The organism is Marivivens donghaensis, assembly GCF_011806565.1.
GTDB classification, from domain to species: domain Bacteria; phylum Pseudomonadota; class Alphaproteobacteria; order Rhodobacterales; family Rhodobacteraceae; genus Marivivens; species Marivivens donghaensis_A.
Map to the genome: position 1 here is coordinate 56,881 of NZ_JAATOP010000010.1, position 55,014 is coordinate 111,894.

Consider the following 55,014-nt stretch of genomic DNA (forward strand, 5'->3'; position numbering starts at 1 on the left):
CGAACACGTTTCAGGATCAGCCCGATCAGGCGCATTCCTACAAGTTCGGCTCGCTCAGCCATGTGGACGGCGCGACCCGCCAGCAGGCCATCGACCACAATATCGAGTGTATCGAGATCGGCCAGAAGCTCGGTTCCACCGCGCTGACGGTGTGGATCGGGGATGGCGCGAACTTCCCAGGACAGACGCATATGGGTCGCCAGTTCGACCGCTACATGCAGTCGATGTCCGCCATCTATGACAAGCTGCCTGACGACTGGCAGATTTTCAGCGAGCACAAAATCTACGAGCCCGCGTTCTATTCGACCGTGGTTCAGGACTGGGGCACATCGCTGATGATCGCGCAGGAGCTGGGCGAGAAGGCCAAGTGCCTCGTCGACCTTGGCCACCATGCGCCGAACGTGAACATCGAGATGATCGTCTCGCGCCTCATCCGCGCGGGCAAGCTGGGCGGCTTCCACTTCAACGACTCCAAATACGGGGACGACGATCTGGATAGCGGCACCATCGAGCCGTACCGTCTGTTCCTCGTCTGGAACGAACTGGTGGATGCCGAAAGCCCCGATCTGAACCTCGCGCATATGATCGACCAGTCGCACAACGTGACCGATCCCATCGAGAGCCTGATGATCTCGGCCATCGAAATCCAGCGCGCCTATGTGCAGGCGTCCATCGTCGACCGCGAGGCTCTGGGTGGCTATCAGGCGGATAACGATGCGCTCATGGCCTCTGCCACGCTGCGCCGCGCATTCCGCACGGATGTCGAACCGATCCTGCAAATGGCGCGCTTCGAGGCCGGAGCCGCGATTGATCCCGTCATGACCTACCGCGCATCTGGCTACCGCGCCAAGGTCGGCGCAGAGCGTCCCGAAGTGAGCGGGGCAGGCGGCGGCATCGTCTGATCGGCGTTCCAGACCGCAAAAGCGCCCTCTGCCGAAAGGCGGAGGGCGTTTGCTTTTGCCTGATCGAAGCCGAGGCTTCTACACCTTTAGTAGAAGGCCGAAACGGCTCTCGCCCTTAAAAAACGCCATTCTCCGTTTTTTTGACATTTGCATTACTACCATTGTGCAATTTTTCGCGAGCTTTCTTTGAGCCGATGATGATCGCGGATCGAGCCACTTGCGGGAGGGAGCGGCGGCGCGGTTGCAAAACAGCATCCGAGGGAGGATTAAGATGAACCGTTTTATCATGGCCGCATGTGCCATGGTCACAAGCGCCGCAATGGCGACCGGTCCCGTGTGGGCCGAGGTGACCGAAGAAGATCTGGCCAACGACGCCGCATCGACGGGCGACGTGCTGACCAACGGCATGGGCCGCGATCTCCAGCGTTTCAGCCCGCTGACCACGCTCAACCGCGACAACGTCGATAACCTCGTTCCGGTCTGGGCATTCAGCTTTGGCGGTGAAAAGCAGCGCGGTCAGGAAACCCAGCCGCTTATCCACGACGGGATGATGTATGTCACCGCGTCGTATTCGCGTATCTACGCAATCGACCTCGAAACCGGCAAGGAAGTCTGGCAGTACGACGCCCGCCTTCCCGAAGGTATTCTGCCGTGCTGTGACGTGATCAACCGCGGCGGCGCGATCTACGGCAACAACGTCTACTTCGGTACACTCGACGCCCGCATCGTGGCGCTCGATCTGAAGACCGGCGATGTCGTCTGGAACAAGAAGATCGCCGACTACAAGGAAGGCTACAGCTACACTGCTGCTCCGCTCATCGTGGATGGTCTGGTCATCACCGGTAACTCGGGCGGTGAATTCGGCATTGTCGGCGAAGTTCAGGCACGCGACGCCGAAACCGGCGAAACCGTGTGGACCCGTCCGGTGATCGAAGGCCACATGGGCACGCTTAACGGCGAAGAGAGTACCATGACCGGCACGCTGAATGCCTCTTGGCCGGGCGATATGTGGAAGACCGGCGGCGGCGCGACGTGGCTTGGCGGCTCGTACGATGCCGACACCGACACGCTCGTCTTTGGTGCTGGTAACCCCGCACCGTGGAACTCGCACCTCCGCAATGCTGGTGCGCCGACCGAAGGCAACGCGGGTGACAACCTCTATGCGGCCTCGCGTCTTGGCATCGATCCGGCAACGGGCGAGATCAAGTGGCACTTCCAGACCACCCCGCGCGAAGGCTGGGACTATGACGGCGTGAACGAAGTCATCGCCTTCACCGATGCAGATGGCAACATGAAGTACGCCACTGCCGACCGTAACGGCTTCTTCTACGTTCTGAACCGCGAAGACGGTGCGTTCATCGACGCGTTCCCGTTCGTCAAGGACATCACGTGGGCCGAGGGCATCGACGAGAACGGTCGCCCGATCTTCAACGAAGACAACCGTCCGGGTAATCCCGCCGACTCCGTCGATGGCGCACGCGGCGAGATGGTCTTTGCCTCGCCGTCGTTCCTCGGCGGTAAGAACTGGATGCCGATGGCCTACAGCCAGAACACCGGCCTGTTCTACGTTCCGTCGAACGAGTGGGGCATGGATATCTGGGACGAGCCCGTCACCTACAAGGCAGGCGCGGCCTATCTCGGCGCTGGCTTCACTATCAAGCCCAACTACGAAGACCACATCGGCAGCCTGAAGGCGATCGACCCGCAAACTGGCGAATGGATGTGGGAGTACCAGAACGAAGCTCCGCTCTGGGGCGGCGTTATGACCACCGCTGGCGGTCTGGTGTTCTTCGGCACGCCCGAAGGCGAGTTCATCGCGCTCGACGACACCACTGGCGAGAAGCTGTGGTCGTTCCAGACCGGCTCGGGCATCGTCGGCCAGCCTGTCACTTGGGAAGCTGACGGCGAGCAGTATGTCTCGGTCGTATCGGGCTGGGGCGGCGCTGTTCCGCTCTGGGGCGGCGAGGTTGCCAAGAAGGTCAACTACCTGAACCAGGGTGGCACCGTCTGGACTTTCAAACTGCCCGAAGCACTTGCCATGGCGAACTGACCCCCTCCGGTCATCGTCCGCAAGGCGCGCCATCCGAAAGGGTGGCGCGTTTTGTTTGGGGATTTGATATTTGGGTGGTCGGCACGGATCAAAAAGCCCCGCTCGGTAGCGGGGCTTTCGTTTGTTAGGATCAGCCCTTGCGGGACTGGACGCCTCTGGCCGGATCGTAGCCCCAGACCGCGACGCCGGCGAAGGCAACCAGTGCAAGGAGCGTCCATCCAAGGGCGGGGAGGTTGGGTTGACCGTAGAGCGCGAAACGGATCATCTCGACCGCTTGGGTGAACGGATTGACCGCGCAGAGGTCGGCCAGAAGCGGGCTCACCTCGCGCATCTTCCACAGCGGGTAGAGCGCCGATGACATGAAGAACATCGGGAAGATGACGAAGTTCATCACCCCCGCGAAGTTCTCCAACTGGCGGATGACGGACGATAGCATCAGGCCGAGTGCGCCCAGCATCAGGCCGGTGACCAGCAGCGCGGGCAGCACGGCGAAATAGCCGACGACGGGCGGGCGGATACCCCAGATCGCCGCGATGCCGAGGAAGATCATGCACTGGAGGATCGACACCAGAGTGCCCGCCAGCAGCTTTGCCATCAGCAGCCACCAGCGCGGTAGCGGCGAGGTCAGAAGGAGCCGCATCGACCCCATCTCGCGGTCGTAAACCAGTGAAAGAGAGGACTGCATCCCGTTGAAAAGGCATATCATTCCGAGAAGTCCGGGGATGATGTAGGTCTCGTAGGTGATGTAGGTCTGATAGGGCGGCGTAATCGACAGGCCCAGCGCCGCACGAAAGCCAGCAGCGAAAATGAAGAGCCACACCAGCGGCCTGACTAGCGCCGCGACCAGCCGCCCGCGTTGGCCGACGAACCGCAGCGCCTCGCGGTGGAGTATGGCGCGAAGGGCGATGAACCAACTCATAGCGCGTCCTCTCCGGTCATTTGCAGGAAGCGGTCGGAGAGGGTCATGCCCCGACGGATTTCCTCCGCTGTGCCGCGTGCCAGAAGCTGCCCGCGATGCAGGATGGCCAGATCATCGGTGTCGCGCACCTCGTCCGTCAGGTGCGTCGCCCAGAGGACGGCCATCCCGTCGGCGGCAAGTTCATGCGCGTAGTCCGTGATCGCCGCCCGCGCCGCCGCATCAAGGCCGACGGTCGGCTCGTCCAGCAGCAGAACGGGAGGGCGGTGGATCAGTGCCCGCGCCAGTTCCATCCGCCTGCGATGACCGCCGTTCAATGCGCGAAGCTGCTCGCCCGCACGCTCCGCCATGTCGAGCCGTTCCAGCGCGGCACCAACCCGTGCATCCGCCTCCTTGCCCGCGAGCCCGTGCAAAGCCGCGAAATACATCAGGTTCCGCCGCACCGTCAGGTCGAGGTCCATAGTGGGTTGCTGGAACACCACGCCGATTTTCGCCAGCGCCTTGCGCGGTGATTGGGAAAGGTCGTGACTCGCCACGGTGATCTGGCCGCTCGGCGCCACGAAGAGCCGTGTCAGCAGCGAAAACAACGTGGATTTCCCCGCGCCGTTCGGCCCCAACAAAGCGCAAAACCGCCCCGAAGGGACGGTCAGCGTGAGGTCGTTCAGGGCCGTTTTCGGCCCGTAGCTGTAGCTTATGCCACGGATCGAAAGCCCGTCCGCCATGTGTCAGCCCTTATTCAATCGTGATTTCAACGCGCTGGGTGTCACCAGTCGAACCGGGGATCGCGAGGTGATAACGTCCTGGTTTGATGGCGATAAAGGACATCTCTAGAGTCCCTTCATCGTCGAACTCGAACGAGCTCAGGCCCATTGGCCGGATTTCGATGTCGTTGATGACCACCTCGTTCACCCAGATCGCACGAAAGAAACCCGCACCTTCGAGGGCAAGCTCGGCGCTCCCATCCGCTTCGATTTCGATGGTGTAATAGGTGCCGGAGGTCAGGTTCAGCGGCCCCTCGGACACCGGCACGCCCGATGACAGCGTCAGTGGCGGCAGGTCAACGCGGTTGGCCTTGGACAAGAGGCCGGCGGTTTGCGCATTGGCGCTGAGGGGCAGGGCGAGCAGGGCGGCGAGCAAAAGTGTTTTCATCTGGATTCCTCAGTTCGACGTGGGCCGCATCGCCGCGCCCCAAGGGAAGCGGCCGACCTTGATGGATTTGATGGCCTCCTCGCGCGCGACGTCGATCACGGTCACATCGCCTGAGACGCCGTTCGTGGTGAAAAGCTGGGTCTGGTCGGGCGAATAGGCCATGTGCCAGACACGGCGACCAACGAGGATGTATTTCTCGACCTCCAGCGTTTCGGCATTGACGACGGCCACGTGGTTCGAAGGGCCGAGCGCGACATAGACCTTGGTCTGATCGGGCGAGAATTTCATGCCGACGGGCTGGATCAGATCGTCGTTCACGCCCTGAATGGCAAAGCGGACTTTGCCGAGCTCGCTCTGATCCGCGACGTTGAAAACGGTGATCGTGCCGCCGATTTCAGAGCTGACCCAGACCTTCGTTCCGTCCTCGGTGAACTCCGCATGGCGGGGGCGGGCGCCGACGAGTGTGTTGGCGAAAAGCTCATGCGTCGAGGTGTCGATCCAGTGCGCCATGTTGGTCGTCTCGGACGTGGTGATGACGATCTTGCCGTCGGGACTGACGGCCATGCCTTCGGGCTCGATGCCGACGTTGATCTGGGCGACCACGCGGCGGTTTTCGGTGTCCACCACGGTCGTGACCGCATCATCCTCGTTCGCGATGTAGAGATGCCGGTTATCGGGGTGCAGGATGAACTGTTCGGGATCTTCGCCCGACGGCAGATCGCGCAGGATTTCACCCGTGTTCGGGTCCATCACCTGCACGGTGTCGCTGTCGGACGCGCAGATATAAAGTCGCGAATAGTCATGCGAGAACGTCACCCCGCGCGGGCGCTCGCCTGTCGGGTAGGTCTGCACGACCTCCAGCGTATCCACGTCGATCACGCTCACGGTGTCGTCCTTTTCGTTCGTCACCCAGATTTGGCCGTCCGCCATGGCGGTGGAGGCAAGCAGCGTGAAGGCAAGCGCTGAGATGCGGCGCATGGGTTACTCCTGAAATGCGGTGCAATCGCTCTCGGCCTCGTCGAGGCCAAGGCTATCGGTTTCGTTGCGGTGGTGCAGAAAACCCTCGACCGGAGCCAGCGTGACCAGTGCGCGGTCATTCACAACCGCAATGGGCTGGCGCATCTGGCCGTTCCAATGGCGGAAGGTCAGCGCGCGGCCCTTAAAGCCGTCGAGCTGGAAATCGTCCGACAGGAAGTAGTCGCGCAGCACAGCAGGATCGGTGCTGGAGGTGCGCGTGACGGCCTCTCCGATTGCTCGAACGGCGGTCCATGCGGCGTAGTCCTGCGAGCGCATGTTGCGGCCCGTGGCGTCCTCGAACCGGTTCTGAAGCTGCACGGCACCCCACGCTTCGATCACGCTAGCCCAGCTTTCGGCGCGAAGTCCGTGGGTGCCTGCAACGGGGCGCGGCAGCCATGTGTTGTGCAGCACGTAGCGCCCGAAATCGTCGGTCGGATCGGCAACCAGCAGCAGGTCGTGGTCGGGCATATCCTGCGTGAAGCGCGGGATCTCGGACATCGTGGACTCGCGCAGGTCCGTGTCAAATGTCCATACTTTCTCGGCTTTGAAGCGCATCCCAAACTTGCGGGCCGAATTGCGCAGCGCCTCGGCGAAACGTTCGTCATCCTCGCGCGGGCCGACGATCATCGCGAGGTCGGTCCACTGCCGCGCAACGAGCACCTGCATCAGCGCGTCGGTGCGCGCGGCGTCCTCTGGAATGGTGTGCAGCAGGTTCGCGCGGCAATCGGCGGAGCGCAGTCGCTGCTCGCCTGACGAGACATTGAAAACGACCGTTCCCGCAGCAGATGCAAGGTCGGCGGCGGTGATGAGATTGTCCGCGCTTCCTTCGACCAGAACAACGGGATAATTCGCGATGACCTCGGCGGCGGTGCCAGAAAAATCGCCATCGGGCGGGACGCTGATGTAGTCGAGTTGATAGGTCTGACCGAGGAACCGCCCCGTGGTCTGGTTGTCGCCCAGAGCGAGTTCCGCGCCTGCAATTCCGAGGTCATCCGGTATCGGATCGAGGTTCGACAGCACCGGCGGGTGGTCGATTTCCTGCCGGAGGTAAAGGATTGGAACGTCAAGAGAAGTTGCGTTCTGCGCGGACGCCATCGTGGCGGATTCCACCACCAGTAGCGAAGCCGCACCGATCAGAAACGTTGCCCGCATAGTCCTCTCTCCCTTGCCCTTCATGTTCGTTTTACGGGTGGGGCGGAGCTATTGGACAATGGTCGTAAGACGGCCCGAACTGCGACATTTTGGGACGAAAGTCCAATTTCTAGGGGGCCGATTGATCGCTTACCAAAGTTCGCATCTTAGGGAGGAAGATCAATGAACACCTTTACCCGCGGCCTTCTGGCTGCACTCGCTATCTCGGGCGTTTGCTCGACCGCTTTTGGCCACGGTGACGTTGCACCGCAGCCCGTCAACACAGATGCATTGCCGGATGTGGGTGAAGAATGGCTGACCGAAAACCCGTACCGCGCCGAAGCTGCGGGCGAGGACGTCTGGGCCGAAGCCATCATGATCGGTGACAGCGCATTCAACCAGAACTGTGCACGCTGCCACGGCCTCGGCGCTGTGTCGGGTGGCCTCGCGCCGGACCTTCGCTACCTCGAAGCCGAAGAGTACGGCGACGAATGGTACGTCGAGCGTTTCCAGCACGGCTACACTCAGGACGGCACTACGAAGATGCCTGCGTTCGGTGAAATCCTCGGCCAGAAAGCCGGCTGGGCGATCCGCACCTACATCGAAACCCGCCCCGACGACGGTGCGCTGGAAGAGTACACCGCACGCTTGACCGAAATCCGCGACACCCTTGCGGCGGGTGAAGGTGATCAGGATGCGCTCCGCACCGAGCTTGAGGAAATCTCGGCTCAGGTCGAAACCGCCTCGGGCGCACCGGTGTCCGACAGCGTGGTGCGCCGAGCGGTTCTGGCGCTCGACGGGTCGGAGACGGCGGCCAAGCACGCGGCCGACGCGCTGACCATCGGGCTTTCGGCAACGCACTAAGATGAACCGCCGGTTCATACTGACCGCAGTTCTGGCTGCGGGGGTTTCGACCTTCGCCGCCCAGCCCGTTCTGGCGCGGTGCGAAGGCATCGTTCCGGGGGAGCGACCGCAAAATACCGCACGTGACTACGTCGGTCAGACGATGGACGAGATCATCGAACGCGGCACGCTCAACATCGCGGTCTACGAAAATCTGCCGCCCTATAGCTGGCAGGAAGACGGCGAGCCGCGCGGCGTCGATATCGAGGTCGGGCGTATCCTTGCGGAGGCCCTCGGTGTCGAACCGGAGTTCCGCTTTGTCCAGCCTGCGGAGAACCTCCAAGGCGATCTGATGTCCTACATCTGGCGCGGAACGGTACAACGGGAACCCGTTTCGAACGTCATGCTCCGCGTGCCCTACGACAGCACGCTGACCTGCATGATTGAGCAGGTGGTCTTTACGGGGCAGTACGCCTCCGAGACCGTTGCCATTGCCTATCGTCAGGACGCCTATCCCGAAGCGGTTGCGGGCGATGACCCGCGGCACGAGGGCGCGCCGGTACCTGCGTATTTCAGGTTCGATAGCGTCGCGGTGGAAAACGACACCATCGCGGACTTCTACCTGACCTCGTTCCCCGGCGGTGATCTGGCCGCCAATGTCCACCGTTTCCGCACGATGGGCGCGGCGATGGAGGCACTGGGCAAGGGCGAGACGATGGCCGCGATGGGGCCGCGTGCACAGTTGGAATGGGGCGCGACAGATGGGGTCGCAATCCACCAGCCGCCGCTCGTGGGCTTCAGTCGCGCGACGTGGACCTTGGGCATCGGCGTGCATCAAAGCCACCGTGATCTGGGCTATGCGCTGGATGACGCGATTGCCGCTGCGCTGGGGGATGGCCGGATCGCGCAGGCCTACGCCGACTATGGTCTGACGTTCATTCCGCCGGAACGCTAACGCGCGAACGCAGGCGGGTCAGGTCACAACCGATAGACCCGCCTCGTTCTCTATCCAGACGCGGTGCAGGGTCGGCATGGTTGCGACCAGCGCCGTGATCTGCGGTTTCTCCATGAAAACCAGTCCCGTCGAAAGGCCGTCAGCAATGCCGGCGCTGTCCGCTTCGACCGCAATGGCTTTCCAGAGCGGGGCCTTGCCTTGGGGGTGCAGGATGTGCGTCTGCCCGCCGATGGTCATCGCGGCGGGACGGCTGATGGCGAGGGATGTGCCGCGGATCGTAGCCGCGCCAAGCGTATCGAGGCCGATCCGATACGGCCCGCCAAGCGCCGCGTATTCACCCATGTTGACCAGTGCGTCGGAGAACCCGCGCTCCGCCAGCCACGCTTTCACCAGATCGGCCGCGAAGCCCTGCGCGATGCCGTTGAGCGTGAGCGCCTGACCATGTCCGAGGCGGACTTGGTTACCCGAGAGCGTCACGCGCTCCCAACCAATCAACCCCTGCGCCGCGCCGATGTCGCCCCCATCCGCAATCGCCCGCCAGAGCGGCTGAACGGTGGGGTCGAACGCGCCGTGCGTGGCGGTGTGGATGTCACCACTCAAGCGGAGAGCCTCGGCCAGCCAATCGCTCACCTCGGCCTCGCCCGCGTTATTCACGCGCTGCAATTCGGACGCCCGAAACAGCGAGAACGTCTCCTCGATCCGGTCGATGAACGCGGGCAGCTCCCGCAGCGCATCACCTGCACCGCGCCCCTCCAGCGTGATCGCTACATCCGCTCCTAGCGCAATCCCGCTCCACGTTTCGGCCATCGCGCGTCCCGCCATCGCAGCGGAAACGGCGGAGATCGTCAGAAAACGGCGGCGCGTGATCATTGGCGGACCTCCTTGGCTTTGGGGATGTGCAGTTCCTTGCCGCGCGATTTCAGCACCAGCGGCACGCAGGTTTTCGGGTCGTTGTAGATCGACACGCAATCAAGACACTGGAAGCATTCCGAGTAGACGATATCGCCGCTCGGCTTGATGGCGCCGTAGTTGCAGCGGACCTTGCACAGCTGGCAGGGGCTTCCGCATTCCTTGCGGCGTTTGATCCAGTCGGGGCCGCGCAGCAGCCCTCCGATCGACATCAGCGCGCCGAGGGGACAGACGTAGCGGCAGAAGCCTTTGAACGTAAGCATGCCGAGCACTAGCCAGAACGCTGCGTAGACGACGCAATACCAGTTGCGGACAAAGAACGTGGTGATCGCGGTCTTGAACGGCTCGACCTCGACCAGCTTGTCGATCCTGTCGGGCGTCAGGAATACGGCCGCGACGAGGCCCGCCAGCAGCGCGTATTTCAGCATCTTGAGCCGCTCGTCCCATTTCGCCGACGGCTCCCACTTCGGCAGGCGGAGCAGGCGGCCGAGGTGGTGTGTGAACTCCTGCATCGCGCCGAACGGGCAGAGCCAGCCGCAGAACAGCCCGCGGCCCCAGAGCACGAAACCAATAATCGTCGCGACCCAGATCAGCAGTGAGAATGGATCGTAAAGCAGATAGGCGAACGCGCCGCCGTCGATTACGGTGCGTAGCACGGCGAGCGGGGTGACGATGGACAGCTGTCCTTGGCCCCACCAACCGATAAACCCGAGCACGGCGGCGAGGATCACCAACCTGATCGCGGTATAGCGCGGGTTATCGGCGAGGCGGTTCATACCGGGACCGAGCAGCAGAAACAGCAGCGGCAGAAAAATCGCCAGCGCGATCATGTCGCCCTGACGGTTATACAGCGCATCGACCCACGCGGGCCTCGGTTTCGCGATCTCGTCGCGGAGATAGAACCGTTCGGGCGCGGCGTAGGTGAGGGCGAAGGTCTCGTATCCCAGTTCGGGCTGGAACATACCGTGGGCGCGTACGGCTTTGACTTGCAGATCCCATTCGCGGGTCGGATCAAAGCCCAGACGGCGGTCCACACGCAGGATCATCGCGACCCCTTCAGGCACCTCGGGCAGCGTGTCGAAAATCATGTCCGCATCGCGCAGCTCGATCGGGAGGCCATCCTGAATGGCGCCCAGCAGGTCAGGCGCGGTGTTCCGCACGAAATCCTCGCTGACCAGTCCGTGCCGCGCGCGCTCGATCAAGAGGAGCGGTTCGGCGTCGGGCGTGACGGTCAGGAACCGTTCGAGGTCGGCCAATGCCTCGTCGTCCAGCACCGCCTTTGCAACGGACGGCGCGCCGATGTCGACGAGCCAGAGGTCGAGGTACAGTCCCTCCGGATCGGCGGCGGCTTCGGGATCGTCATGCGCCCAGATGGCGCCGGCAAACGCGGCCTCCAGCTCGGCATTCGTGACCACCAGATGCCGCGCGATGCCTTCCTCCAAAAGCTGCTGCCAAGTCATATCCTCGCTATAGTCGCGGTTCGGACGGGCAGGCGGCGAGGCTTGGATGCCTTGCATCTTCTCGCGGGCAACGGCGAGCGTCGCGGCCATGATGCTCTCGTGCGCGATACGAACAGATGCCGTCGCCTTCAAAACGCCATCGAGGTACGTGACCCCCGTGCCGCCCGCATCGTGACCGTAGGGGACGCCAACGACCATCGGTGTGTTGATCGACAGACCTTGGTACTGTTCGAGGAACGCGCGCAGGGGCGCTTCGCCAAGGCCGGAGACAAAGATCGGCTCGTTGTGCGAGATCAGTTTGATATCGATGAACCGCCCTTCGAGGTCGAGCATGACCATGATGTTGAGCGGTGCGCCAGAAAATCCGGGTAAGGGCGCTAAGGGTTCGGTTTCAAATACATATCCGGCCTCCGCGCCGCCGGAATTGAGCAGGCTCCAGACGCCATTTTCGTTCAGCGGCTCACCCAGCGCGTAGGGCGGGGTCACGAATTTCTCGATCTCCTCGCGGGGCAAGGGCTCGGCATGTACGAAGGTCGGACCCTGCAAAGCAAGGCCTATGAAAAAGGCGAAAAGAGCAATAATGAGGCGCATAGCAGACGGTAGGTCCGACCTGCGAAAAGCAGCAATAACACCAAAGTCTAGGGGGCGGGCGACGTGTCCGCAGCTAACGTACAGCCATGAAAGACCCCGCTCCATCCCGTCTGCCTGACAGGCTGATATTCGTGCTCTCGCTGGCCGCGTTCGTGGCCTTCTGGTGGGTGCTGTCGGCCCTAAAAGGCGAGCCGCGCGTGCTGCCCGCGCCGCCCGAAGTGCTGGCAGAGCTTTGGAACGAAGCGGCCTCGGGGCGGCTGACCAAGAACATCGGCGCGACGCTCACGCGGGTCGCGATTGCGTTTGGCCTGTCGATGGTCATCGGTTCGGTTCTGGGCATTCTCCTCGGGCGGATGCCGCGCCTCAATCGCTGGGCGAACCCTTGGGTGACGATCTTCCTTAACCTGCCTGCGCTGGTGCTGATCGTGCTGTGCTACCTCTGGATTGGCCTCAATGAGGTCGCCGCGATCACCGCCGTGACGCTCAACAAGACCGCGATGGTGCTGGTCACGCTGCGCGAAGGCGCGCGCGCGCTGTCGCCCGACCTCGGTGATCTGGCGCGTGTCTACAGGATGCCGAAGGGCGCGGTCCTGCGCCATGTGGTGCTGCCGCAGCTTGCGCCGTACTTTGCCATTTCCGCGCGGGCGGGCCTCGCGATCATCTGGAAAATCGTGCTCGTGGTCGAATTCCTCGGGCGGTCATCGGGAGTCGGGTTCCAGATCCACACCAAGTTCCAGATGTTCGATATTCCGGGCGTGCTGGCCTACGCGCTGAGCTTCGTCGCGATCATGCTGCTGATCGAAATCGCCCTGATCCAGCCGTTCGAGCGCCGCGCGAACCGCTGGCGCCGCGTGCCGGACGGAGCGCTCGCGGGCTGAGTACGCCCTTGGTCGGATTGCCGGAAAACGCGCCCCGCGCATAATGCGATGGCCGACTGACGGGGGGAGGTTCGGAATGTCCACAGCATCAGCAATGCACCATGCGCGTGTCGAACAGGCTTTGTCTGGCGGTCAGGCCGTGCGTTCCGCGCTTGTCGCGTCTTGGGCACGTTCGGCGAGCCTGCATGGCCTCGACCCCAGCCGCCGCCGTGATCCTTACCGTCTGACCGACGCCGAACTGCGCGTGGCAAAGGAAAAGAGCGATCCCGTCATAGCCCACGCGGCCCCGCACCTCGACCAGCTGTTCCAGATGGTTAACGGGCTTGGCGGGTGCGTTGTGCTGGCCGATACCGACGGCGTTGCGCTGGACCGCCGCGGGCATTCCGCAATGGACCGCGATTTCGAGGACGCCGGCCTGTGGACAGGCACTAACTGGTCGGAGGCGAGCGCGGGCACCAACGCGATCGGCACCTGCCTCGCCGAAGGGCGGGCGGTGACGATCCACCGCGACCAGCACTTCCTTGCCCGCAACATCGGGCTGAGCTGTTCGTCCGCACCCGTCTACGACGCCGAGGGGCGGCTGGCGGCGGTGTTCGATGTCTCCACCGCGCGCCCCGAATTGGCCGAGGCCGTGGCGACCCTGATCGCGCAGACTGTGCAGGAGGCCGCCCGCAAGACCGAAGCCGACATGTTCCACGCCGCATTCCCTCGTGCGCGTATCGTGATGATGCCGGGGCTGGAGCGTGGTCAGGGCGCGCTTCTCGCCGTTGACGCGGACGATCTGGTGATCGGCGCGACCCGTTCGGCGCGGATGCACATGCGCGTTCAGGGCGGTGCCAAGTTCGACCCGCGCCCGCTGGCCGACCTGCTGGACGTCGCGAGCCACGAAAATATGGAATCCGCCGCACGCGCCGTTCTCGCCCGTGCGATGGCCCGCGCGAACGGTAATGTCTCTGCCGCAGCGCGTTCGCTGGGCGTCAGCCGCGCCACGCTGCACCGCAAGCTCGGACGACAGTGATTTCCGGCCGGAACCTGTCGCAGATCTGCGACAGGTCGGCCCTCCCGCCTGCTTCCCCCATCATGACCGGCGCGCTATAGGCGGGCATCCTTCTGAGACCAGCCGCAGAGGAGCGGCCCACAGGAGGACAATCATGAACAAACAGACTCAAGCTGACTTCCGCGTCCAATCGCCGTTCAAGGACCGCTACGACAACTTCATCGGTGGCAAGTTCGTTGCTCCCGTTAGCGGCCGCTACATGGACAACATCACGCCGATCACCGGCCAGAAGGTTTGCGAAGTCGCCCGTTCGGGTGCAGCTGACGTAGAGCTCGCACTGGACGCCGCACACGCCGCGAAAGACGCATGGGGCAAGACCTCGGCTGCGCATCGCTCGAACATGCTGCTGAAGATCGCGGACCGCCTCGAAGAAAACCTCGACCTTCTCGCCGCTGCCGAAACCTGGGACAACGGCAAGCCGATCCGCGAAACCAGCCTCGCCGACATCCCGCTCGCCATCGATCACTTCCGCTACTTCGCAGGCGTCCTGCGCGGTCAGGAAGGCACCATGAGCGAGATCGACCACGACACCGTGGCCTACCACTTCCACGAACCGCTGGGCGTTGTCGGCCAGATCATTCCGTGGAACTTCTCGATCCTGATGGCGGCTTGGAAACTGGCTCCGGCACTGGCCGCGGGTAACTGCATCGTCATGAAGCCGGCAGAGCAGACCCCCGCCGCAATCATGGTTCTCATCGAACTGGTTGCCGACCTGTTGCCCGACGGCGTTCTGAACATCGTCAACGGCCTCGGCGCGGAAACCGGCGATGCGCTGGCCCGCTCGAACCGTATCGCCAAGATCGCATTCACCGGCTCGACCGCGACCGGCCGCAAGATCATGGAAGCCGCGACCGAAAACCTGATCCCCGTCACGCTGGAGCTCGGCGGCAAATCCCCGAACATCTTCTTCTCGGACGTCATGGCGCAGGACGACGCGTTCCTCGACAAGGCCGTCGAAGGCTTCGTTCTCTTTGCCTTCAATCAGGGTGAGGTCTGTACCTGCCCGAGCCGTGCGCTCATTCAGGAAGACATCTACGAAGAGTTCATCGCCCGCTGTATCGAGCGCGTGAAGGCCATCAAGCAGGGCGACCCGCGCGAGATGTCGACCATGGTCGGCGCACAGGCCAGTGCCCAGCAGCACGAAAAGATCATGTCCTATCTGACCATCGGCCGCGAAGAGGGCGCAGAGGTTCTGGTCGGCGGTGATGCTGCACGCTTCAACGGCGAGCTGTCGGACGGCTACTACATCCAGCCGACCATCCTGAAGGGCCACAACAAGATGCGCGTCTTCCAGGAAGAAATCTTCGGTCCGGTCGTTTCCGTGACTACCTTCAAGGACGAAGAAGAAGCTCTCGCGATCGCCAACGACACCATGTACGGCCTCGGCGCTGGCGTCTGGACCCGTGACGGCACCCGCGCATACCGCTTCGGCCGCGGCGTCGAAGCTGGCCGCGTATGGGTCAACAACTACCACGCCTATCCGGCACACGCCGCATTCGGTGGCTACAAGCAGTCGGGTATCGGCCGCGAGAACCACAAGATGATGCTCGACCACTACCAGCAGACCAAGAACATGCTGGTCAGCTACAACCCGAACAAGCTGGGCTTCTTCTAAGTCCTTCTGTTCGTTGAGAATCGGGCGGCGCGGGGAAACCTGCGCCGCTTTTCTTTTGTGCCGAAGGCTACGACCATTGGGCCATCGGTGCATGGGCCGACTTGGGGTACACTCCCGCCATCGTATCGCAATGACAGGGGGAGGTCGCGATGTCGAAGACCATATTGCTTTCGGCGCTTCTGGCCGCGCTCTTATCGGCAGCCCATGCCGAGGAGACAGACGAGCAGGGCACGCTCAATCCCGACGAGATGAGCCTCAGCCGCCAGCTGCGGAACGCGCAGGAGGGCGAGACCTCGATGACGATCTGCGCGTCGGGTTATCTGATGACGAAATCGGGCCGCCACGAGATGGCGCGAGAGTTGTTCCAGCGCTGCGTCGATGACGGCTACACGGGCGCGATGACGTGGATGAGCTACCTCGAAGACAACGGCTTCGGCGCGCCGATGGACCCCGACCGCGCCGCCGAATACGACCGAATGGCCGCCGAGGCGGGCGATCCCATCGGCATGTTCAACTACGGTCTCGATCTGATGCGCGGACGCGGTGCGCCGCTGGACGAGGAGGCCGGACGCGCGCTTGTCGATCAGGCGGCAGAGCTCGGGTTCGAGGATGCGCAGCGGCTTCAGGCGGCGGGCTACGACCTCGATGAGGTCACGCCGGATGCGGACAACTGGAAATACGCGCCGGTGTTCTAGGCGACGAGCCGCGCAGGCTGCCCGTCGAGACGCAGAATGCGGTTCGCCAAGCGGCTGGCCTCGTTCTCTGCGTGGGTGACGAGGACCGCGGCAAACCCGTGCCGCGCATGGAGCCGTTCGACCAGCGCCATCATCTCGTCCGCCGTTGCCGCATCGAGCGATACGAAGGGTTCGTCCATCAGGAGCAGGTCAGGCTTGGCCGCTACGGCGCGGGCGAGCGCAAGACGGCGCTGCTGGCCGAGTGACAACTCGTCAGGCAGGGCGCTGCCACGATCCCCGAGGCCCACATCCGTCAGCGCCTGCTGCGCCTGCGTTTCGTCGCAGCCTGCAAGCAGCGTGATGTTCTGAAGCGCCGTACGCCACGGCAGAAGGGTTGGCTCTTGCAGAACGATGGCGAGCTTGCCGCCTACATCGCATGTGCCAGAGTAATTCTTGTGCAGCCCCGCGATGATCCGCAGCAGCGTGCTTTTCCCGATACCCGACGGCCCGCAAACGGCAACAACTTCGGCTCTTGCGAGGCCGAAGCTGATCGGGCCGAGCACCTGACGGCCGACATAGGATGCCTCCGTCAGGTTCAGCGTGAGTATCGCGTCAGGTGTCACCAGAAGACGCCGTCCGGTAGAGTTTCCGCCTTGCCCACAAGCTCGTCGCCGCCGAGGTCGGCCATGATCTTGAACATCGCAGCAGCGGAGGCTTCATCGACCGGACCTTCATCCGGAATGCCTGCGCGGAAGCCTGCAATCAGCGCCTCGAACTGCGCGTCCGAGTTGGCGCGCATGATCGGGCGCAGGTCTTCCCATGCGCTATCGTCGGTCGCCAGAACGTCCTTGGCCGCGCGGCTGGCTGCGGCAAAGCTGGCGACGAGGTCGGGGTTCTCTGCGGCGAACTCGCCCGACACCACGTAACCCAGCAGCGGCGTGTCGGGATCAAGGCCGAGCGCTTTGCCAGCATCGGCCACGGTCATCAGCGGGCGCATCCCTGCGGCTTCCATCTTGGCGCCGAAGTGCCAGAAGTTGATCGCCGCATCGAGGTCGCCCGACAGCGCGGTTTCAAAGATCAGCGGCGGCGCACCGAAGACCTGCTCGGTCTCGCCCGCGAGGTCCATGCCCAGTTCCGATTGCGCATAGGCGCGCAGGATCAGCCAGCTTTTGTCGACCGGACCGCCTGCAATCCCGATCTGCGAGCCTTCGAGGTCGGCCAGCGTCTGGGCGCTGCTATCCTCGGGCACGTAGATCGCACCAACGGCGCGGCTGTAGGGGATGAATACGAAATCGCCGCCGTCCGCACGTTGACGCGCGACCCACAGCCAGTCCGACACGATCATATCGACTTCGCCTGCCAGCAGCGCGATCTGGCCCGCAGGTCCGGCAGTGACGTCATGCACGTCGAGCGTGAAACCGTTCTCCTGATCCAGCCCGCGTTCGCGGATGGTTGTGAGTTCCCAGTTCACGGTTCCGGTCAGCTGGGTCGCAATGCGCAGCGTGGCGTCTTCGGCATATGCGGCACCGGTGGCGAGTGTCGCGGACAGGACCACTGCGGCCCCCCGCAGATGGCGTGTGAATTTCGACATTGGCAGGCTCCTCCCTGAATGGCTCCATAGTAGACACGCCGGCGGGTCGGCATATGCGACCATTGGACGAAAATGCGCCCCGATGTCTACGACCAAAGCCGCAAATCGGGTGTGGGAATTAGCGCGACGCGCTGCGCATGGCGCGGAACGAGACGCCGAATTCCTGTTTGAACGCACGGGTGAGGGCGCTCGCGTTCTGGTAGCCGGATCTGTCGGCGATTTCCTCGACGCTAATGGTGGTGTGCTCGGCCAGTCGCCTTGCCTCGCGCAGCCGGATCGCCTGATAGAGCCGCCGCGGCCCGAAGCCGTAGGTGTCTGTGCAGGCTTTGTTAAACGCCTTGTCTGTCAGCCCGACCTGACGGGCGATTTCAGGCACGGAGAGCGGCGCTTCGATATTGCGGCGCATGATAGCGGTGGCCATGCGGACCTTGCCGGGGCGCGTACCACTGGGGCGGGCGTCGAGGATCGTTGCCTTTTCGCCGTACATAAAGAGCGAGCTGACTTCGAGCCCCAGCATCGGGCCGTGGTGTTCCTCAATCAGGCCGAGCACCAGTTCGAACGTGGTTGTGACGCCGCCGCAGGACAGGATATTCTCGTCCTTCACGGTGCGGTTCTCGACCACGTCGACCTCGGGGAATGTCTCCGCAAAGGGCACCAGTTCGTCCCAATGGATCGTCGCCCGCCGCCCGTCGAGCAGGCCAGCCGAGGCCAGAAGCCAGCTACCCATATCCATGCCGACCAGAGTGTCATAGCGCTTTGCCGCTGCACGCAACGCACGACTGCACTGGCCAGTCGCGTGCTGCCTGAAATTGTAGCTTGGCATGACAAACAGATAATCGCCGCCCCCGTGATCGCTGAGTGATAGCTCCGTCTGCACGGGCAGTCCGCTCGACGAATGAACTGTCCCGCCGCCGAGGCTCAGGAACTGCCAGTCGTAGAGCCGCTTACGCGCAAGGGTATTGGCGGCCCTCAGCGGCTCGACCGCATTGGCGAGGCAGTGGTTGGAGAACGCCTCGAACAGCAGAATGCCGACCGTCCGCGTAGTGTTCGAAGATTTCCAAATCTGCACGAAAATACTCCAAATTCGCACGATAGGTTTTTCGAACTTTACGCATTCTCGATCCAAACCGGCAAGGGAGAGGACGATGCATTTCGGTCTGAGTGATGAGCAGGACATGATCGTAAAGACCGTTCGGTCGTTCGTGGAAAAGGAAATCTATCCCCACGAGGCGCTGGTCGAACGCACGGGCCAAGTGCCGCGCGAGTTGGGCGAGGAGATCAAACAGAAGGTCATCGACCTCGGCTTTTACGCCTGTAATTTCCCCGAAGACGTCGGCGGCGCGGGCCTCTCGCACCTCGATTTCACGCTGGTCGAACGGGAGCTTGGACGCGGCTCGATGGCGCTCACTCACTTCTTTGGTCGCCCGCAGAATATTCTCATGGCGTGCGAGGGCGAGCAGCGTGAGAAGTACCTGCTCCCCGCCGTGCGCGGCGAACGGATGGACGCGCTGGCCATGACCGAACCCGACGCCGGATCAGACGTGCGCGGCATGAAATGTTCTGCCCAGCGCGATGGCGGCGACTGGGTGGTGAATGGATCGAAGCACTTCATCTCCGGCGCGGAACACGCTGAATTCTTTATCGTTTTCGTCGCGACCGGTGTCGATGAAACACCGAAAGGTCCGAAGAAGCGGATCACCTGTTTCCTCGTCGATCGCGGCACACCGGGGTTCGAAGTGCGCGAGGGCTACGCCTCGGTTTCGCATCGCGGGTACAAGAACTACGTCCTCTATTTCGACAACTGCCGCCTGCCTGACGCGCAGGTTCTGGGCGAGGTCGACGGTGGTTTCGCGGTGATGAACACGTGGCTCTACGCAACCCGCCTGACCGTCGCTGCGTTCTGCGTGGGCCGCGCGCGGCGCTGTTTCGACCACGCGCTCAGCTACGCCGCAGAGCGCAAGCAGTTCGGCCAGCAGATCGCGAAGTTCCAAGGCGTCAGCTTCCAGATCGCCGACATGATCACCGAGATCGACGCCGCCGACTGGCTGACCCTTTCGGGCGCGTGGCGTCTGGACGAAGGGCTGGAGGCGAACCGGGAGATCGCGAGCGCCAAACTCTATGCTTCCGAAATGCTGGCCCGCGTGACCGATGCCACCCTGCAAATCCACGGCGGGATGGGCCTCATGGACGATTTCCCGATCGAACGCTTCTGGCGCGATGCCCGTGTCGAGCGGATCTGGGACGGCACCAGCGAAATCCAGCGGCATATCATCAGCCGCGATCTGTTCCGTCCTCTCGGAGCCTGACATGCGGTCCTTGGACAGATTGATGCGCCCCCGAAGCATCGCCGTCATCGGCGGCGGCGCGTGGTGCGCGAACGTCATCCGCGAGTGCGAGAAGATCGGCTTTGCGGGCGACATCTGGGCCGTCCACCCGACCCGCGGCGAGGTCGCGGGGATAAGGGCGTACCCCTCCATCGCAGCCCTCCCGTCCGCGCCAGATGCCGCGTTCATCGGGGTGAACCGCGACACGACTATCGGCATCGTGGAGCAGTTATCTCGGGTGGGCGCGGGCGGGGCGGTGTGCTTCGCCTCCGGTTTCCGTGAGGCGTCGGCGGAGCTGGAGGACGGCAACAGCATTCAGGATAGCTTAGTCGCGGCGGCGGGCGATATGCCGATCCTCGGGCCGAACTGCTACGGCTTCGTCAATGCGCTGGACGGCGCGGCGCTCTGGCCGGACGTGCATGGCGCGGGACCATGCGAGACCGGCGTGGCCTTCATCGGCCAGTCATCGAACGTGGCGATCAACATCTCCATGCAGACGCGCGGGCTGCCGCTGGCCTATGTCGTCACCTGCGGTAACCAAGCGCAGATCGGCATGGCCGAGATCGGCGAGGCGCTGCTCTCCGATCCCCGCGTCACCGCGCTGGGGCTGCATATCGAGGGCGTGAACGACCTGCGGGCCTATGAGAAGCTCGCTTTCACGGCGACGCAGCTAGGCAAGCCGGTCGTTGTGATGAAGGTGGGAAGCTCGGATCAAGCGCAGCTGGCAACCGTCTCGCACACGGCCTCCCTCGCAGGCAGCGATGCCGGAGCGCGAGCGCTGATGCGCCGTTTGGGCTTCGCGCTCGCGGACGATCCCGCGTCGTTCGTGGAGACGCTGAAGGTGCTGCACGTCGCGGGCGGGCTGCTGTCGAACCGCATCCTGTCCATGTCCTGCTCTGGTGGCGAGGCGTCCCTGATGGCCGACCTCGGGCAGAGCCTCGGCGTCGCTTATCCGCCGCTCGCGCAGCCGCAGAAGGACGCCCTCCGCGCCGCGCTCGGGCCGAAGGTGGCGCTCGCGAACCCGCTCGATTACCACACCTACATCTGGGGCGACGAGGCCGCGCTGACGGCTTGTTTCTCCGCAGGCATGGCGGTCGGCGATCTGGCGCTCGGCTGCGTGGTGCTCGATTTTCCCCGTCAGGACAGGTTCGACGCTCCCGACTGGGCCAAGGTCGTCGACGCGGTGATTGCCACCCGCGAAGCCACGGGGCGTCCGATGGCCGTGCTTGCGTCCTTTGCCGAAGGGATGCCTGAAGGCGTGTCCGAGCGGCTGATACAGCACGGCGTGGTTCCGCTCTGCGGCATGTCCGACGGCCTCAAAGCCATCGCCGCCGCCGCTCAGGTGCGCCCGATGACTGGCGAACCGCTGCTTCTGCCGAACCAAGTCACAGGCGACGGCGAGACGCTGGACGAAAGCACCGCGAAGGCGATGCTGACCGAACATGGCCTCCGGATCTCGCAATCTCAGCGAACCGCGACAGCAGAAGCCGCCGCCGAAGCCGCTGATGCCATCGGCTATCCCGTTGTGCTCAAAGGCATGGGGTTTGCGCACAAGACCGAAGCGGGCGCGGTCCGCATCAACCTGACCTCGGCACATGAGGTCCAGACCGCCGCCGAGGCGATCCCCTGCAACGACTACCTCGTCGAGGAAATGGTCACCGATGCGGTGGCCGAGCTGTTGGTCGGCGTGCTGTGTGACCCTGTGCACGGCTTCGTGCTGACCATAGGGGCAGGAGGGGTGATGACCGAAATCCTGCAAGACACGGTCTCGCTCCTCCTGCCGTCCACGAAAGACGACATCACCGAGGCGCTGACCCGCCTGCGATGCTACCCGCTGCTCACCGGCTATCGCGGCAAACCCGCTGCGGACATCGGCGCGATTGTAGAGGCTGTCATGGCCGTGCAAGACTTCGTCACGGCGCATCAGGACAGCGTTCAGGAAATCGAAATCAATCCGCTGCTATGCTGCCCTGACAAGGCGGTCGCGGTGGACGCACTCATCCGCATGGGAGGACACCAATGACCCAGTCGCCGCTCAAAGTGACCCGCCACGGCGCGGTTCTGGAGGTCGTTCTGGACCGCCCCAAGGCCAACGCCATCGACCTCGCGACCAGTCGTCTGATGGGCGAGGTCTTCACTGAGTTCCGCGATGACGACAGCCTGCGCGTTGCGATCATTACCGGCGCGGGGGAGAGGTTCTTCTGCCCCGGTTGGGACCTCAAAGCTGCCGCTGGCGGCGATGCGGTGGACGGCGATTATGGCGTTGGCGGTTTCGGCGGTTTGCAGGAACTGCGCGGCCTGAACAAACCCGTGATCGCGGCGGTCAACGGCATCGCCTGCGGGGGCGGGCTGGAACTGGCGCTGAGCGCGGACCTGATACTCGCCGCCGATCACGCGACCTTTGCGCTGCCGGAGATCAAATCGGGCACCGTGGCGGACGCAGCTTCGATCAAACTGCCCAAGCGCATTCCGTACCACGTTGCGATGGACCTGCTGCTCACGGGGCGCTGGTTCGATGCCGAGGAGGCCGCGCACTGGGGTCTCGTGAGCCGCATTGTGCCCGCTGCGGACCTTATGACGGAGGCGCACAAGCTTGCCGCGCAGCTTGCGGACGGGCCACCGCTCGTCTTTGCCGCGATCAAGGAGATCGTGCGCGAGGCGGAGGACATGAAATTCCAGGACGCGATGAACCGGATCACCAAAAGCCAGTTCGCGACGGTGGAAAAGCTCTACCGATCCGAGGACCAGTTGGAGGGTGCGAAGGCATTCGCGGAAAAGCGCGATCCGGTGTGGAAGGGGCGGTAAGTCAGGCCGCTGATTTCAGCCAGTCCACGAACAGCTTCGCGTCCTGCGACGGCGAGGCGGTCGTGGACACGTAATACGCCGTGCCGAGGTCGAGCGCGCCTTCGGGCCATTGCTGCAACGTGCCTTCGTTCACCGCGCGCTCGGTGATCGACCGCCAGCCGAGCATCAGCCCGCGCCCGTCGATCACCGCCTGCATCGCCTGCACGTAGTTGTTGAAACTCTGCCCGCTGGAGCGGGGGCGGGTGATGCCTCTTGCGGTCAGATAATCCTCCCATCCCGCCCAATGATGGTTGTGCGGGCTGCGCACATGGATCAGCGGCGCGGCCTCCAGATCCGTGCCCTCGGCCAACAGTCGCGCAATGAGATCAGGGGCGCCGACGGGACAGACAACCTCGGCGAATAATTTCTCCGATCGGCCCTCCCGCCAGCCCCCTGTGCCATAGCGGAGCGCCACGTCGACACCGGGGACGAGGACGGGCAGGTCGGTCGCAGGGGCCTGCACGTTGACGGTGATATCGGGGTGGTCCTCGTAGAAGCCCGACAGGCGCGGCATCAGCCAGTAGGTCGCGACCCCCAGCGTGCAGGCGACCGTGATCTGCCGTTCGGCATTCGCCTGCATCGCCTTGATGTCCTCCAGTGTGGCCGAAATCCGGCCCAGCCCTTCGCGGACCGCGCGGGCGAGAAATTCGCCTTCTTCGGTCAGGCGCGACGGGCGGACGCTGCGGTCGATCAATGTAACCCCGACATGATCTTCGAGCTGTTTGATCGCTTGGCTCACAGCGGGCTGGGTCACGTTCAACCGCGCCGCCGCATCGCGCATGGAGCCATAGCGGGACAGCGCTTCGAAGGTAGACAGAAGGCGGAGGGGCGGGAAGGCGTTCATCGGCTCACAGCATAAGTATTCGGTTAAGTTAGTTTCACACCAATCGCGCTATCGTTCAAGCCGTTCCCGTGGGACGGTCGGCTCAAGCGAACACCTTACTTAGGGCCAAAGAAATGAACGAACTCAGCAGCACCATGATTGCGCCGCATGTCACCGACCTCTCCGAGAAAGGTCTGCACATCACGCTGTCAGACGGTATTTCGTATTACTTTAACTACTACTGGCTCCGCGATAACTGCCCGACGTCCTTCAGCCCGATCACCCGCGAGCGAAGCTTTGACATCTTCCACCTTGAGGACTCGCCCTGCGCCAGAACCGCCGAGGTCGAAGGGGACGCTTTGGTCATCGCATGGGAGGACGAGGGCCACGTCACCCGTATGCCGCTGGACTGGCTGGTGACATATGCGGGCGGAAACAGCCGCATCGATCCTGCCGACCTGACCCGCGTGGCATGGTACAGCGACCATTATCCGACCGTGCCGCGTTTCTCCCAGCCCGAGCTGGTCGCCGATAAGGACCAGCGTGCTGCTTGGATCAAGGCGATGCTGGTCCACGGCTTCACCATCGTGACCGACATGCCCGACAGCGACGAAGGGCTGACCCAGACCGCAGAGTTGATGGGCTTTGTCCGTCCGACGTTCTTCGGCACCTATTTCGACGTGCGCACGCATATCAATCCGACGAACACGGCGTACACATCTGCCGCGCTGGAGCTGCACACCGACACCCCCGCCGAAGAATTCGCACCCGGTATCCAGTTCCTCCATTGCCGCGCGAATACCGTGCAGGGCGGCCAGAGCCTTTATGCGGACGGCGTGGCGGTCGCGAATGATTTCCGCGCGCGCGATCCCGAGGGCTTCAAGCTGCTGTCCGAAATTTCCATTCCGTTCTTCTGCGAGCACGACACCTATGACGCCCGCTCGCGCCAGACCGTCATCGAACTGGACCAGCACGGCGAAGTGTCGGGCCTCACGATCAGTCAGCACATGGCGGATATCTTTGACCTCGATCAGGAGTTGCTGGACGACTACTACCCCGCGTTCTGCCGCTTCGGGCGGATGCTTCAGGAGGACAAATACATGATGCGGTTCCTGATGAAGGGCGGCGAGTGTATTGTGTTCGACAACCACCGCATCGTCCATGGCCGCGCCGCCTATTCGGCGACCAGCGGCGACCGCTACCTGCGCGGCTGTTATGTGGACCGCGGAGAGATGCGCTCGACCTACCGTGCGCTCGTCAGCGAAGGAAGGTTCAAGGGATGAACGCACCCGTCAATGCGCCCGATACCATAGCGGACCTGCGCCGCGATCTCGCGGACGCGTTCCGCATCACCCATGCGCTTGGTTGGAGCGAGAGTGTCGGCAACCATTTCAGCGCCGCTGTCTCGGCGGACGGGAATGCGTTTCTGCTGAACGCCAAATGGCAGCACTTCGCGACGATCAAGCCGGAGGATCTGCTGCTGCTCGACAGCCGCGATCAGGACGTTCTGACCCGCCCCGACGCGCCGGATGCCTCGGCGTGGTGCGTCCACGGCACGCTTCACCGCAAGCTGCCGGACGCCCGTGTCATCCTGCACGCGCACTCGCCATATGCCACCGCGTTGGCCTGCCTCAAGGACCCGACCGTTGTGCCAATCGACAACAACACCGCGCGGTTCTACGGGCGCACGGCCTACGATCTGTCCTTTGGCGGTATCGCCGACGCGGCAGAGGAGGGCGAGCGCATCGCGGAGAGCATGGGCGACAAGTCCGTGCTCGTCATGGGCAACCACGGTGTGACCATCATAGGCGAGACCGTCGCGGACGCATTCGAGGACCTCTATTTCTTTGAGAAGGCCGCGCAGACGATCATCCTCGCGCGCTCCTCTGGCCAGCCGCTCGCGGTGCTATCCGATGCCGTGGCGCAGAACACGGCGGACGGCTGGAAGCCCTATCGCGGCATGGCAGCCATGCACTTCGCCTACCTGCGGAGCGTTCACGGGCTGGGGTGAGGGCTCTTAGACCGAACGCAGGAGCGTGCCGACAGGCTTTGCCATGGCGAGGTCGGTGTCAGGCGAGATGATCAGCAGAGCCTTGCCGCTGATCGACGCGGTTTGCAGCGTCTCCACGAGGTCACCCACCGAAGTCTCGATGAACTCCGCGCGGGGGTTGGACACGTCGCTGGCAATGGTGATGCCGACGCGCTCTGCAAGGCCCTCTTCGATGATCGAATGCGCTAGTTTCTCGGCGCTCGCCACGCACATGTAGAACACCACGCGGGTGCCGGATTTGATGTGGCGCAGCAGGTCGCGCGGGTCTGCGTCTTCGGCAAAGGCTCCGGTGGCAAAGGTGACGGAGTCGTACTTGTTCCGCTCGGTCAAGCTGACCTGCATCTGGGCCGCGGCAGCGGTCGCGGCGGTGATACCAGGGACGACTTCGGTCTCGATGCCAGCCTCGCGGGCGGCGTCCAGTTCCTCGGTCATGCGGCCGAAAATGGTCGGATCGCCGGACTTCAGACGTACAACGCGGCGACCCTTCAGGGCCTCGGCGACGATCAGTTGGTTAATGCGGTCTTGGGGCAGGGCGTGCGCCCCGACGACCTTGCCGACGTAGACCCGCTCCGCATCGCGGCGGGCAAGTTCCAGAACCTCGGGGTCGACAAGCCGGTCATAGAAAATGACGTCCGCTTCCTGAAGGCGCTCCACGGCGCGGAGGGTAAGCAGATCGCGGGCACCGGGGCCAGCACCGACGAGGCAGATCGAACCTTGCGCGGCCGCATATTCACCTTCCGCCACGGCGGTTTTCAGCATCTCTGCCGCTTCGCGCTGCGCACCGCGTTTGAAGGTGGTCCAAGGCGCGTCGTTGAACGTCCAGCGCCAGAATTCGCGGCGGTTTTCACGCGGAATGCGGTGGGCAACAGCGCCGCGCAGACGTCCCGCAAGTGCGGCGAACGTGCCGATCTGCGGATCCAGCATCTGCTCGATCTGGGTTTTGATTCGGCGGCCCAGCACGGGCGCGGTGCCTTCGGTGCCGATGGCCACAACGACCGGATCGCGGTCCACGATGGACGGGGTGGTCGCGTCGCACAAATGCGGCTGGTCGACCACATTGACCAGAGCACCCGCGGCCTTGGCAACCGCGTGGATCGAGGCATCAACGGCAGGGCAGCCCGTGCCGATCAACACCATTGCGGTGTCCTCAAACAGGTCCGCCGAGATCGCGCCGTCAACGTGGCTGATGCGGCCCTTTGCCAGAAGTCCCGCAAGTTCGTCGTCCAGTTCAGGCGCCGCGACGATAATCTCGGCTTCCGTTTTCAGCATCAGGCGCGTTTTCTGTGCTGCCTGTTCGCCGCCGCCGACAATCACGACCTTCCGGCCTGCCATTTTGATGAACATCGGGAAGGACTGCATGGTCGGGCTCCGTTATTCGGCGGCTTCGCGGATCGCCGTTCGGGCGATGAGCTGGGCGATTTCGGGTTTGCAGGACCCGCAGTTTGTCCCTGCGGAGAGTGCTTTGCCGATAGCTTCGACGGTCATCAGGCCGTCCTTTTCCATCGCGGTCAAGATCGTATTCACGCCGACCGAGAAACACGAGCAGATGATCGGTCCTGCGTCGGGTTGGTCGGCTCCGGGACGACCAGCGAGCACCGCATCCGGCGCTTCGCCGAGGAGCGAGGCGAGGTGGCTGCGCGATACCGCGACAGGCTCTGGCCCCGCGAAGAGAGCGCCCAGCAGCTTGCCGTTGCGGGTAACGGCGATGCGGGCAATGCCGCGCGCGTCGTCGATCACGCTGGTGACGTCGCCCTTGCCGAAGAGCGAAATGGCGAACGCCTCCCAATCTGCAGGTTTCGCGCCCGCCAGTTCCATGCGCCACCCTGCATCCACGCGGGCCTTGGCCCAATAGGCGCAGTCGGGCTGCGGCTCGGCGGTCGAGACGGCAAAGGCGTAGAAGTCGGCAGCGAAGGGCTGCGCGTCGACACAGGTCGCTTTGCTTTCGGGCTGGCCCGAAACGGGGTCGGTGTAGCCGGTGACCAGCGCGTCGACGCGTCCGGCTGACGAATACTGGCCGGTCCAGTGGATCGGGACGAACACTTCGCGGCGGCGGACGCGGTCGGTGATCAGGGCGCGGACGATGGCTTTACCGTGGGGCGAGGTGACTTCGACCAGATGTGCGGGCTTGATGCCCAGACGCTCTGCCGTGGCGGGGTGGATTTCGATGAACGGCTCGGCAAGGTGCTGCGACAGGCGCGCGGCCTGACCCGTGCGGGTCATCGTGTGCCAGTGATCGCGCACGCGGCCCGAGTTCATGCGCAGCGGGAAGGCATCGGTCGGGGCGCTTTTCGGCGCGGTGTACTGGACGGGCAGCATCTTGGCGCGGCCATCGGCGTGGTAGAACCCGCCATTGCCGAAGTAGCGCTCCTTGCCCCAACGGGTCGGGGTCATGCAGTCATAGCCGATGTCCCAAGCCGAGATATCGAAGTCCTTGCCGAACTTACCGCCGAGCGACGAAAGCGCGGCGTATTCGCGGAAGATATCCTCGGGAGCGGTGTAGGCAAATGCTCTTTCCCAGCCCATGCGGCGACCGACTTCTGAGATGATGTCCCAGTCGTGTTTCGCCTGACCGACAGGCGCGAGGAACCTGCGCTGGCGGCTGATCGTGCGGTCGGAGTTGGTGACGGTGCCGTCCTTTTCGCTCCAACCCGTTGCGGGGAGGAGGACGTCGGCGGTCAGCGCGGTATCCGTGTCGCCGTACATGTCCGACACCACCACGAAATCGCAGTCTTCTAGCGCCGTGCGGACCTTGTCGGCCTCGGGCATGGAGACGACGGGGTTGGTGCACATGATCCAGATCGCCTTGATCCGGCCATCGGCTACGGCGTCGAACATCTCGACGGCCTTGAGGCCCGCTTGGTCCGGCATGGCGGGGGCGTGCCAGAAATCCTGTACGGCCTCGCGATGGTCCGCGTTCTCCAGATCGAGGTGGCAGGCGAGCATATTCGCCAGACCGCCAACCTCGCGGCCGCCCATGGCGTTGGGCTGGCCGGTGACGCTGAACGGACCCATGCCCGCATGACCGATACGGCCCGTGGCGAGGTGACAGTTGATGATCGCGTTGACCTTGTCCGAGCCGCTGCTCGATTGGTTGACGCCTTGGCTGTAGACGGTGACGACCTTTTCGGTGCCGGTCCACAGGTCGATGAACGCTTGCAGGTCCGCATCGCTGATGCCGAGGTCGGCTCGCGCTTCGTTCCGTGCGGCTTCAACGGCGGCGTCGAAGCCGTTTACGTGGGCGGCGACGTAGTCGTGATCCACATGACCGCTGTCCACGATCGCCAGCAGAAGGCGGTTGAAAAGCGTCACATCCGCACCGACTTCGATCTGCAAATGCAGGTCGGCAATGTCAGAGGTCGCGGTGCGGCGCGGGTCGATATTCACGACCTTCATTGCGGGGTTCGTGGTCTTGGCGGCGAGCAGACGCTGGTAGATGACCGGATGGCACCACGCGAGGTTGGAGCCCGTCAGAACGACCAGATCGGCTTGCTCAAGGTCTTCGTAGTTGCCCGGCACGGTGTCCGTGCCGAACGCACGGCGGTGGCCCGCGACGGAGGACGCCATGCACAGGCGGGAATTCGTGTCGATGTTCGCCGAGCCGATGAAGCCCTTCATCAGCTTGTTGGCGACATAGTAGTCTTCGGTCAGCAGCTGGCCCGACACATAGAACGCCACGCTATCGGGACCGTGCTCTGCGATGGTTTTCTGGAAACGCTTGGCGACAAGTTCGAGCGCCGTATCCCAGTCGGTTTTCACGCCGCCGATTTCAGGGCTGACCAAACGGCCGATGCTGCTAAGGGTGTCCGCGAGGGCCGACCCCTTGGAGCAGAGCCGACCATAGTTGGCCGGATGCTCGGGATCGCCCTTCACGGTGACTTCGCCTGCCGGACTTATCGTTGCAAGCACGCCGCACCCGACGCCGCAATAGGCGCAGGTGGTTTTGACGGTGTTGCCAAGCCCGAGGTCTTTCATGCCGCGCTCCGTGCCATCAGTTGGGTTGCGTCCAGATAGATGCGGCCCGCTTCGACCTTGGCCGTGAAAGTGCCGACCTGACCGTTGTCCGCGCCCTGTGCTTCGCCGGTGTTCATGTCGAACACCCAGTTGTGCAGCGGGCAGGTGACCTTGTGGCCGTGGACGATGCCTTCGGAGAGGGGGCCGCCCTTGTGGGGGCAGCGGTCTTCAAGCGCGAACACATGGTCATCCAGCGTGCGGAACACCGCGACGCAGCCCTGAGCTGTTTTGACCACCCGCGCACCTTGGCGCGGGATGTCGACAAGCGCGGCGATATCGATCCACTGCGTCATTCTGCGGCCTCCATCATGAGGTTTGCCATCGGGGTGTAGCGCGCCTGTTCCTTTTCGACGTGCTCTGCCCACGGGTCTTTTTGGTAGACGGACTGGGAAATCAGGAAGCGTTCGACCAGCGCCTTACGGTTCGCCTCGTCGGCAACCTGCTCCTTGACCCAGTCGAGCCCGACCTTGTTCACCCACTTGTAGATGCGGTCGAGGTACTTCGCGTTCTCACGGTAGAGCTGCATGACAGCCTGCACGTATTCCAGAACCTCTTCCTCGCTTGCCGCTTTGTGGAACGCTTCGGTTTCCTTCACGTCCATACCTGCGGCGCCCGCGATGCCGATCTCGTAGCCGCTGTCCACGCAGACGACGCCGATGTCCTTACAGGTGGCTTCGGCGCAGTTACGCGGGCAGCCAGACACGGCCAGCTTGACCTTGTGCGGCGTCCACGACCCCCAGAGCGCCTTTTCCAGATTGATGCCGAGACCGGTGCTATCCTGCGTGCCGAAGCGGCAGTGATCCTTGCCCACACAGGTTTTCACCGTGCGCAGACCTTTGGAGTAAGCGTGGCCCGACACCATGCCGGCCTTGTTCAGATCCGACCAGACTTCAGGCAGATCTTCGCCTTTGACGCCGAGAAGGTCGATCCGCTGGCCGCCCGTGACGTGGACGGTCGGGATCTTGAACTTGTCCACCACGTCCGCGATGGCGCGCAGCTCGTCCGAGGTGGTCATTCCGCCCCACATGCGCGGCACGACCGAGAAGGTGCCGTCCTTCTGGATGTTGGCGTGCTTGCGTTCGTTGATGAAACGCGACTGCGGATCGTCCTGATAATCTAGCGGCCAGTCGGCCAGCAGGTAGTAGTTCAGCGCCGGACGGCAGACGTGGCAGCCGTCGACGGTTTTCCATGCCAGTTCTTGGAACACGGCAGGCATGGATTTGAGTTCCTGCGCCTTGATCAGACGGCGGACGTCTTCGTGCGTGTGGTCCGAACATTTGCAGATCGGCTGGGAGGTCGGCATGACGAAATCTTCGCCCAGTGTGACCGCCAGAACCTGCTCTACCAGTCCGGTGCAGGTGCCGCAGGAGTTCGATGCCTTGGTGGTGGCGCGCACGCCGTCGAGGGTGGTGGCGCCACCGTTGATGGCGTCCACGATCTTGCCTTTACATACGCCGTTGCAGCCGCAGATTTCTGCGTCAGCCGGTAAGGCTGCAACGGCTGACAAAGGGTCCGCGGCGGCTCCGCCCTGATAGGCCGGACCGAAGATCAGCGTGTCGCGCATCTCTGCGACATCGGTGCCTTCCTTGATGTGATTGTAGAACCACGCGCCGTCTGCGGTGTCGCCGTACATGACAGCGCCGATGACCTTGTTGCCCTGAAGGATGAGGCGCTTGTAGACGCCGCGGGCCGGATCGCGGAACACGATGTCCTCGCGGCCTTCGCCTTCGGCAAAGTCGCCTGCGGAGAACAGATCGCAGCCCGTGACCTTCAGTTTGGTCGATACTTCCTTGTTTTTGAATGCATCTTCGATACCCATCAGGGTGTTCGCCAGAACGCGGGCCTGATCATAGAGCGGAGCCACGAGGCCGAAGATCGCGCCGTTATGTTCGACGCATTCGCCGAGCGACAGGATATCGGGGTCCGAAGTGACCATCTGGTCGTCGACGTGGATACCCTTGCCGACAGCGAGGCCGGCCTCTGCACCGAGCTTGGTGTTCGGGCGGATGCCGACAGCCATCACCAGGAGGTCACACGGCAGTTCGGTGCCGTCGTCCAGCAGCAGGGCGCGGACGTGGCCATTCTCGTCTGCAAGGATCTCTTTCGAGTTCGCCTTGCACATGACCTTGATGCCTTTTTCGCCCAGCGACTTGCGCAGCAGGTAGCCTGCGGCTTCGTCGAGCTGACGCTCCATCAGGTGACCCATGATGTGCACCACGGTGACCTCGACGCCGCGGGCAGCCATACCGGCAGCCGCTTCGAGACCGAGGAGACCGCCGCCGATGACCACAGCCTTAGAGCCCGGCTTTGCGCCAAGGTCCATCATCGACTGGGTGTCTTCGAGGTCGCGGTAAGGGATCACGCCCTTCAGGTCATGCCCCGGAAGCGGGATGATGAAGGGGTTCGAACCGGTGCCGATGACCAGCTTGTCATAGGCGACTTCGCCGTTCTCACCGATGACGACCTTGCGGTCGCGGTCGATGCCGGTGACCTTTTCGCCGAAGCGGCAGGTGACGCCGTTTTCCGCGTACCACGCGTCATCGTGGGTAACGATCTGCTCGTAGGTCTTTTCGCCCGACAGAACCGGCGAGAGCATCAGGCGGTTGTAGTTGCCGCGCGGCTCTGCGTTGAAGAGGGTGACATCGTAATCGGCGTTTGCTTCGAAAAGATGTTCGAGCATCCGGCCAGAGGCCATGCCGGCCCCGATGACAACGAGTTTCTTTTTCATGACATTCACTCCGCTGCGATAGCTTTGACCGGCTTGGATTTGGGCTTAGCCCCGTGTTCGTATTCCTCAAGGAAATCGAGCACTTCCTGCCGGTAGTGATAGTAATCAGGGTGTTCGAGCAGCGCCTTGCGGGTCCGCGGGCGCGGCAGGTCGACGTCGGTAATCTTGCCGATGGTGGCTTGCGGACCGTTGGTCATCATGACCACGCGGTCGGCCAGCAAGATCGCTTCGTCCACGTCGTGGGTGACGCAGATCGCGGTCACTTTGGTGCGGCTCCAGACCTCCATGAGAACCTCTTGCAGTTCCCAGCGGGTGAGGCTGTCGAGCATCCCGAAGGGTTCGTCCAGAAGCAGCAGCTTCGGCGACAGGGCGAAGGCGCGGGCGATGCCGACGCGCTGCTTCATGCCGTTGGACATCGAGTGCGCGGGACGGTCCATCGCATCGGCGAGGCCCACACGTTCGAGGTAGTATTCCACCACGTCCTGACGTTCCTGCTGCGATGCCTTGGGGTAGACCTTGTCCACACCGATCGACACGTTTTCCTTGGCAGACAGCCACGGGAACAGGTTGGGCGACTGGAACACCACGGCGCGTTCGGGGTCGGCGCCTTCGACGTGGCGACCGTCCAGTTTGATCGCGCCCTTGGAGATCGCGTTCAGACCCGCAGCCATCGTCAGAACCGTGGATTTACCACAGCCCGAGTGACCGATGAGGCTGATGAACTCGCCGCGGTTGACCTTGAGGTTGAAGTCCTCGACCACCGTGAGCGGGCCCTTGGGGGTCGGGTAGATCTTGTGGAGCTGCGAGAAGTCGAGGAAGCGCTCTTCGATCAGACCTTCCTGTGCTTTCGCAACCGCTGCCGGAATGCCGTGGATCGGGGTGACGTTCGGCAGCAGGCGGGTTTCCTCGGCTTTGCCCTGGATACCCACGTCCATCAGGTAGTTGGTGACCTGTGCGCGCAACTTGTGGAACGTGTCGTCGTTGTTCATCTCCATCCGGTCACGGGGACGGGGGATGGTGACGGTGACGGGCTCGCCCAGCGTGCCATCGGGATTCAGCGGGATGATGCGGTCCGCCAGAAGGATCGCTTCGTCCACGTCGTTGGTGATCAGGATGCAGGTCTTCTTGTCCTGTTCCCAGATGTCGAGGATCTCGTCCGCGAGGTTAGCGCGGGTCAGCGCATCAAGGGCCGAGAGCGGCTCGTCCAGCAGCAGCATTTCCGGCGACATGGCGAGCGCGCGGGCCACCGATACACGCTGGCGCATACCGCCCGACAGTTCCGCAGGACGGCGGCCGGCGGCGTGGCTGAGGCCGACCATGGCGATGTAGTGATCCGCTTTCGCATCCTTTTCGGCCTTGGACAGCTTGGGGAACACGGAGTCGATGGCGACCATGATGTTGCCCTTCACCGTGAGCCACGGCATCAGCGAGTAGCTCTGGAAGATCAGGCCGCGTTCGGGGCCGGGGCCGGTGATCGGCTTGCCTTTGAACGTGACGCTGCCGCTGTCGGGCATTTCCAGACCCGCGATGAGGTTCATCAGGGTGGACTTGCCGGTGCCGGAGAAGCCGAGGATCGCAATGAACTCGCCTTCTTCGATGTCGAGGTCGATATTCTTCAGAACTTCGGTGCGGTTGGTCCCCTGACCGAAGCCTTTGTTGACGTTCTGGAAGCTCAGGATGCTCATGACGATTACCGGTTTGCCGAGAAGGTGAAGAGCGACTGGAGGGCGTACATCACACGGTCGAGCAGGAAGCCGATGATACCGATGGTGAAGACAGCGACCATGATGCGGGCCAGCGACTGCGAAGAACCGTTCTGGAATTCATCCCACACGAATTTGCCGAGGCCGGGGTTCTGGGCGAGCATTTCGGCGGCGATCAGAACCATCCAGCCCACACCGAGCGACAGACGCAGACCGGTGAAGATGAGCGGCAGGGCCGAAGGCAGCACCAGTTTGGTGATCTTCTTCCATGTGCCCATTTTCAGAACCTTGGAGACCGAAACGAGGTCCTTGTCGATCGAGGCCACACCGAGAGCGGTGTTGATCAGCGTCGGCCACAGCGAACACAGGGTCACGGTGATGGCGGACACGAGGAACGATTTGGCGAGGAGGCCGTCATTGCTCGGAACAAGGGCCGAGATGATCATGGTGACGATCGGCAGCCAAGCGAGCGGGGAGACGGGCTTGAAAATCTGCACGAGCGGGTTGATCGCGGCGTTGGCGATGGGCGACAGGCCCGCGATGATGCCCAGCGGAATGGCGACGGCCGAAGCGATCAGGAAGCCGAAGAACACGGTGCCGATCGAGGTGCCGATCTGGTCGTAGTAGGACGGCGCGCCGGTGTAGGCCATTTCCTTGACCTCGTCACCGCGGCCCGCTTCGATCAGGCGCTGGTTCCGCTGGTCGACGCGGTCGTAGAACACGGCCTCTTTCTCGGCTTTTTCGATGGCGTCCTGATGGAGGTCGACGGCGCTCGCCCAGACCTGAGCCGGTCCCGGAATGGCACCCAGCGAGGTTTGCACCTTCGGCGCGAGGAAGCCCCACAGGGCGATGAAGCAGAGGATGGCCAGAACCGGAACGCCGAGCAGACGCCAGACTTCCTTCATCTGGGCGCGCGGGTTGTCACCTGCGGCGGCCTTCAGCATCGGGGTGATCCACCCCAGACCCAGCACGGTGAACCATGCGTCGGCCTTGTTGATGCGGGTGAAAAGGCGGGCGCGGCGTGCCTCGCGGTCGGCGGATTTTGCAAAATCGGGATCGGCGGTTGTCATCTGGCGGTCCTCGGGAAAGGGGTGATCGGGCGGCGGAAGACCGCCCGATAAGTTATTGATTAGCCTTGAACTTCGTTGCCGACGACGGTCTGTTCGGCTTTCAGACCGATGGACAGGCTGTCGATGTAGGCGTTCGGGGTGCGGCCATCGAAGGCAACGCCGTCGATGATGTCTTCAGCCGGAGTCGCGTCGCGGTAGCCGTCGCTATCGAACGGGAAGTCGGCAGCATCGGCCAGACCTTCGTCGACCAGCAGCTGGGCGGCTTCGAGGTAGATTTCCGGCTTGTAGACCGACTTGGCGACTTCGTCGTACCAGCTATCGGGCTTGGCTTCGGCGATCTGGCCCCAACGGCGCATCTGGGTCAGGTACCAGACAGCGTCCGAGTAGTAGGGATAGTTCGCGTAGTAGCGGAAGAACACGTTGAAGTCGGGAACGTCGCGGACATCGCCCGGTTCGTATTCGAAGGTACCGGTCATCGAGTTGTCGATCACGTCGGCATCTGCACCCACGTATTCGGGACGGGACAGGATCTCGACCGCTTCTGCGCGGTTGGCGTTCTCGTTCTCGTCCAGCCACATGGCGGCGCGGATCAGAGCCTTGGTGACGGCGAGGGTGGTGTTCGGGTTCTCTTCTGCGAATTCTGCAGTGATACCAAAGACTTTCTCGGGGTTGTTCTTCCAGATTTCATAGTCGGTGATGACCGGAACGCCGATGCCTTTGATGACGGCCTGCTGGTTCCACGGCTCACCAACGCAGTAGCCGTTGATGGTGCCGGCTTCGAGCGTTGCGGGCATCTGCGGCGGCGGGGTGACGGACAGGAAGACGTCAGCGCCGATCTGGCCAGTCACATCCTCGGGCGAATAGTAGCCCGGGTTGATGCCGCCCGATGCGAGCCAGTAGCGAAGCTCGTAGTTGTGGGTCGAAACGGGGAACACCATACCCATGTTGAAGGGCTTACCGTCGGCGTTGAACTGTTCGATCACCGGAACGAGCGCTTCTGCCGAAATCGGGTGCTGCGGGCGGCCGTCATCCATCGACGGGATGTGCGGGCGCATCATGTCCCAGACTTCGTTGGAAACGGTGATGCCGTTGCCGTTCAGGTCCATCGAGAACGGGGTGATGATGTGCGCTTCGGTGCCGTAGCCGATGGTGGCAGCCAGCGGCTGACCGGCCAGCATGTGCGCGCCGTCCAGAGTGCCGTCGATCACGCCGTCGAGCAGAACCTTCCAGTTCGCTTGCGCTTCGAGGGTCACGAAGAGGCCTTCGTCGAAGAAGTAGCCCTGTTCGTAGGCAACAGCCAGCGGAGCCATATCGGTCAGCTTGATGAAACCGAAGGTGAGTTCGTCTTTTTCAAGTTCCAGCATTTCGGCAAAGGCCGGAGTGCTCAGCATGGTCGTGGCTGCCAGAATGGCGGACAAATGCTTCATTTCCCTGTCGTTCCTTTGTTGTCTGTTAGTTGTCCCAGTGGGGAAAAACGAAAAAAGCCGCTGACGCTCTCTGCCAAGGGAGGAGGAAGGCAGAGGGTCGAGCGGCTTTGCTCAATCGCCCAAGTCGTTGGGCAAATCTCGTGGCGATCAACGCCATTGCTGATCTGGGTCCACTTTGCGCCTTTGGTGCGCGGGGAGAAATGAGCTTTGTGCAGATTTGCTGTGATGCAGCAAAATAATCGGCAGCACCGGCTAAGTTTTCATCAAGTGCCGCTGTTGCGTTCAAAAATGCGGCGATCGAAGAAGCCGAAAGGCTGGGCGGCCATGCCCTCGGCTGTGTCCGCACCGAAAGACTCACCCTCGGGGCGGTAATCTCTTTGCGGCAGTGCAGCGGACTCGGTTGAAAGCGCTTCGCGGTAGAGGTCGGTGCGGAACACCTCTGCCGCGCTGGTTTCGGCGGCACCGCGGTCCATGCCGACGCGGGACGCCAGTTGCGAGCCGATCCAAGCCGCCTGCGATTTCCACGGGAAGGTCGCGTTGTGGCCAAAGAAATCGACAAAGTTCCGTACGCGGCGTTCGTCGCCCGCGCGGTTCACGATAAGCTCGCCGTTGAGCGCACGGTCGATCACGTCGGACGAGACGTTGAGGTAGGCAGGCCGGGCGAGGATTTCGGAGGCCATGATACGGTTGCCCGGTTCGGCCAGCCAGCGGCCCGCCTTCCATACCGCGCGGATGAGGCGCAGCGCGGTCGCTTTTTCCTGCTCGGCCCAATCGTGACGGACGGCCAGCACCTTTTCGGGCGCACCCGCCCAGATCGCAGCGCCGGGAAGCAGCAGCTCGCCCACGCCGTTCTCGACCGAGATCGACCCCCACGGCTCGCCCACGCAGAACGCGTCGATCTCGCCCGCCGCAATCGCTTGCGCCATCAGCGGCGGCGGCACGGTGCGGATCTGAATGCCTTGCGGCGCGGGATGGCCGAGCGCGGAGAGCCAGTAATAGAGCAGCTCTGCGTGCATCGAGAACGGGAACGGCACGCCGATGCGGAAATCACCGCCCGTGGCCGCGATCAGCGCCTTGCCAGCGGCATAGGCGTCGGTGAAGGAGAAATCGAACCCGTTGGCGCGCATCTTTGCGGCCAGTTCGGTCGACACGCCCGTGACGTTGCCGTTGATGGACATCATCGACAGCACATCGAAACGGCTGGAATTGCCGATGCCGAGCGCCTGCGCCACAGGGATGGGGGCCAGCATGTGCGCCGCGTCGATCTGGCCGATGTTCAGCATATCGCGGAGCATCGACCACGACGGCGACTTGTGGAGCTCCAGCTCCAGCCCTTCACCAGCGGCAAAACCCAGTTCATGCGCCACGACCAGCGGCGCGCTATCGACGAGCGGGATGAACCCGACCCCGAGACGTGCGCCGCTCATGACAGTAGCTCCGATGCGGTGACGAGCGCCTGTGCGACCTCGACGACCTTTTTGCCCTGATCCATCGCGGTCTTGCGAAGCAGCGCGTAGGCGTCCTCTTCGCTCAGGCGGCGGGCTTTCATAAGGATACCCTTGGCGCGGTCGATCACCTTGCGCTCTTCCAGCGCGCGCTTGGTCGTCTCCAGTTCCTTGCGCATCCGCTGGAACATCTGGAAACGGGTCAGCGCTGCGTCGAGGATCGGCTTCAGGCGGTCGGGGCGCAGCCCGTCGACCACATAGGCGCTCAGGCCCGCCTCGATCGCGGCTTTGGTAAGGTTATCATCGCTCCGGTCCACGAACATCGCGACGGGACGGTCCAGCGGGCCGGACGCCAGCGCCAGTTCCTCCAGCGCGTCGCGGGACGGGTCGGCCATGTCGATCAGCACGACATCGGGCTTGTGACTGGCGATGGACCGCGACAGACCCGCGGTATCCTGAAGGATGTGAACGTCATAATCCCCCGCACCCGACAGAGCCTGCCTGATGGAGAGGGCGCGTTCAGCGTTCGCTTCGACGACGACAATGGAGAGACGATTAGCCATAGCTCTGGCTATGCCCGACTCCGGAATTGCGTCTATTCCGACATACGTATGCGGTGAGGGGTGCCCTAGGGCGGCGCTGAATTATCGGGCGATTGCCGAATGTATGCTCGTATTTTCAGCACATGAGAAACCGCCCCACGAAATGGCTCGCGGGGCGGACGGTGGAAAGACTCAGATCAGCATTCCACCGGAGATTTCAATGCGCTGCGCGTTGACCCAGCGGTTGTCCTCGGACAGCAGCGCTGCGATGGCGGGGCCAATATCGTCGGCTTCGCCCGCGCGGCCCAAGGCCGTCACCCCCGCAGCCCACTGGTTGACCTGCGCATTGTCGCGCACGCCGCCGCCGTTGAAGTCGGTCGCAATCGCACCCGGTGCGACGGTGTTGACCGCAATGCGGCGCTCGCCCAGTTCCTTGGCGAGGTAACGGGTCAGCACCTCGACCGCGCCTTTCATCGCCGCATAGGCTGACGCACCGGGCGCGGCAAAGCGGGCAAGGCCGGACGAGATGTTCACGATCCGCCCGCCGTCCGCCATCAGCGGCAGCAGCTTCTGGGTCAGGAAATAGACGCCTTTGAAGTGGATGTTCATCAGCGCATCGAACTCGTCCTCGGTGGTGTCGGTGAAGGCTTTATGCATGCCCGTACCGGCGTTGTTCACCAGATAATCAAAGGAGCTGCGCTGCCAGATTTCGGACAGGTGGGTGGTGACGGTTTCGGCAAAATCGGCAAAGCCGCCGGTGTCCGAGGTATCAAGCTGGATCATCACCGCGCGGGACCCGAGCGCCTCGATCTCTGCCTTGGTCTCTTCGGCGGCCTGCGCGTTTGTGTGGTAGGTGCCGATCACGTCGACGCCGCGACGGGCCAGAGCGATAGCGGCAGAGCGGCCAAGGCCACGGCTGGCACCGGTGATGATTGCGATTTTCTGTTCGGAGGTGGTCATAGGGGTTTCCTCTTCGTTGCTGTGCCCCTTATGTGTTTGTTTGCGGCCTGCGAATAAGCCGCATAATTTTGCAAACAGAATTCGGGAATGTCGGATAATGGACCGGATAGACGCCATGCGGATTTTCGTGCGGATCGTGGAGCGGCAGAGCTTTGCCCGCGCCGCCGAGGATCTGCGCCTGCCTGCCTCCACCGCGACGGATGCAGTCAAACGGCTGGAGCAACGGCTCGGCGTTCGCCTGCTGGAGCGCACCACGCGGCAAGTTCGCACCACGCTCGATGGTGAGGCGTACTATCAGCGCTGCCTGAATATCCTTGCAGAGATCGAAGAGGCAGAGGACGCGTTCAGCGGTGGTCAGCCGCGCGGCATCCTGCGGGTCAGCTCGCTCGGCTCGACCGTGCGGCAGCTCATCATGCCCACTTTGCCCGAGTTTCTCGAAAAGTACCCCGAGCTGAGCGTCCACTTCAACGAGGCCGATCGCTTTGTCGATCTGGTGCGCGAAGGCATCGACTGCGTGATCCGTGGCGGCAACCTCGGTGAAAGCGATCTGGTGGGGCGGCAGGTGGCTCTGCTGCCCGAAACGACGGTCGCGACGCCCGAATACTTCGCCCGCCACGGCACCCCCGAAAGCTGGGATAAACTGGACGGCCACCACATCGTCGGTTTCCATTCCAGCGCGCTCGGCGGGGTGATCCCGTTCGATTTCACGGTGGACGGCAAAAGCCGAGAGGTCACTTTGCCCGCCCGCGTGACGGTCGAAGGGGTGGAGACGATGCGCGCCGCAGCCCTCCGCGGCCTTGGCCTCGTCCAGTTGCCCCGTCCGTCGATCGCCAAGGAAATCGCGGAAGGGCGGCTGGTCGAAGTGCTCACCGACACGCCGCCATCGCCGACGCCGGTGCATATCCTGTACCCGCAGAACAGACAGCTGAACCTGCGGGTACGGGTGTTCGTGGATTGGGTCGTAGACTTATTCCGCGACGTCTCAATCCATTAGGCTTCGACCTCGACACGGCCGATGGGCTTGGAGCAGCAGGCCAGAATGTAGCCATCCTCCACGTCCTCGTCGGTGATACCGCCGTTGTGGACCATGTGCACCTGACCCGAGACCTTCTTGATCTTGCAAGTGCCGCAGACGCCAAAGGTACAGCCAGACGGGATGTTCAGGCCCGCCGCACGTGCGGTGGTGAGCAGCGTGTCGTTCTCGGTGCAGGTCTGCGTAACATCGGAGTGGGCAAACACCACCTCGGCGCTGACGGTCTCGTCGGGAATGACGTCATCTTCCATCGGCGCGACGTCGTCTTCCTCGGCAGGCTGGAAGCTTTCCTGATGGTAGCGTTCCATGTCGAAGCCAAGGCCCACGAGCGCCTCGCGCACCGAATGCATGAAGCTTTCGGGACCGCAGCAGAACACTTCGCGTTCCAGATAATCGGGCGTGATCTGGCTGAGCATCAGCTGGTTGAAACGGCCCTGATAGCCTGTCCACGGGCGGAACGGGTCGGTTTCCTTGACCACGAACTTCAGGTCGAGTTCGGGGAAACGGCTGGCCATATGTTCCAGGCGCTGGCGGAAGATGATCTCGGACGGGCGGCGGGCGCAGTTGATGAACATCACGTCCGCAGGGCGGCCGCTGTCGAACATCCATGTGGTCATCGACACCATCGGCGTGATGCCCGAACCGGCAGAGATAAAGAGGTACTTCTCCGACGGGTGGAAGTGGTTCGAGAACCGACCCGCAGGCCCCATCGCGGTGATCCGCATCCCCGGTTTCAGGTGATCCAGCATCCAGCGTGTGCCCATGCTGCCGTCCTGCGCCTTCACGGTGATCGTCAGCGTGATCGGGCGCGAGGGTGAGGAGGAGATGGTGTAGGTGCGATAAAGCGGCCCGCCCGGCACGGGCAGCTCCAACGTGACGAACTGACCCGGCACGTAGGAAAACAGCGCGCCCGAAGGTGCTTGGAAACAGAAGGTCGCGACGTTCGGCGCTTCGGGGATGACCGAGATACATTCGAGCGGCTCGGACGCGTCCCAGAACGTGACGGGCGTGGAGATGTTGGGCTGGTGGAGTGTCATTCTGCTGCTACCGCAAGGTCGGTGGTTTCATCGGAAAGGGTCGCGCAATACCAGTTCACGAACTGGTTCACGCCATCTTCGTGCGAGGCGGAGTAGGGACCGGGCTCGTAAGCGGGCGAGTTGATGCCCTGCTGGTTGTTCTCCACGACTTCGCGGTCTTCGTCGTTGGTGTGGGTCCAGACGTGGGTGAGCGTTTCGAGGTCGTAATCCACGCCCTCGACCGCATCCTTGTTCACGAGCCACGTCGTCTGCACTTCGGTCTGCTGCGGGCCGATCGGGGTCACGCGGAAGGTGATCGAGTGATCGGGCAGGAAGTGGTTCCACGTCGTCGGGTAGTGGAACATCAGCAGCGGGCCGGCATTGGCCACAGGCACGTTGCCGAGGAACTTCGACACCGCAGGCTTACCGTTCATCGTATAGCTGACCGCACCGTCGAGCAGCGGCATACGCGCCACGCGGTATTGGCCGTCATCCGACATGTGGAAGCGCGACGGGATACCTGCGGCTTCGTTCTGGCGGAAGTGGTTTTCGATCTTCTCGGGGAAGGAGCCATCAGCCGAAACGCCGGTGATGCTCGGGTCTTCGGGGTAGGTGCGGCACAGCGACGGGTGGTTGCCCGCGCAGTGGTAGCACTCGCGGTTGTTCTCCCACACGAGCTTCCAGTTGCCTTCCTCAATGATAGTCGACTGGAACGCGACCTTGGCGTTCGACAGATCGTGCGGCGCAAGGTAGGCGCCTGCCTTATTTGCAAAGGTGTCGAAGTCGGGCGCGTCCTCGGCGATGCAGATGAACACCAGGCCGTTGAGAACGCGGCAGTGGACAGGCTTCAGGCCGTGCTGGCGGGGATCGAACTCCGGTCCCATATCGCGGGCCCAAAGCAGTTTGCCGTCAAGGTCGTATGTCCACTGGTGATAGGGGCAGACCAGTTTCGCGACTTGGCCCGTCTTGCCCTTGCAGATGATCGAACCACGGTGACGGCAGGTGTTGTGGAACGCGCGGATTTCCTTGTCGGCACCGCGTACCACGGTGATCGAATAGCTTCCGATCTTCTGCGTGATGTAGCTGCCGGTCTTGGGCAGGGCGCAAGCGGGCGTGGCAAAGAGCCACTCGCGGGCAAAGATCTTTTCGATATCGAGATCGAAGATGCCCTGATCGTTATAGAAAGCCTGCGGCAGAGAATACCCCGGCTTGCGCTGGGCGATGAGTTCGCGTGCTGTCTGACTTGCGTCCATTTTGATCTCCGAAGCCTGTAACAAGGCCGAAATAGGTATGGGCAGACAGCAGGAGACAACCGGCACGCAGAGGAGTTGCGCGACGCTTCTCCGCCCCCACCGCCGCCCGCGGTTTGACGTAATTGTCCGGCTGGTTTCCGGGCTTGGACCTCAGAGTTGCAACGATGCCTTCCCGGGATGTCTCCTCCTCCCAGTGGCGTAATATCGTTACAATACAGTTCCTTACCGTTGCGGGGGCAGCGCCGGAATTACACCGGCTTCCCAATTATCGACCCCGCAATTGGCATAGCGAGACCGCACCTGACTTGAGGCTACCCTAGAAGAAGAGTGCTTCGAATCTGGTTCAATTCCGACTCTCGGATTGCAAAATGAGACGAAGGCGTCGCTGCGGTGCAGCTTTTTACGGTTTGCGGAACAGGCGGGCGGCTTCGAACACCTCGTCGAGTCTGTCGAAGCGGTCCTTGGTGCGCGGCCAGTTCTCTTCCTGCACCGCGCCGATCAGCGTCTCCAGCAGCATCATCGTGGACACGTTGGAGTCCCACGCCGAAGGGATCTCTACCCAACACTGGAACACGTAGTCCGCCACGCTCGCCACGGGAGAGGCCCACTGGTCGGTAATCAGGATCACCGTCAGTTCGCGTTCCTTGGCCAGTTCCGCAAGGCGCAGAAGGTTGGTCTCGTATCTGCGGATGTCGAACATCAACAGCGTGTCGCCCTTTTTCATGTCGAGCACATAGTGCGGCCATGTCGCGGAAGAGCTGGTCATATGGGTGACGCGCTCGCGGATCGCCTGGAAGTGGGTAAAGGCGTATTCCGCCAAGGCGCGGGTAATGCGGCCGCCCACGATATAGAGACGCCCAGAGGTGTCGGCCATCTCCTTGGCCGCTTCGTCGAACTTGTCGTGGTCGATGTTGGACAGCGTCTGGCTGAGGTTCCGCGTTACCGCCTGCGAGAAACGGTTGAGAAGATGGCTCTCCGGCGCTTCGGTCGCCCAGTTGGCGCGGCGCTGCGTGGGGCCTTGGACCTTGGCCTGTAGTTCAGACAGCAACGCCTGATGGAACTGGGGGAAGCCCTTGAAGCCCAGCTTGCCGACGGTCCGCGCCACGGTAGGCGTAGACACGCCCGCGTTCTGAGCCACCACGGTAATAGAGGCGATGCCCGCCGCCGGATAATTCTCCAGCAGGTGATTTGCGAACTTCTTTTCGGCGGTCGTCAGCACGCCGTACTGTTCGCGGATCAATTCGCGGACCGTGGTGTTCTGCTGTGTCAACGCAGCCCCCGTTTTTTCCAGTGCTCCGAATTTAGGCATGACGCTGCGGAAATGGAAAGGCGTCAAAGTCTACCAAAGTGCCAACGGAAAAATATTGACAGAATTACGAAGGCGTGGAAACAATTTTACAAAAGCTCAGGGACACCAATGCGCAATCAAAGCGAAACCACGCAGGATACGGCAGTCATCGTCGAAAACCCCATGGGGCAGGGCGGTGCGCTGATTCTGTGCGAGCACGCTTCGAACCATATCCCCGAACATCTGGATGGCTTGGGGCTAACCGAGACCGACCGCGTGAGCCACGCCGCTTGGGACCCCGGTGCGCTGCCAGTTGCCCGAATGTTGAGCACTGCGCTGGATGCGCCGCTCGTTGCCTCGGGGATTTCGCGGCTCGTCTACGACTGTAACCGTCCGCCCGAAGCGCTGAGCGCCATGCCCGAGAAATCCGAGGTGATCGAAGTGCCGGGGAACCGTGCGCTGAATCAGGCCGAGAGGGACGCCCGCACCAAGGCGTATTACGAACCCTTCGTTGAGGCTGTCGGCAACATGACAGAGGCCGCGCAGCCCAAAGCGATCATCACGATGCACACCTTCACGCCTGTCTACTACGGCGAGCCCCGTAAGACGGAGATCGGTATCCTCCACGACGCCGATACCCGCCTCGCGGATGCGATGCTGGCGGTGAAAACAGATCATCTTGTCGAGCGGAACCAGCCCTATGGCCCCGATGACGGGGTGACGCACTCGCTTCGTCTCCACGGGGTAGAGAAGGGCATCGCCAACGTGATGATCGAGGTCCGCAACGACCTTCTGAAAACCGAAGCGCAGCAGACCGCGATGGCAGAGACGCTCCTGCACATGCTGCGCCCCGCACTGGAACAACTGGAGGCACATGATGCCTAAAGTCATCAGGGGATACGTCCGTTTCGTGGACGCCATGAACCGCATCATCGGCCGCTTTGCCATGTACGGCATCTTCGCGCTGGTCGGCGTGCTGCTGTGGTCGTCGATCTCCAAGACGTTCTTCACGCCGTCCCTGTGGACGCTGGAGACCGCGCAATTCATCATGGTCGCCTATTACATCCTCGGCGGCCCATATTCGATCCAGATGGGTTCGAACGTGCGGATGGACCTGTTCTACGGCGGTTGGACCCCGAAACAGAAAGCGTGGATGGACGGCTTCACCGTGTTCTTCCTGCTCTTCTACCTTGGCGTTCTGCTCTACGGCGCGCTGGGCTCGCTGGCGTATTCCATCGGTTATTTCGGGATGGAGCCGCTCGTTTTCTACAAAGACCTTATCGTCAGCTTCTTCACCGGTGGCCCCGACGCCGCGGTCGAACAGATGGGATACCTCGAACGCAGCTCAACCGCGTGGCGTCCGTACATCTGGCCGATCAAGCTGACCCTCGCGCTGGGCGTCTTCCTGATGATCCTGCAAGTCCTTGCCGAATTCTTCCGTGATATCGGCCGTATCCGCGGAGTCGAACTCTGATGTCACATGAAATGATAGCTCTTCTGATGTTCAGCGGCATGATGCTGATGCTCTTTACGGGGCAGCGCGTCTTCGGCGCCATCGGATTTATCGGCGCTATTGCCGGTCTGCTCCTCTGGGGGACCGGAGGCGTGGACGTTCCGTTCTCGGCTGCGATGAAGCTGATGAAGTGGTATCCGATGCTCACGCTACCGATGTTCATCTTCATGGGCTACGTGCTGTCGGAATCCAAAATTGCCGACGACCTCTACAAGATGTTCCACGTCTGGATGGGGCCTGTGCGCGGCGGTCTGGCCATTGGCACCATCGGACTGATGGTCCTGATTTCTGCCATGAACGGTCTGTCGGTCGCGGGTATGGCCATTGGTGCCACCATCGCGCTCCCCGAACTGCTCAAGCGGAACTACGACAAGATCATGGTGACGGGGGTGATCCAAGCGGGGTCATCACTCGGCATCCTCGTGCCGCCCTCGGTCGTTCTGGTGCTCTATGCGATGATCGCCCGCCAGCCCGTCGGCCAGCTGTGGCTTGCGGGCGTGGTGCCGGGCCTGATGATGGCGGCGCTGTTCATCATCTACATCTACATCCGTTGCCGCATTAATCCCTCGCTGGGTCCGGTACTTCCCGAGGACGAACGTCAGGTCTCCCGCGCCGAAAAGCTCCGTTTGCTGCGCGCTGGTCTCCTGCCGCTGGTGATCTTCGCGACGATGATGGTGCCGTTCGTCAACGGCTGGACCTCGCTCGTCGAAAGCTCCGCCATCGGCGCGATGGCTGCCTTTGTCGCCGCCGTCATCAAGGGCCGCATGACCAAGGAGGTGTTCGAGACCTCCGTTCGTCAGACGCTCGGCATCTCGTGCATGTTCATGTTCATCATCCTTGCAGCATTGGGCTTCGGTGCGATATTCGACGGCCTCGGTGCTGTCCGCGCGATCGAGAACCTCTTCACCGAGCAGATGCACCTCAGCCCGTGGATGATCCTGATCCTCATGCAGCTCAGCTTCATCATCATGGGCACGTTCCTTGATGATACGGCGATGCTGGTGATCGTGGCGCCGCTCTATGTCCCGCTCGTGGACGCGCTGGGCTTCAACCTGATCTGGTACGGCGTGCTATACACGATCACGACCCAGATCGCCTATATGACGCCGCCCTTCGGCTATAACCTCTTCCTCATGCGCGCGATGGCACCGCCGGAAATCGGCCTGCGTGACATCTACCGCTCCATTATTCCGTTCGTCTTCCTGATGGTGCTGGCACTGGCTCTTGTGATGATCTTCCCCGACATCGCGATGTGGCTGCCGGACCTCGTTTACGGAAACTGATCATAACAGAGCCTGTGCCAAGCGGGCCGCCCCACCCACCAACAAGGAGTACTACCATGACGACAAGACGTAAGTTCCTTCAGACGGCTGGTGTCGGCGCAGTTGCCGCCCCCCTTGCTGCTCCCGCGATCGCCCAGTCGACGATCACGTGGCGTATGCAGACCTACGCCGGTCCCGCACTGGCAGAGCATGTGGTCAAACCGGCCATCGACATGTTCAACAAGATCGCCGGCGACCGGATGCAGATCGAACTGTATTTCGCCGACCAGCTGGTCCCGACGGGCGAGCTGTTCCGCGCGATGCAGCGCGGCACCATTGACGCTGTGCAGTCGGATGACGACTCGATGGCATCCCCGACCGAAGTCACCGTGTTCGGCGGCTACTTCCCGTTCGCCTCGCGCTACTCGCTCGACGTGCCGGTGCTGTTCAACCAGTACGGCCTGAACGAGATCTGGGACGAGGAATACTCCAAGGTCGGCGTAAAGCACATCTCCGCAGGTTCGTGGGACCCGTGCCACTTTGCCACCAAGGAACCGATCAACAGCCTCGCCGACCTTCAGGGCAAGCGCGTGTTCACGTTCCCGACCGCTGGCCGCTTCATGTCGCAGTTCGGCGTCGTGCCTGTGACCATTCCGTGGGAAGATGTCGAGGTTGCCATGCAGACCGGCGAACTTGACGGCATCGCATGGTCGGGCATCACCGAAGACTACACCGTGGGTTGGGCCGATGTGACCAACTACTTCCTGACCAACAACATCTCGGGCGCTTGGGCGGGTTCGTTCTTTGCCAACCAGAGCCGTTGGAACGAACTGCCCGAAGACCTCCAGACGCTGTTCCGCGTCTGCTGTGACCAGTCGCACTACTATCGTCAGTGGTGGTACTGGGGCGGCGAAGCCTCGCTGCGCGTCGACGGCACGAAGATGCAGCTCACCACGATCCCGGATGCGGAATGGGCGACGGTCGAAGCGAAGGCCATGGAGTTCTGGGACGAAATCGCTCAGGAGTCCGAAGTGAAGGCACGGGTCGTTTCGATCATCAAGAAGTACAACGAAGACATGATGAAAGCCGGTCGTCCGTACCGCTACAGCTAAGTCTGACTGCCCCGCCGGTGATAGCGCCGGCGGGGCGCCACAATACCGGAGGTTCCCGCAATGCTCTCTTTCGACGAGCTGAAATCACAGGTCGCATCGGGCGCGATCGACACCGTTCTGGCCTGCATCGTGGACATGCAGGGCCGTCTGATGGGCAAGCGGTTCCACGCACAGCACTTCGTGAACAGCGCATGGGAGGAAACCCATTGCTGTAACTACCTGCTGGCGACGGACCTCGAAATGTCCACGCCCGAAGGTTTTGCCGCGACCTCGTGGCAGAGCGGTTACGGCGACTACGTGATGAAGCCGGACCTGTCGACCATCCGCCCCGTGCCGTGGCTCGAAGGCACCGCAATGGTCATCTGCGACGTCATCGACCACCACACCCACGAAGAAGTCCCGCACTCGCCGCGCGCCATGCTGAAAAAGCAGGTGAAGCGGCTCGAAGCGCTCGGCTACACTGCCATGATGGCGACCGAGCTGGAGTTCTTCCTCTTTGCCAAGAGCTTTGACGAAGTGCGCCGCAGCGGGTTCCGCGATCTCGAACCGATCTCGGCCTACAACGAAGATTACCACATCTTCCAGACCACCAAAGAAGAGGGCGTGATGCGCCCGATCCGCAACCACCTCTATGCCGCAGGTATTCCGGTCGAGAACACCAAGGGCGAGGCGGAAGCAGGTCAGGAAGAGCTGAACATCAAATACGCCGACGCGATGAGCACGGCCGAATACCACACCATCGCCAAGCATGCGGTGAAGGAAATTGCGTGGCAGAACGGTCATGCGGCCAGCTTTATGGCCAAATACCGCGCTGACCGTGTAGGCTCGTCCAGCCACGTCCACCAGTCGCTCTGGCAGGACGGCAGCAACGCGTTCCACGATCCCGCCGACAAACGCGGCATGTCGGCAATCATGAAGTCCTACATGGCGGGCCTGATGAAATACGCGCCCGACTACACGTATTTCCTCGCGCCCTACATCAACAGCTACAAGCGTTTCCAGCGCGGCACATTTGCCCCGACCCGTATCATCTGGTCGGTCGATAACCGCACCGCCGGCTTCCGCCTCTGCGGCGAGAATTCCAAGGGCGTGCGCGTGGAATGCCGTATCGGCGGCTCGGACCTGAACCCGTATCTGGCCATGGCCGTGCAGCTTGCCGCAGGTATCGCAGGTATCGAAGAGGGGCTGACGCTTGAAGCGCCGTTCACCGGTGACGCCTACGAGGCTGAGGTTGGCGAAATCCCTGCCACCCTGCGCGATGCGCGCGTGACGCTGATGAAATCCGAGATGCTCCGCGAAGCCTTCGGCGACTGGACGATTGACCATTACGCCCGCGCAGCAGAAGTAGAAATCCAAGATTTCGACGCCGCCGTGACCGACTACGAGGTCGCGCGTGGTTTCGAACGTTCCTAAATTCCAAGAGGACACCATGACAGGGCAACTGAAGTGTATTTCGCCCATTGACGGCTCCGTTTTCGCGACCCGCGAAACGCTCTCCAAGGACGATGCGTTCGCCGCCGCCAAACGCGCGCGTGATGCACAGACCGCATGGGCCGCGCGCCCGCTGACAGAGCGTATCGAACTGGTGCTGGCCGGTGTCGCAGCCGTCGGCGCGATGAACGACGAGATCGTGCCGGAACTGGCGCACATGATGGGCCGTCCGACCCGCTACGGCGGTGAATTCGGCGGCTTCAACGAGCGCGCCAGCTACATGGCAGAGATCGCCGAAAGCAGCCTCGCCGATATCGAGGTGGGCGAGGACGCGACCTTCAAGCGTTACATCAAGCGCGTCCCGCACGGCGTCGTCTTCGTCGTCGCGCCGTGGAACTACCCCTACATGACCGCCATCAACACGGTCGCGCCCGCTCTGATCGCGGGGAACACCGTGGTGCTGAAGCACGCGACCCAGACCCTGCTGGTCGGTGAGCGTATGGCCAAGGCATTCCACTCCGCCGGCGTGCCCGAGGACGTATTCATCAACGTCTTCCTCGACCACGACACCACCAACGACCTGATCGCCGGCAATGCGTTCGATTTCGTCAACTTCACCGGCTCGGTCGGTGGCGGCAAGGCGATGGAGCAGGCGGCGGCAGGCACCTTCACCGGCGTTGGGCTGGAGCTTGGCGGTAAAGATCCGGGCTACGTCATGGAGGACGCCGATCTCGACGCGGCCGTCGCAACGCTCGTCGATGCGGCGATGTTCAACTCGGGCCAGTGCTGCTGCGGCATCGAACGCATCTACGTCCACGAAAGCCTCTTTGACGCCTTCGTCGAAAAGGCTGTGGAGACTGTGAACGGCTACAAACTCGGCAGCCCGCTCGACGCCGACACCACCATCGGCCCGATGGCCAACGTCCGCTTCGCCAAGGAAGTCCGCGAACAGATCGCAGAGGCCGTCGCAGCGGGTGCCAAGACCCACATCGACACCTTTGCCGAAGACGATGGCGCCGCCTACCTGACGCCGCAGATCCTCACCAACGTGTCCCACGACATGCGCGTGATGAAAGAAGAAAGCTTCGGCCCCGTTGTCGGCATCATGCCCGTCAAGAGCGATGAAGAAGCCATCGCGCTGATGAACGACAGCGAATACGGCCTGACGGTCTCGCTTTGGACGCAGGACGTGGACCGCGCGATTGCCGTGGGCGATCAACTCGAAACCGGCACTGTGTTCATGAACCGCGCCGACTATCTCGATCCGGCGCTGTGCTGGACGGGCTGCAAGAACACGGGGCGGGGCGGCGGCCTTTCGGTGATCGGCTATCAGAACCTCACCCGTCCGAAATCCTACCATCTCAAGAAGGTGACGAAATGAAAATCGTAGGAAACTGGTCCTATCCGACCGCTGTGAAATTCGGCGCTGGCCGGATCAAGGAACTCCCCGCCGCGCTGGCGCAGGCCGGTATCACCCGCCCGCTGCTGGTCACCGACCGCGGTCTGGCCGATATGGCGATCACCCAGTCGACGCTGGATATCCTTGAGGAATCCGGCTTTGGCCGCGCGATCTTTGCCGACGTTGATCCGAACCCGACCGAAGTGAACCTCGCCAAGGGCGTCGAGGTCTACAAGGCCGGCGGTCATGACGGCGTCATTGCATTCGGCGGCGGCTCGGGCCTCGATCTGGGCAAAATGGTTGCCTTCATGGCGGGCCAGACCCGCCCGATCTGGGATTTTGAGGATGTGGGCGACTGGTGGACCCGCGCCGATGCGGACGCCATCGCGCCGATCATCGCAGTGCCGACCACGGCGGGCACTGGCTCCGAAGTGGGCCGCGCCTCGGTCATCACCAACAGCGTTACCCACGTCAAAAAGATCATTTTCCACCCGAAGGTTCTGCCGACCGTGGTCATTGCCGACCCCGAACTGACCATGGGAATGCCGAAGTTCATCACCGCAGGCACCGGCCTTGATGCCTTCGCGCACTGCGTCGAAGCGTTCTCCAGCCCGTTCTATCACCCGATGAGCCAAGGCATCGCGCTCGAAGGGATGCGCCTCGTGATCGAGAACCTGCCGAAAGCCTACAACGACGGCACCGACCTTGAAGCACGCTCGAACATGATGGCTGCCGCCGCCATGGGCGCTGTGGCGTTCCAGAAGGGCCTTGGCGCGATCCACGCGCTGTCGCACCCGATTGGTGCGGTGTTCAACACCCACCACGGCACCACGAACGCTGTCTGTATGCCTGCGGTTCTGGAACTGAACGCCTCGGCCATTGCCGACCGTTTCGACCGCGCGGCGAGCTACATCGGCGTGGACGGCGGTTTCGATGGCTTCCGCAGCTTCGTGCAGGACTTCAACGACAGCTTCGCCATTCCGCGCAAACTGTCCGAAATGGGCGCGTCGCTGGACAAGATCGACGAACTGGTGCCCGCCGCGCTCGCCGACCCGTCCTGCGGTGGCAACCCGATCGAACTGACCGAGTCGAACGTCCGCGCGCTTTTCGAAGCCGTCATTTAAGGCGTTCGTTGCATTTTCAGGCGCTCCGCTGCGGCGGGGCGTCTTTTTCGTGCCCGCCTAATGGGCAAACTGCAGCAAATTGGGCACACATCAGGTGACAGTTTGCAAATTGGGATAGTCGTAATCTCGGAAGAGATTTGCCGGTCTCGAAAAATATTGCATCTTGGAATCAAGATTGGCGTGGCGCTGATCCGAAACGAACCGGTTCTCGGCAAGTTTGAGAAAGCCGCCTGACCCTCTGCCTTCCTCCTCCTCCCGGCAGAGCGCGTCGGCGGCTTTTTTCGTTTTTCCCAATCTATTCCGCGACATCTGCAAAGTTGACTATTTTTATAGGTATTGGCTTTACGATTTTCGACGTCTGAGTTACTGACTAAATCACTCAAGTAATTCCAGCCCAGAGCCAGCCATGCCCCAGACCGTCGATTTCGCCGCCGCTTTTCGCCTGATCGTGGACGCCGGACCGTCGATCTGGGCGCTCACCGCGCTGAGCATCGTGGCCGTGGCGCTGATCCTCTGGAAGATCAGCCAACTGGTTCGCCTCGGCGCGTGGAACGGGGGCAGGGCGACGCAGACCGCGCTCCGCCGGATGGAGCAGGGCGACCGCGAGGCGGCCCGCAAATTGCTCCTCGGTCGCCGGACGCTGCGCGCGCGGATCGTGTCCTACGCCATGACCACGCGGCTCTTTGGCGGGCTGCCCGAAAGCGCCGCGCGAGAGGACACTGAACGCTTCGCCGCCGCTTACCTCGAACGCACCCGTGCCGGTCTGCGCCCCTTGGAGCTCGTCGTGACGATCGCGCCGCTCCTCGGTTTGCTTGGCACCGTCCTCGGCATGATCGACGCGTTCCAAGCGCTCCAAGACAGCGGCGCTTCCGCCGATCCCTCGGACCTCGCGGGCGGTATTTGGGAGGCGCTTCTGACCACGGCCTACGGCATGGCCATCGCGATCCCGGCCTCCATCGCGCTGACGTGGTTCGAGGGCATCGCAGACCGCCTCCGCCACGAAATCGAGGACGGTGCGACCCGCGTGTTCGTCTATGCCAGCAAGGCCGGCCTCTGATCCATGTTCGACTTCGCCCCTGTCCGCAAACGGCGCAGGATCAGCCTGACGCCCATGATCGACGTGGTGTTCCTGCTGCTGATCTTCTTCATGCTGGTGTCGCGTTTCGGCACCGACATGCACGTCGCGCTCGGCCTCGCGTCGGGCAGCGGCGACAGCTATTCCGGCCCGCCGCGACTGGTCACGGTGCTGCCCGAGGGTGTCGAACTCAACGGTATCGCGGTCGATGACATCGCGGCAGAGGTCGCGCCGCTGACCGAAAGCGCGGATGACATCATCGTTCTCAAAGCTGCCGAGGCGACCGATCTGGGCCGTGTGGTCGCCGTCATGGACGATCTGCGCGGGGCAGGCTTTTCACATCTGGTGCTGCTGGAGTAGCCGATGAAATTCGCCGTTACCCACCGCAAACAGCCGCTGGAAAGCGTGATACCGATGATCAACGTGGTGTTCCTGCTGTTGATCTTCTTCCTCATGAGCGCCCGGATGTCCCCGCCCGAACCGGTCGAGGTCACGCCGCCGCAATCCAGCGCCGATGACCCCGCCGATCTCGACGCCGTGCTGTATGTCGGGGCGGACGGTGTGGCGGCCTATCGGGACGCCCGCGATGCAGAGGCGCTGACCGCCTACGCCGCTGCGCTGTGCGGTGGGGACTGTGACGGAGCCGCTGCGACCTTGCGCGCGGACACTGGCGCGCCAGCGGTGAAGATCGCCGCGCTTCTGACGCAACTCGCGGGCCTCGGCATTGCGGACGTCGAACTGGTGACGCAGCCATGAAGCGCGCGTTGGAAACAGCCCTCTGGGGCGTGATCGCGATTGGCCTACACGCGGGGGCGGTGTCGCTGTTCCTGAGCGACGAAGGTGCGGCAGAGAGCGCCGGATCGGGCGGCGAGGCGCAGCTGTCGCTCGTTGCCGCGAGTGCCTCGGTCGCTGCGATGGTGGACGAATGGGAACGCCCGCCCGAGGTACAAACCGCGCCCGCGATGACCGCCCCGACAGCGCCCGCCATGCCGCAAATGCCCGCGATGACGGCTCCCGTGATGGACTCCCCGATGGCGCCCGCGATGCCCTCCGCACCTGCCTTGCCAATGGCTTCGCCCCAGCCGCCGCAGATCGACACGGCTCCGGCAGAGCGTCAGCCCGACCAGATGCCAGAGATCGCCGAGGGCGCCTTCACCCGGCCGCCCGTGCGGCCCGCTGATCTATCGCCTCCCGCTCCGAAACAGGAACCCGTGCAGGCCCAGACGGCATCGGGCAGTGGTGGGTCGACCAACGCGGGGCAGGCCCAAGCCCGCGCCGAGGCGCAAGCGGCAGAGGCGCGACGTCAGTCGCTCGTCATGCAATGGGGCGCGCAGGTCGCGGCTGCTGTGGAGCGGCGTAAGCGCTATCCGTCGGCAGCGCGCGGCGCGGCGGGTAGGGTGACGGTGCGGATCACGGTGGCCGCCAACGGCGGGCTGCAATCCATCGCTGTGGTCTCGTCTTCCGGCAACGAGGCGCTGGACCAAGCGGCCATCCGCGCCGCCCAGACCGCCCGTTATCCGCCAGCGCCAAGCGGGCTGCCGGATCCGAGCTACAGCTTCAATCTGCCGATCAGTTTCCAGTAATCAGGCGATGGTGGCGAGGCGGGCGAAGGCTCCTCCGCGCTCCTTCAGTTCATCGTGGCCGCCCTGTTCGATCACGCGGCCTTCCTCCAGCACGACGACTTTATCGGCGCTGCGGATGGTGGACAGGCGGTGCGCGATGACCAGCGTGGTGCGGTCCTTGGACAGCTCGGTCAGCGACGCCTGAATGGCACGCTCGGTCTGCGGATCGAGCGCCGAAGTCGCCTCGTCGAGGATCAGGATCGGTGGATTGCGCAGGAAGG

49 protein-coding genes, 1 pseudogene and 1 riboswitch (1 of these 51 only partly in view) are annotated in these 55,014 nt (G+C 62.8%); of the genes and pseudogenes, 25 read left to right on the forward strand and 25 right to left on the reverse strand.

All coding sequences use genetic code 11. The features are described from left to right. Nucleotides 1-902, forward strand: partial view of an L-rhamnose catabolism isomerase gene (rhaI, locus tag HCZ30_RS13655; RefSeq protein ID WP_167638854.1) — the 3' portion only. The gene continues 364 nt to the left of window position 1, outside the view; only the last 902 of its 1,266 coding nucleotides appear in the window; its start codon lies off the left edge, out of view; the stop codon is at nt 900-902. A gap of 271 nt (nt 903-1,173) precedes the next feature. Continuing rightward, nucleotides 1,174-2,952, forward strand: a complete 1,779-nt coding sequence (locus tag HCZ30_RS13660; RefSeq protein ID WP_167638855.1) for a PQQ-dependent methanol/ethanol family dehydrogenase — start codon at nt 1,174-1,176, stop codon at nt 2,950-2,952. A 130-nt stretch (nt 2,953-3,082) separates the two neighbouring features. Here the strand turns inward: HCZ30_RS13660 and HCZ30_RS13665 are convergent, their stop codons facing one another. From HCZ30_RS13665 to HCZ30_RS13685, 5 genes are read right to left on the reverse strand one after another with little or no spacing between them, the layout of a single operon-like run. Next, nucleotides 3,083-3,871 (reverse strand): ABC transporter permease, encoded by a 789-nt coding sequence (locus HCZ30_RS13665; RefSeq protein WP_167638856.1) that lies wholly within the window; start codon nt 3,869-3,871, stop codon nt 3,083-3,085. Continuing rightward, a complete protein-coding gene (locus tag HCZ30_RS13670) occupies nt 3,868-4,590 on the reverse strand; it encodes an ABC transporter ATP-binding protein (protein ID WP_167638857.1) in 723 nt (240 codons plus the stop codon). Before HCZ30_RS13670 ends, HCZ30_RS13665 begins: the two co-directional genes overlap by 4 nt. A gap of 10 nt (nt 4,591-4,600) precedes the next feature. Beyond that, nucleotides 4,601-5,017 (reverse strand): hypothetical protein, encoded by a 417-nt coding sequence (locus HCZ30_RS13675; RefSeq protein ID WP_167638858.1) that lies wholly within the window; start codon nt 5,015-5,017, stop codon nt 4,601-4,603. 9 nt (nt 5,018-5,026) lie between these two features. Then, nucleotides 5,027-5,995 carry a YVTN family beta-propeller repeat protein gene (locus tag HCZ30_RS13680; protein WP_167638859.1) on the reverse strand — a complete coding sequence of 323 codons (969 nt, stop codon included), beginning with the start codon at nt 5,993-5,995 and terminating at the stop codon, nt 5,027-5,029. Between the two features lie 3 nt (nt 5,996-5,998). Beyond that, the gene (locus HCZ30_RS13685) at nt 5,999-7,186 is read right to left on the reverse strand and encodes an ABC transporter substrate-binding protein (RefSeq protein WP_167638860.1); all 1,188 of its coding nucleotides are present in this window, start codon (nt 7,184-7,186) and stop codon (nt 5,999-6,001) included. Between the two features lie 162 nt (nt 7,187-7,348). On the opposite strand from HCZ30_RS13685, the gene pedF reads away from it, so the two are divergent. Together pedF and HCZ30_RS13695 are read left to right on the forward strand one after the other, a co-directional pair. Beyond that, a complete protein-coding gene (gene pedF, locus HCZ30_RS13690) occupies nt 7,349-8,029 on the forward strand; it encodes a cytochrome c-550 PedF (protein ID WP_167638861.1) in 681 nt (226 codons plus the stop codon). Between the two features lies 1 nt (nt 8,030). Beyond that, complete coding sequence (locus tag HCZ30_RS13695; RefSeq protein WP_167638862.1) at nt 8,031-8,963, forward strand: substrate-binding periplasmic protein; 933 nt, start codon at nt 8,031-8,033, stop codon at nt 8,961-8,963. 18 nt (nt 8,964-8,981) lie between these two features. Here the strand turns inward: HCZ30_RS13695 and HCZ30_RS13700 are convergent, their stop codons facing one another. Both HCZ30_RS13700 and HCZ30_RS13705 read right to left on the reverse strand, forming a co-directional pair. Continuing rightward, on the reverse strand, nt 8,982-9,833 hold the full coding sequence (locus HCZ30_RS13700; RefSeq protein WP_167638863.1) for an FAD:protein FMN transferase: 852 nt from the start codon (nt 9,831-9,833) through the stop codon (nt 8,982-8,984). Next, a complete protein-coding gene (locus HCZ30_RS13705) occupies nt 9,830-11,923 on the reverse strand; it encodes a 4Fe-4S binding protein (protein ID WP_167638864.1) in 2,094 nt (697 codons plus the stop codon). The genes HCZ30_RS13700 and HCZ30_RS13705 overlap by 4 nt, the downstream gene beginning before the upstream one ends. Before the next feature lie 86 nt (nt 11,924-12,009). Between HCZ30_RS13705 and HCZ30_RS13710 the strand changes: the two genes are divergently transcribed. The 4 genes from HCZ30_RS13710 (at nt 12,010) to HCZ30_RS13725 (ending at nt 16,168) form a co-directional block, all read left to right on the forward strand. Next, nucleotides 12,010-12,801 carry an ABC transporter permease gene (locus HCZ30_RS13710; RefSeq protein WP_167638865.1) on the forward strand — a complete coding sequence of 264 codons (792 nt, stop codon included), beginning with the start codon at nt 12,010-12,012 and terminating at the stop codon, nt 12,799-12,801. A 76-nt stretch (nt 12,802-12,877) separates the two neighbouring features. Beyond that, on the forward strand, nt 12,878-13,819 hold the full coding sequence (locus HCZ30_RS13715; RefSeq protein WP_167638866.1) for a helix-turn-helix domain-containing protein: 942 nt from the start codon (nt 12,878-12,880) through the stop codon (nt 13,817-13,819). Nucleotides 13,820-13,952: 133 nt separating this feature from the next. Continuing rightward, nucleotides 13,953-15,473 carry an aldehyde dehydrogenase gene (gene adh / locus HCZ30_RS13720; RefSeq protein WP_167638867.1) on the forward strand — a complete coding sequence of 507 codons (1,521 nt, stop codon included), beginning with the start codon at nt 13,953-13,955 and terminating at the stop codon, nt 15,471-15,473. A 149-nt stretch (nt 15,474-15,622) separates the two neighbouring features. Next, on the forward strand, nt 15,623-16,168 hold the full coding sequence (locus HCZ30_RS13725; protein ID WP_167638868.1) for a tetratricopeptide repeat protein: 546 nt from the start codon (nt 15,623-15,625) through the stop codon (nt 16,166-16,168). Here the strand turns inward: HCZ30_RS13725 and HCZ30_RS13730 are convergent. The 3 genes from HCZ30_RS13730 to HCZ30_RS13740 form a co-directional block, all read right to left on the reverse strand. Next, nucleotides 16,165-16,770, reverse strand: coding sequence for an ATP-binding cassette domain-containing protein (locus HCZ30_RS13730; RefSeq protein ID WP_348640397.1), 606 nt, complete (start codon nt 16,768-16,770; stop codon nt 16,165-16,167). The genes HCZ30_RS13725 and HCZ30_RS13730 overlap by 4 nt on opposite strands. After that, nucleotides 16,767-17,738 (reverse strand): ABC transporter substrate-binding protein, encoded by a 972-nt coding sequence (locus HCZ30_RS13735; RefSeq protein WP_167638869.1) that lies wholly within the window; start codon nt 17,736-17,738, stop codon nt 16,767-16,769. The genes HCZ30_RS13730 and HCZ30_RS13735 overlap by 4 nt, the downstream gene beginning before the upstream one ends. 118 nt (nt 17,739-17,856) lie before the next feature. Continuing rightward, on the reverse strand, nt 17,857-18,807 hold the full coding sequence (locus HCZ30_RS13740; protein WP_348640398.1) for a GlxA family transcriptional regulator: 951 nt from the start codon (nt 18,805-18,807) through the stop codon (nt 17,857-17,859). Nucleotides 18,808-18,883: 76 nt separating this feature from the next. Here HCZ30_RS13740 and HCZ30_RS13745 point away from each other — a divergent pair, with 76 nt between their 5' ends. Genes HCZ30_RS13745 through HCZ30_RS13755 form a run of 3 tightly spaced genes read left to right on the forward strand, consistent with a single transcriptional unit; the run spans nt 18,884 to nt 22,867 of the window. After that, nucleotides 18,884-20,044 (forward strand): acyl-CoA dehydrogenase family protein, encoded by a 1,161-nt coding sequence (locus tag HCZ30_RS13745; protein ID WP_167638871.1) that lies wholly within the window; start codon nt 18,884-18,886, stop codon nt 20,042-20,044. Between the two features lies 1 nt (nt 20,045). Then, complete coding sequence (locus tag HCZ30_RS13750; protein WP_167638872.1) at nt 20,046-22,085, forward strand: acetate--CoA ligase family protein; 2,040 nt, start codon at nt 20,046-20,048, stop codon at nt 22,083-22,085. After that, entirely contained in the window at nt 22,082-22,867 is a 786-nt protein-coding gene (locus HCZ30_RS13755; protein ID WP_167638873.1) for a carnitinyl-CoA dehydratase, read from the forward strand. The genes HCZ30_RS13750 and HCZ30_RS13755 overlap by 4 nt, the downstream gene beginning before the upstream one ends. 1 nt (nt 22,868) lies before the next feature. Here HCZ30_RS13755 and HCZ30_RS13760 read toward each other — a convergent pair whose 3' ends face one another. After that, nucleotides 22,869-23,750 (reverse strand): LysR substrate-binding domain-containing protein, encoded by an 882-nt coding sequence (locus tag HCZ30_RS13760; RefSeq protein WP_167638874.1) that lies wholly within the window; start codon nt 23,748-23,750, stop codon nt 22,869-22,871. Between the two features lie 113 nt (nt 23,751-23,863). Here HCZ30_RS13760 and HCZ30_RS13765 point away from each other — a divergent pair, with 113 nt between their 5' ends. Together HCZ30_RS13765 and HCZ30_RS13770 are read left to right on the forward strand one after the other, a co-directional pair. Continuing rightward, the gene (locus tag HCZ30_RS13765; RefSeq protein ID WP_167638875.1) at nt 23,864-25,012 is read left to right on the forward strand and encodes a TauD/TfdA family dioxygenase; all 1,149 of its coding nucleotides are present in this window, start codon (nt 23,864-23,866) and stop codon (nt 25,010-25,012) included. Continuing rightward, nucleotides 25,009-25,740: a class II aldolase/adducin family protein gene (locus tag HCZ30_RS13770; RefSeq protein ID WP_167638876.1), complete on the forward strand. Its 732-nt coding sequence runs from the start codon at nt 25,009-25,011 to the stop codon at nt 25,738-25,740. The genes HCZ30_RS13765 and HCZ30_RS13770 overlap by 4 nt, the downstream gene beginning before the upstream one ends. Nucleotides 25,741-25,746: 6 nt before the next feature. Here HCZ30_RS13770 and cysG read toward each other — a convergent pair whose 3' ends face one another. The 10 genes from cysG to HCZ30_RS13820 all read right to left on the reverse strand — a co-directional run bounded on the left by cysG (nt 25,747) and on the right by HCZ30_RS13820 (nt 39,665). Continuing rightward, on the reverse strand, nt 25,747-27,138 hold the full coding sequence (cysG, locus tag HCZ30_RS13775) for a siroheme synthase CysG (RefSeq protein ID WP_167638877.1): 1,392 nt from the start codon (nt 27,136-27,138) through the stop codon (nt 25,747-25,749). A gap of 12 nt (nt 27,139-27,150) precedes the next feature. After that, nucleotides 27,151-29,751, reverse strand: coding sequence for a nitrate reductase (locus HCZ30_RS13780; RefSeq protein ID WP_167638878.1), 2,601 nt, complete (start codon nt 29,749-29,751; stop codon nt 27,151-27,153). Beyond that, nucleotides 29,748-30,083: a nitrite reductase small subunit NirD gene (gene nirD, locus HCZ30_RS13785; RefSeq protein WP_167638879.1), complete on the reverse strand. Its 336-nt coding sequence runs from the start codon at nt 30,081-30,083 to the stop codon at nt 29,748-29,750. The genes HCZ30_RS13780 and nirD overlap by 4 nt, the downstream gene beginning before the upstream one ends. Further along, nucleotides 30,080-32,518: a nitrite reductase large subunit NirB gene (gene nirB / locus HCZ30_RS13790; protein ID WP_167638880.1), complete on the reverse strand. Its 2,439-nt coding sequence runs from the start codon at nt 32,516-32,518 to the stop codon at nt 30,080-30,082. Before nirB ends, nirD begins: the two co-directional genes overlap by 4 nt. 5 nt (nt 32,519-32,523) lie before the next feature. Beyond that, a complete protein-coding gene (locus tag HCZ30_RS13795; protein ID WP_167638881.1) occupies nt 32,524-34,203 on the reverse strand; it encodes an ABC transporter ATP-binding protein in 1,680 nt (559 codons plus the stop codon). Nucleotides 34,204-34,208: 5 nt separating this feature from the next. After that, nucleotides 34,209-35,291 carry an ABC transporter permease gene (locus HCZ30_RS13800; protein ID WP_167638882.1) on the reverse strand — a complete coding sequence of 361 codons (1,083 nt, stop codon included), beginning with the start codon at nt 35,289-35,291 and terminating at the stop codon, nt 34,209-34,211. Nucleotides 35,292-35,350: 59 nt separating this feature from the next. After that, on the reverse strand, nt 35,351-36,718 hold the full coding sequence (locus tag HCZ30_RS13805) for a CmpA/NrtA family ABC transporter substrate-binding protein (RefSeq protein WP_167638883.1): 1,368 nt from the start codon (nt 36,716-36,718) through the stop codon (nt 35,351-35,353). A 263-nt stretch (nt 36,719-36,981) separates the two neighbouring features. Beyond that, a complete protein-coding gene (locus tag HCZ30_RS13810; protein ID WP_167638884.1) occupies nt 36,982-38,145 on the reverse strand; it encodes an ABC transporter substrate-binding protein in 1,164 nt (387 codons plus the stop codon). After that, nucleotides 38,142-38,726 (reverse strand): ANTAR domain-containing response regulator, encoded by a 585-nt coding sequence (locus HCZ30_RS13815; protein ID WP_167638885.1) that lies wholly within the window; start codon nt 38,724-38,726, stop codon nt 38,142-38,144. Before HCZ30_RS13815 ends, HCZ30_RS13810 begins: the two co-directional genes overlap by 4 nt. 171 nt (nt 38,727-38,897) lie before the next feature. Continuing rightward, nucleotides 38,898-39,665, reverse strand: coding sequence for an SDR family NAD(P)-dependent oxidoreductase (locus HCZ30_RS13820; RefSeq protein ID WP_167638886.1), 768 nt, complete (start codon nt 39,663-39,665; stop codon nt 38,898-38,900). Nucleotides 39,666-39,762: 97 nt separating this feature from the next. Here HCZ30_RS13820 and HCZ30_RS13825 point away from each other — a divergent pair, with 97 nt between their 5' ends. Next, nucleotides 39,763-40,659, forward strand: coding sequence for a LysR family transcriptional regulator (locus HCZ30_RS13825; RefSeq protein ID WP_167638887.1), 897 nt, complete (start codon nt 39,763-39,765; stop codon nt 40,657-40,659). Here HCZ30_RS13825 and HCZ30_RS13830 read toward each other — a convergent pair. From HCZ30_RS13830 to HCZ30_RS13840, 3 genes are all read right to left on the reverse strand, one after another. Continuing rightward, nucleotides 40,656-41,735: a hybrid-cluster NAD(P)-dependent oxidoreductase gene (locus HCZ30_RS13830; protein WP_167638888.1), complete on the reverse strand. Its 1,080-nt coding sequence runs from the start codon at nt 41,733-41,735 to the stop codon at nt 40,656-40,658. The two genes, HCZ30_RS13825 and HCZ30_RS13830, sit on opposite strands and share 4 nt — an antisense overlap. Continuing rightward, a complete protein-coding gene (locus HCZ30_RS13835) occupies nt 41,732-42,967 on the reverse strand; it encodes an aromatic ring-hydroxylating oxygenase subunit alpha (protein ID WP_167638889.1) in 1,236 nt (411 codons plus the stop codon). Before HCZ30_RS13835 ends, HCZ30_RS13830 begins: the two co-directional genes overlap by 4 nt. 111 nt (nt 42,968-43,078) lie before the next feature. Then, nucleotides 43,079-43,286: riboswitch (cobalamin riboswitch) on the reverse strand. Nucleotides 43,287-43,367: 81 nt separating this feature from the next. Beyond that, nucleotides 43,368-44,276 (reverse strand): MurR/RpiR family transcriptional regulator, encoded by a 909-nt coding sequence (locus HCZ30_RS13840; protein WP_432442769.1) that lies wholly within the window; start codon nt 44,274-44,276, stop codon nt 43,368-43,370. Nucleotides 44,277-44,384: 108 nt separating this feature from the next. On the opposite strand from HCZ30_RS13840, the gene HCZ30_RS13845 reads away from it, so the two are divergent. From HCZ30_RS13845 to HCZ30_RS13895, 11 genes are all read left to right on the forward strand, one after another. Further along, entirely contained in the window at nt 44,385-45,140 is a 756-nt protein-coding gene (locus tag HCZ30_RS13845; protein ID WP_167638891.1) for an N-formylglutamate amidohydrolase, read from the forward strand. Further along, the gene (locus HCZ30_RS13850; RefSeq protein WP_167638892.1) at nt 45,133-45,729 is read left to right on the forward strand and encodes a TRAP transporter small permease subunit; all 597 of its coding nucleotides are present in this window, start codon (nt 45,133-45,135) and stop codon (nt 45,727-45,729) included. Before HCZ30_RS13845 ends, HCZ30_RS13850 begins: the two co-directional genes overlap by 8 nt. Then, the gene (locus HCZ30_RS13855; RefSeq protein ID WP_167638893.1) at nt 45,729-47,051 is read left to right on the forward strand and encodes a TRAP transporter large permease; all 1,323 of its coding nucleotides are present in this window, start codon (nt 45,729-45,731) and stop codon (nt 47,049-47,051) included. The genes HCZ30_RS13850 and HCZ30_RS13855 overlap by 1 nt, the downstream gene beginning before the upstream one ends. A 56-nt stretch (nt 47,052-47,107) precedes the next feature. Continuing rightward, on the forward strand, nt 47,108-48,142 hold the full coding sequence (locus HCZ30_RS13860; RefSeq protein WP_167638894.1) for a TRAP transporter substrate-binding protein: 1,035 nt from the start codon (nt 47,108-47,110) through the stop codon (nt 48,140-48,142). 60 nt (nt 48,143-48,202) lie between these two features. Further along, nucleotides 48,203-49,555: a glutamine synthetase family protein gene (locus HCZ30_RS13865; RefSeq protein WP_167638895.1), complete on the forward strand. Its 1,353-nt coding sequence runs from the start codon at nt 48,203-48,205 to the stop codon at nt 49,553-49,555. Nucleotides 49,556-49,571: 16 nt separating this feature from the next. Then, complete coding sequence (locus HCZ30_RS13870; RefSeq protein WP_167638896.1) at nt 49,572-50,954, forward strand: aldehyde dehydrogenase family protein; 1,383 nt, start codon at nt 49,572-49,574, stop codon at nt 50,952-50,954. Continuing rightward, on the forward strand, nt 50,951-52,096 hold the full coding sequence (locus HCZ30_RS13875; RefSeq protein WP_167638897.1) for an iron-containing alcohol dehydrogenase: 1,146 nt from the start codon (nt 50,951-50,953) through the stop codon (nt 52,094-52,096). Before HCZ30_RS13870 ends, HCZ30_RS13875 begins: the two co-directional genes overlap by 4 nt. Before the next feature lie 406 nt (nt 52,097-52,502). After that, a complete protein-coding gene (locus HCZ30_RS13880) occupies nt 52,503-53,153 on the forward strand; it encodes a MotA/TolQ/ExbB proton channel family protein (protein WP_167638898.1) in 651 nt (216 codons plus the stop codon). Between the two features lie 3 nt (nt 53,154-53,156). Continuing rightward, nucleotides 53,157-53,531: an ExbD/TolR family protein gene (locus HCZ30_RS13885; protein ID WP_167638899.1), complete on the forward strand. Its 375-nt coding sequence runs from the start codon at nt 53,157-53,159 to the stop codon at nt 53,529-53,531. Nucleotides 53,532-53,534: 3 nt separating this feature from the next. Continuing rightward, nucleotides 53,535-53,927 (forward strand): ExbD/TolR family protein, encoded by a 393-nt coding sequence (locus HCZ30_RS13890; RefSeq protein ID WP_167638900.1) that lies wholly within the window; start codon nt 53,535-53,537, stop codon nt 53,925-53,927. After that, a complete protein-coding gene (locus HCZ30_RS13895) occupies nt 53,924-54,754 on the forward strand; it encodes an energy transducer TonB (RefSeq protein WP_167638901.1) in 831 nt (276 codons plus the stop codon). The genes HCZ30_RS13890 and HCZ30_RS13895 overlap by 4 nt, the downstream gene beginning before the upstream one ends. On the opposite strand, the pseudogene HCZ30_RS13900 reads toward HCZ30_RS13895, so the two are convergent. After that, nucleotides 54,755-55,014 (reverse strand): annotated as a pseudogene (locus HCZ30_RS13900) (multidrug ABC transporter ATP-binding protein); the annotation flags it as partial.

Excerpts from the sequence above, each read along its gene's own strand:
- HCZ30_RS13685 (WP_167638860.1), bottom strand. The coding sequence starts at position 7,186 with ATGCGGGCAACGTTTCTGATCGGTGCGGCTTCGCTACTGGTGGTGGAA.
- HCZ30_RS13885 (WP_167638899.1), top strand. The coding sequence starts at position 53,157 with ATGTTCGACTTCGCCCCTGTCCGCAAACGGCGCAGGATCAGCCTGACG.
- HCZ30_RS13725 (WP_167638868.1), top strand. The coding sequence starts at position 15,623 with ATGTCGAAGACCATATTGCTTTCGGCGCTTCTGGCCGCGCTCTTATCG.
- HCZ30_RS13795 (WP_167638881.1), bottom strand. The coding sequence starts at position 34,203 with ATGAGCATCCTGAGCTTCCAGAACGTCAACAAAGGCTTCGGTCAGGGG.
- HCZ30_RS13755 (WP_167638873.1), top strand. The coding sequence starts at position 22,082 with ATGACCCAGTCGCCGCTCAAAGTGACCCGCCACGGCGCGGTTCTGGAG.
- HCZ30_RS13710 (WP_167638865.1), top strand. The coding sequence starts at position 12,010 with ATGAAAGACCCCGCTCCATCCCGTCTGCCTGACAGGCTGATATTCGTG.
- HCZ30_RS13780 (WP_167638878.1), bottom strand. The coding sequence starts at position 29,751 with ATGAAAGACCTCGGGCTTGGCAACACCGTCAAAACCACCTGCGCCTAT.
- HCZ30_RS13765 (WP_167638875.1), top strand. The coding sequence starts at position 23,864 with ATGAACGAACTCAGCAGCACCATGATTGCGCCGCATGTCACCGACCTC.
- HCZ30_RS13675 (WP_167638858.1), bottom strand. The coding sequence starts at position 5,017 with ATGAAAACACTTTTGCTCGCCGCCCTGCTCGCCCTGCCCCTCAGCGCC.
- HCZ30_RS13875 (WP_167638897.1), top strand. The coding sequence starts at position 50,951 with ATGAAAATCGTAGGAAACTGGTCCTATCCGACCGCTGTGAAATTCGGC.
- HCZ30_RS13715 (WP_167638866.1), top strand. The coding sequence starts at position 12,878 with ATGTCCACAGCATCAGCAATGCACCATGCGCGTGTCGAACAGGCTTTG.
- HCZ30_RS13895 (WP_167638901.1), top strand. The coding sequence starts at position 53,924 with ATGAAGCGCGCGTTGGAAACAGCCCTCTGGGGCGTGATCGCGATTGGC.
- HCZ30_RS13830 (WP_167638888.1), bottom strand. The coding sequence starts at position 41,735 with ATGACACTCCACCAGCCCAACATCTCCACGCCCGTCACGTTCTGGGAC.
- HCZ30_RS13890 (WP_167638900.1), top strand. The coding sequence starts at position 53,535 with ATGAAATTCGCCGTTACCCACCGCAAACAGCCGCTGGAAAGCGTGATA.
- HCZ30_RS13680 (WP_167638859.1), bottom strand. The coding sequence starts at position 5,995 with ATGCGCCGCATCTCAGCGCTTGCCTTCACGCTGCTTGCCTCCACCGCC.
- HCZ30_RS13695 (WP_167638862.1), top strand. The coding sequence starts at position 8,031 with ATGAACCGCCGGTTCATACTGACCGCAGTTCTGGCTGCGGGGGTTTCG.
- HCZ30_RS13805 (WP_167638883.1), bottom strand. The coding sequence starts at position 36,718 with ATGAAGCATTTGTCCGCCATTCTGGCAGCCACGACCATGCTGAGCACT.
- nirD (WP_167638879.1), bottom strand. The coding sequence starts at position 30,083 with ATGACGCAGTGGATCGATATCGCCGCGCTTGTCGACATCCCGCGCCAA.
- HCZ30_RS13705 (WP_167638864.1), bottom strand. The coding sequence starts at position 11,923 with ATGCGCCTCATTATTGCTCTTTTCGCCTTTTTCATAGGCCTTGCTTTG.
- cysG (WP_167638877.1), bottom strand. The coding sequence starts at position 27,138 with ATGCAGTCCTTCCCGATGTTCATCAAAATGGCAGGCCGGAAGGTCGTG.
- HCZ30_RS13820 (WP_167638886.1), bottom strand. The coding sequence starts at position 39,665 with ATGACCACCTCCGAACAGAAAATCGCAATCATCACCGGTGCCAGCCGT.
- pedF (WP_167638861.1), top strand. The coding sequence starts at position 7,349 with ATGAACACCTTTACCCGCGGCCTTCTGGCTGCACTCGCTATCTCGGGC.
- HCZ30_RS13665 (WP_167638856.1), bottom strand. The coding sequence starts at position 3,871 with ATGAGTTGGTTCATCGCCCTTCGCGCCATACTCCACCGCGAGGCGCTG.
- HCZ30_RS13825 (WP_167638887.1), top strand. The coding sequence starts at position 39,763 with ATGGACCGGATAGACGCCATGCGGATTTTCGTGCGGATCGTGGAGCGG.
- adh (WP_167638867.1), top strand. The coding sequence starts at position 13,953 with ATGAACAAACAGACTCAAGCTGACTTCCGCGTCCAATCGCCGTTCAAG.
- HCZ30_RS13750 (WP_167638872.1), top strand. The coding sequence starts at position 20,046 with ATGCGGTCCTTGGACAGATTGATGCGCCCCCGAAGCATCGCCGTCATC.
- HCZ30_RS13835 (WP_167638889.1), bottom strand. The coding sequence starts at position 42,967 with ATGGACGCAAGTCAGACAGCACGCGAACTCATCGCCCAGCGCAAGCCG.
- HCZ30_RS13870 (WP_167638896.1), top strand. The coding sequence starts at position 49,572 with ATGACAGGGCAACTGAAGTGTATTTCGCCCATTGACGGCTCCGTTTTC.
- HCZ30_RS13745 (WP_167638871.1), top strand. The coding sequence starts at position 18,884 with ATGCATTTCGGTCTGAGTGATGAGCAGGACATGATCGTAAAGACCGTT.
- HCZ30_RS13865 (WP_167638895.1), top strand. The coding sequence starts at position 48,203 with ATGCTCTCTTTCGACGAGCTGAAATCACAGGTCGCATCGGGCGCGATC.
- HCZ30_RS13700 (WP_167638863.1), bottom strand. The coding sequence starts at position 9,833 with ATGATCACGCGCCGCCGTTTTCTGACGATCTCCGCCGTTTCCGCTGCG.
- HCZ30_RS13735 (WP_167638869.1), bottom strand. The coding sequence starts at position 17,738 with ATGTCGAAATTCACACGCCATCTGCGGGGGGCCGCAGTGGTCCTGTCC.
- HCZ30_RS13770 (WP_167638876.1), top strand. The coding sequence starts at position 25,009 with ATGAACGCACCCGTCAATGCGCCCGATACCATAGCGGACCTGCGCCGC.
- HCZ30_RS13845 (WP_167638891.1), top strand. The coding sequence starts at position 44,385 with ATGCGCAATCAAAGCGAAACCACGCAGGATACGGCAGTCATCGTCGAA.
- HCZ30_RS13800 (WP_167638882.1), bottom strand. The coding sequence starts at position 35,291 with ATGACAACCGCCGATCCCGATTTTGCAAAATCCGCCGACCGCGAGGCA.
- HCZ30_RS13860 (WP_167638894.1), top strand. The coding sequence starts at position 47,108 with ATGACGACAAGACGTAAGTTCCTTCAGACGGCTGGTGTCGGCGCAGTT.
- HCZ30_RS13660 (WP_167638855.1), top strand. The coding sequence starts at position 1,174 with ATGAACCGTTTTATCATGGCCGCATGTGCCATGGTCACAAGCGCCGCA.
- HCZ30_RS13760 (WP_167638874.1), bottom strand. The coding sequence starts at position 23,750 with ATGAACGCCTTCCCGCCCCTCCGCCTTCTGTCTACCTTCGAAGCGCTG.
- HCZ30_RS13850 (WP_167638892.1), top strand. The coding sequence starts at position 45,133 with ATGCCTAAAGTCATCAGGGGATACGTCCGTTTCGTGGACGCCATGAAC.
- HCZ30_RS13855 (WP_167638893.1), top strand. The coding sequence starts at position 45,729 with ATGTCACATGAAATGATAGCTCTTCTGATGTTCAGCGGCATGATGCTG.
- HCZ30_RS13840 (WP_432442769.1), bottom strand. The coding sequence starts at position 44,276 with ATGCCTAAATTCGGAGCACTGGAAAAAACGGGGGCTGCGTTGACACAG.
- HCZ30_RS13810 (WP_167638884.1), bottom strand. The coding sequence starts at position 38,145 with ATGAGCGGCGCACGTCTCGGGGTCGGGTTCATCCCGCTCGTCGATAGC.
- HCZ30_RS13815 (WP_167638885.1), bottom strand. The coding sequence starts at position 38,726 with ATGGCTAATCGTCTCTCCATTGTCGTCGTCGAAGCGAACGCTGAACGC.
- HCZ30_RS13880 (WP_167638898.1), top strand. The coding sequence starts at position 52,503 with ATGCCCCAGACCGTCGATTTCGCCGCCGCTTTTCGCCTGATCGTGGAC.
- HCZ30_RS13670 (WP_167638857.1), bottom strand. The coding sequence starts at position 4,590 with ATGGCGGACGGGCTTTCGATCCGTGGCATAAGCTACAGCTACGGGCCG.
- nirB (WP_167638880.1), bottom strand. The coding sequence starts at position 32,518 with ATGAAAAAGAAACTCGTTGTCATCGGGGCCGGCATGGCCTCTGGCCGG.